This window comes from Streptomyces sp. NPDC094032 (assembly GCF_040303965.1).
In the GTDB taxonomy this organism is placed as follows: domain Bacteria; phylum Actinomycetota; class Actinomycetes; order Streptomycetales; family Streptomycetaceae; genus Streptomyces.
The window spans coordinates 169174-225829 of the sequence record NZ_JBEOUE010000009.1 but is presented as its reverse complement, the minus strand read 5'-3'; the positions used below and the strand labels follow the sequence as shown (position 1 = coordinate 225829).

The 56656-nt window shown below is 72.6% G+C and carries 49 protein-coding genes and 4 tRNA genes (1 of these 53 cut by a window edge); 25 read left to right on the top strand and 28 right to left on the bottom strand.

Features of this window, described 5'->3' with window-relative positions; translation table 11 throughout:
• Positions 1-45: 45 nt before the first annotated feature.
• Complete coding sequence (locus tag ABTZ54_RS16060) at positions 46-471, bottom strand: hypothetical protein (RefSeq protein ID WP_351662963.1); 426 nt, start codon at positions 469-471, stop codon at positions 46-48.
• Positions 472-573: 102 nt separating this feature from the next.
• Here ABTZ54_RS16060 and ABTZ54_RS16055 point away from each other — a divergent pair, with 102 nt between their 5' ends.
• Positions 574-1410, top strand: a complete 837-nt coding sequence (locus tag ABTZ54_RS16055) for a helix-turn-helix domain-containing protein (RefSeq protein ID WP_351662960.1) — start codon at positions 574-576, stop codon at positions 1408-1410.
• Positions 1411-1461: 51 nt separating this feature from the next.
• Here ABTZ54_RS16055 and ABTZ54_RS16050 read toward each other — a convergent pair whose 3' ends face one another.
• Positions 1462-3072, bottom strand: coding sequence for a beta-N-acetylhexosaminidase (locus ABTZ54_RS16050; RefSeq protein WP_351662957.1), 1611 nt, complete (start codon positions 3070-3072; stop codon positions 1462-1464).
• 193 nt (positions 3073-3265) lie between these two features.
• Between ABTZ54_RS16050 and ABTZ54_RS16045 the strand changes: the two genes are divergently transcribed.
• A complete protein-coding gene (locus tag ABTZ54_RS16045) occupies positions 3266-3541 on the top strand; it encodes a hypothetical protein (RefSeq protein ID WP_351662955.1) in 276 nt (91 codons plus the stop codon).
• Between the two features lie 41 nt (positions 3542-3582).
• Positions 3583-5400 (top strand): glutamine--fructose-6-phosphate transaminase (isomerizing), encoded by a 1818-nt coding sequence (gene glmS, locus ABTZ54_RS16040; RefSeq protein ID WP_351662952.1) that lies wholly within the window; start codon positions 3583-3585, stop codon positions 5398-5400.
• Between the two features lie 136 nt (positions 5401-5536).
• Here the strand turns inward: glmS and ABTZ54_RS16035 are convergent, their stop codons facing one another.
• Both ABTZ54_RS16035 and ABTZ54_RS16030 read right to left on the bottom strand, forming a co-directional pair.
• On the bottom strand, positions 5537-6100 hold the full coding sequence (locus ABTZ54_RS16035) for a GPR1/FUN34/YaaH family transporter (RefSeq protein WP_351662949.1): 564 nt from the start codon (positions 6098-6100) through the stop codon (positions 5537-5539).
• Positions 6101-6253: 153 nt separating this feature from the next.
• Positions 6254-6775, bottom strand: a complete 522-nt coding sequence (locus ABTZ54_RS16030; RefSeq protein WP_351662946.1) for a universal stress protein — start codon at positions 6773-6775, stop codon at positions 6254-6256.
• A 374-nt stretch (positions 6776-7149) separates the two neighbouring features.
• On the opposite strand from ABTZ54_RS16030, the gene ABTZ54_RS16025 reads away from it, so the two are divergent.
• The 9 genes from ABTZ54_RS16025 (at position 7150) to ABTZ54_RS15985 (ending at position 16665) form a co-directional block, all read left to right on the top strand.
• Positions 7150-7500, top strand: coding sequence for a hypothetical protein (locus tag ABTZ54_RS16025; RefSeq protein ID WP_351662943.1), 351 nt, complete (start codon positions 7150-7152; stop codon positions 7498-7500).
• Between the two features lie 307 nt (positions 7501-7807).
• A complete protein-coding gene (locus ABTZ54_RS16020) occupies positions 7808-8980 on the top strand; it encodes a helix-turn-helix domain-containing protein (protein WP_351662940.1) in 1173 nt (390 codons plus the stop codon).
• 145 nt (positions 8981-9125) lie between these two features.
• Positions 9126-9728: an oligoribonuclease gene (gene orn / locus ABTZ54_RS16015; protein ID WP_351662937.1), complete on the top strand. Its 603-nt coding sequence runs from the start codon at positions 9126-9128 to the stop codon at positions 9726-9728.
• A 105-nt stretch (positions 9729-9833) separates the two neighbouring features.
• A tRNA-His gene (locus ABTZ54_RS16010) sits at positions 9834-9906 on the top strand.
• Positions 9907-10012: 106 nt separating this feature from the next.
• Entirely contained in the window at positions 10013-10444 is a 432-nt protein-coding gene (locus ABTZ54_RS16005) for a hypothetical protein (RefSeq protein ID WP_351662934.1), read from the top strand.
• Positions 10445-10667: 223 nt separating this feature from the next.
• Complete coding sequence (gene aspT, locus ABTZ54_RS16000) at positions 10668-12350, top strand: aspartate-alanine antiporter (RefSeq protein ID WP_351662931.1); 1683 nt, start codon at positions 10668-10670, stop codon at positions 12348-12350.
• 46 nt (positions 12351-12396) lie between these two features.
• Entirely contained in the window at positions 12397-14100 is a 1704-nt protein-coding gene (gene aspT, locus ABTZ54_RS15995) for an aspartate-alanine antiporter (RefSeq protein ID WP_351662928.1), read from the top strand.
• 16 nt (positions 14101-14116) lie between these two features.
• Positions 14117-15769 (top strand): bifunctional aspartate transaminase/aspartate 4-decarboxylase, encoded by a 1653-nt coding sequence (locus ABTZ54_RS15990; RefSeq protein WP_351662925.1) that lies wholly within the window; start codon positions 14117-14119, stop codon positions 15767-15769.
• A 146-nt stretch (positions 15770-15915) separates the two neighbouring features.
• A complete protein-coding gene (locus ABTZ54_RS15985) occupies positions 15916-16665 on the top strand; it encodes an alpha/beta fold hydrolase (protein WP_351662922.1) in 750 nt (249 codons plus the stop codon).
• Between the two features lie 130 nt (positions 16666-16795).
• Here the strand turns inward: ABTZ54_RS15985 and ABTZ54_RS15980 are convergent, their stop codons facing one another.
• The 3 genes from ABTZ54_RS15980 to ABTZ54_RS15970 all read right to left on the bottom strand — a co-directional run bounded on the left by ABTZ54_RS15980 (position 16796) and on the right by ABTZ54_RS15970 (position 20594).
• On the bottom strand, positions 16796-18304 hold the full coding sequence (locus tag ABTZ54_RS15980) for a cellulose binding domain-containing protein (protein WP_351662919.1): 1509 nt from the start codon (positions 18302-18304) through the stop codon (positions 16796-16798).
• Positions 18305-18477: 173 nt separating this feature from the next.
• On the bottom strand, positions 18478-19896 hold the full coding sequence (locus ABTZ54_RS15975) for a HAMP domain-containing sensor histidine kinase (RefSeq protein ID WP_351662917.1): 1419 nt from the start codon (positions 19894-19896) through the stop codon (positions 18478-18480).
• Positions 19893-20594 (bottom strand): response regulator transcription factor, encoded by a 702-nt coding sequence (locus tag ABTZ54_RS15970; RefSeq protein WP_351662914.1) that lies wholly within the window; start codon positions 20592-20594, stop codon positions 19893-19895. The genes ABTZ54_RS15975 and ABTZ54_RS15970 overlap by 4 nt, the downstream gene beginning before the upstream one ends.
• Before the next feature lie 34 nt (positions 20595-20628).
• On the opposite strand from ABTZ54_RS15970, the gene ABTZ54_RS15965 reads away from it, so the two are divergent.
• Positions 20629-21246: a hypothetical protein gene (locus ABTZ54_RS15965; protein ID WP_351662911.1), complete on the top strand. Its 618-nt coding sequence runs from the start codon at positions 20629-20631 to the stop codon at positions 21244-21246.
• Positions 21247-21407: 161 nt separating this feature from the next.
• On the opposite strand, the gene ABTZ54_RS15960 is transcribed toward ABTZ54_RS15965, so the two are convergent.
• Together ABTZ54_RS15960 and ABTZ54_RS15955 are read right to left on the bottom strand one after the other, a co-directional pair.
• Positions 21408-22283, bottom strand: a complete 876-nt coding sequence (locus ABTZ54_RS15960) for a spermidine synthase (RefSeq protein WP_502997251.1) — start codon at positions 22281-22283, stop codon at positions 21408-21410.
• A gap of 55 nt (positions 22284-22338) precedes the next feature.
• Positions 22339-22776, bottom strand: coding sequence for a hypothetical protein (locus tag ABTZ54_RS15955; protein ID WP_351662906.1), 438 nt, complete (start codon positions 22774-22776; stop codon positions 22339-22341).
• A gap of 224 nt (positions 22777-23000) precedes the next feature.
• On the opposite strand from ABTZ54_RS15955, the gene ABTZ54_RS15950 reads away from it, so the two are divergent.
• Positions 23001-24287, top strand: a complete 1287-nt coding sequence (locus tag ABTZ54_RS15950) for an NsdA family TPR-like regulatory protein (protein WP_351662903.1) — start codon at positions 23001-23003, stop codon at positions 24285-24287.
• A 19-nt stretch (positions 24288-24306) separates the two neighbouring features.
• On the opposite strand, the gene ABTZ54_RS15945 is transcribed toward ABTZ54_RS15950, so the two are convergent.
• Positions 24307-24906, bottom strand: a complete 600-nt coding sequence (locus ABTZ54_RS15945; protein ID WP_351662900.1) for a histidine phosphatase family protein — start codon at positions 24904-24906, stop codon at positions 24307-24309.
• A gap of 140 nt (positions 24907-25046) precedes the next feature.
• Between ABTZ54_RS15945 and ABTZ54_RS15940 the strand changes: the two genes are divergently transcribed.
• From ABTZ54_RS15940 to ABTZ54_RS15910, 7 genes are all read left to right on the top strand, one after another.
• Positions 25047-25916, top strand: coding sequence for a phosphatase PAP2 family protein (locus tag ABTZ54_RS15940; protein WP_351662897.1), 870 nt, complete (start codon positions 25047-25049; stop codon positions 25914-25916).
• The gene (locus ABTZ54_RS15935) at positions 25849-26961 is read left to right on the top strand and encodes a hypothetical protein (RefSeq protein ID WP_351662894.1); all 1113 of its coding nucleotides are present in this window, start codon (positions 25849-25851) and stop codon (positions 26959-26961) included. Before ABTZ54_RS15940 ends, ABTZ54_RS15935 begins: the two co-directional genes overlap by 68 nt.
• Positions 26952-28535 carry a hypothetical protein gene (locus ABTZ54_RS15930; RefSeq protein WP_351662891.1) on the top strand — a complete coding sequence of 528 codons (1584 nt, stop codon included), beginning with the start codon at positions 26952-26954 and terminating at the stop codon, positions 28533-28535. Before ABTZ54_RS15935 ends, ABTZ54_RS15930 begins: the two co-directional genes overlap by 10 nt.
• A gap of 2 nt (positions 28536-28537) precedes the next feature.
• Positions 28538-29875, top strand: coding sequence for an AAA domain-containing protein (locus tag ABTZ54_RS15925; RefSeq protein ID WP_351663044.1), 1338 nt, complete (start codon positions 28538-28540; stop codon positions 29873-29875).
• A 135-nt stretch (positions 29876-30010) separates the two neighbouring features.
• Positions 30011-30367, top strand: coding sequence for a DUF8844 domain-containing protein (locus tag ABTZ54_RS15920; protein ID WP_351662888.1), 357 nt, complete (start codon positions 30011-30013; stop codon positions 30365-30367).
• A 143-nt stretch (positions 30368-30510) separates the two neighbouring features.
• On the top strand, positions 30511-31140 hold the full coding sequence (locus tag ABTZ54_RS15915) for a bifunctional DNA primase/polymerase (RefSeq protein WP_351662885.1): 630 nt from the start codon (positions 30511-30513) through the stop codon (positions 31138-31140).
• Positions 31131-31204, top strand: a tRNA-Lys gene (locus tag ABTZ54_RS15910). Before ABTZ54_RS15915 ends, ABTZ54_RS15910 begins: the two co-directional genes overlap by 10 nt.
• 63 nt (positions 31205-31267) lie before the next feature.
• Here ABTZ54_RS15910 and ABTZ54_RS15905 read toward each other — a convergent pair.
• Positions 31268-32545, bottom strand: coding sequence for a M6 family metalloprotease domain-containing protein (locus tag ABTZ54_RS15905; protein WP_351663041.1), 1278 nt, complete (start codon positions 32543-32545; stop codon positions 31268-31270).
• Between the two features lie 365 nt (positions 32546-32910).
• Between ABTZ54_RS15905 and ABTZ54_RS15900 the strand changes: the two genes are divergently transcribed.
• Positions 32911-34752: a putative bifunctional diguanylate cyclase/phosphodiesterase gene (locus tag ABTZ54_RS15900; protein WP_351662883.1), complete on the top strand. Its 1842-nt coding sequence runs from the start codon at positions 32911-32913 to the stop codon at positions 34750-34752.
• 221 nt (positions 34753-34973) lie between these two features.
• Here the strand turns inward: ABTZ54_RS15900 and ABTZ54_RS15895 are convergent, their stop codons facing one another.
• Complete coding sequence (locus ABTZ54_RS15895) at positions 34974-36692, bottom strand: glycosyl hydrolase family 18 protein (protein ID WP_351662880.1); 1719 nt, start codon at positions 36690-36692, stop codon at positions 34974-34976.
• A gap of 256 nt (positions 36693-36948) precedes the next feature.
• Positions 36949-38049, bottom strand: a complete 1101-nt coding sequence (locus tag ABTZ54_RS15890; protein ID WP_351662877.1) for an LLM class flavin-dependent oxidoreductase — start codon at positions 38047-38049, stop codon at positions 36949-36951.
• A 369-nt stretch (positions 38050-38418) separates the two neighbouring features.
• On the opposite strand from ABTZ54_RS15890, the gene ABTZ54_RS15885 reads away from it, so the two are divergent.
• Together ABTZ54_RS15885 and ABTZ54_RS15880 are read left to right on the top strand one after the other, a co-directional pair.
• A complete protein-coding gene (locus tag ABTZ54_RS15885) occupies positions 38419-39177 on the top strand; it encodes an IclR family transcriptional regulator (RefSeq protein ID WP_351662875.1) in 759 nt (252 codons plus the stop codon).
• A 53-nt stretch (positions 39178-39230) separates the two neighbouring features.
• Positions 39231-39304 (top strand) — tRNA-Lys (locus ABTZ54_RS15880).
• 70 nt (positions 39305-39374) lie between these two features.
• On the opposite strand, the gene ABTZ54_RS15875 is transcribed toward ABTZ54_RS15880, so the two are convergent.
• From ABTZ54_RS15875 to ABTZ54_RS15845, 7 genes are all read right to left on the bottom strand, one after another.
• Positions 39375-40028 carry a response regulator gene (locus tag ABTZ54_RS15875; protein ID WP_351662872.1) on the bottom strand — a complete coding sequence of 218 codons (654 nt, stop codon included), beginning with the start codon at positions 40026-40028 and terminating at the stop codon, positions 39375-39377.
• Entirely contained in the window at positions 39968-41269 is a 1302-nt protein-coding gene (locus ABTZ54_RS15870; RefSeq protein WP_351662870.1) for a sensor histidine kinase, read from the bottom strand. The genes ABTZ54_RS15875 and ABTZ54_RS15870 overlap by 61 nt, the downstream gene beginning before the upstream one ends.
• A 73-nt stretch (positions 41270-41342) precedes the next feature.
• Positions 41343-41876: a DUF3710 domain-containing protein gene (locus ABTZ54_RS15865; protein ID WP_351662867.1), complete on the bottom strand. Its 534-nt coding sequence runs from the start codon at positions 41874-41876 to the stop codon at positions 41343-41345.
• 76 nt (positions 41877-41952) lie between these two features.
• Positions 41953-43611 carry an AMP-binding protein gene (locus ABTZ54_RS15860; RefSeq protein ID WP_351662864.1) on the bottom strand — a complete coding sequence of 553 codons (1659 nt, stop codon included), beginning with the start codon at positions 43609-43611 and terminating at the stop codon, positions 41953-41955.
• A gap of 26 nt (positions 43612-43637) precedes the next feature.
• A complete protein-coding gene (locus ABTZ54_RS15855) occupies positions 43638-44228 on the bottom strand; it encodes a lytic polysaccharide monooxygenase auxiliary activity family 9 protein (RefSeq protein ID WP_351662861.1) in 591 nt (196 codons plus the stop codon).
• A 131-nt stretch (positions 44229-44359) separates the two neighbouring features.
• Entirely contained in the window at positions 44360-45154 is a 795-nt protein-coding gene (locus ABTZ54_RS15850; protein ID WP_351662858.1) for an SPFH domain-containing protein, read from the bottom strand.
• A gap of 2955 nt (positions 45155-48109) precedes the next feature.
• Entirely contained in the window at positions 48110-49516 is a 1407-nt protein-coding gene (locus ABTZ54_RS15845; RefSeq protein WP_351662856.1) for a peptidoglycan-binding protein, read from the bottom strand.
• Positions 49517-49700: 184 nt separating this feature from the next.
• Here ABTZ54_RS15845 and ABTZ54_RS15840 point away from each other — a divergent pair.
• Positions 49701-49774: transfer RNA gene (locus ABTZ54_RS15840), tRNA-Lys, on the top strand.
• Between the two features lie 98 nt (positions 49775-49872).
• Here ABTZ54_RS15840 and ABTZ54_RS15835 read toward each other — a convergent pair.
• The 8 genes from ABTZ54_RS15835 to ABTZ54_RS15800 form a co-directional block, all read right to left on the bottom strand.
• Complete coding sequence (locus ABTZ54_RS15835) at positions 49873-50523, bottom strand: class F sortase (RefSeq protein ID WP_351662853.1); 651 nt, start codon at positions 50521-50523, stop codon at positions 49873-49875.
• A 4-nt stretch (positions 50524-50527) separates the two neighbouring features.
• Positions 50528-51124: a hypothetical protein gene (locus ABTZ54_RS15830; RefSeq protein WP_351662851.1), complete on the bottom strand. Its 597-nt coding sequence runs from the start codon at positions 51122-51124 to the stop codon at positions 50528-50530.
• A gap of 130 nt (positions 51125-51254) precedes the next feature.
• A complete protein-coding gene (locus ABTZ54_RS15825; RefSeq protein ID WP_351662848.1) occupies positions 51255-52034 on the bottom strand; it encodes an HAD-IIA family hydrolase in 780 nt (259 codons plus the stop codon).
• Positions 52035-52116: 82 nt separating this feature from the next.
• Positions 52117-53697 (bottom strand): alkaline phosphatase family protein, encoded by a 1581-nt coding sequence (locus tag ABTZ54_RS15820; protein WP_351662845.1) that lies wholly within the window; start codon positions 53695-53697, stop codon positions 52117-52119.
• A gap of 150 nt (positions 53698-53847) precedes the next feature.
• The gene (locus ABTZ54_RS15815; RefSeq protein ID WP_351662842.1) at positions 53848-54915 is read right to left on the bottom strand and encodes a 2-aminoethylphosphonate ABC transporter substrate-binding protein; all 1068 of its coding nucleotides are present in this window, start codon (positions 54913-54915) and stop codon (positions 53848-53850) included.
• Between the two features lie 41 nt (positions 54916-54956).
• Positions 54957-55754 carry an ABC transporter permease gene (locus tag ABTZ54_RS15810; RefSeq protein WP_351662839.1) on the bottom strand — a complete coding sequence of 266 codons (798 nt, stop codon included), beginning with the start codon at positions 55752-55754 and terminating at the stop codon, positions 54957-54959.
• A complete protein-coding gene (locus ABTZ54_RS15805) occupies positions 55741-56565 on the bottom strand; it encodes a 2-aminoethylphosphonate ABC transporter permease subunit (protein ID WP_351662836.1) in 825 nt (274 codons plus the stop codon). Before ABTZ54_RS15805 ends, ABTZ54_RS15810 begins: the two co-directional genes overlap by 14 nt.
• 73 nt (positions 56566-56638) lie before the next feature.
• A protein-coding gene (locus tag ABTZ54_RS15800; protein ID WP_351662833.1) for an ABC transporter ATP-binding protein crosses the window boundary here: on the bottom strand, positions 56639-56656 show its 3' portion. Its footprint extends 1035 nt past the window's final position; 18 of the gene's 1053 nt are visible here — the last part of the coding sequence; the start codon falls outside the window, past its right edge — the gene reads right to left on this strand; its stop codon occupies positions 56639-56641.

Genomic DNA, 56656 nt, shown 5'->3' with positions numbered 1-56656 from the left:
GCGCGCAGAAGTGTTCGTGGATCGCCAGTGCTACCGATGCGACCTTCACGGGCGTGTGATCCGCATCTTCGGCGGGTCGTGCGGGTGGTTACGGATCTCGACGACGCAATCCACGGCCGCCGATTCGTCGTGCTGCGGCCCGGTGCCCATGTAGCGGTCGAACCACTCCACGAGATACGCGCACGGGGTGCAGTCCGGTACGGGCACGGGGCGCGGGCGAAGCTCGTGGTCGGCGGAGAGGACGAGCTCCCGTACGGGCGTGGTGAGGATGCGGATGGTCACCCACTCGCCCTCGGTCGGCGCCCGCAGGTTCTCGGGCGCCGCGACCCACTCGGCGCCGCCGCCGGGCGGTCGTACGTAGACGGCGCCGACCCGGGTCCGGGTCACCTGACCGAGCCGCGTCACCGGCCCGCCGGTGTCGGCCACGTAGGCGCCTGCGGTGGGGGTGGGGGAGGTGTGGTGCGGGGGCACACTGACTCCTGTCCGTAGTGAGGTCGCTACCAGGAGGCGTCAGCGTGGCCTAGGGTCGGGGATCCTTCAACTGGTCAACTCGCCGGACAAGAAGGAAGAGTTGTGGTCAACCGCAAGACGTTGACGCCCGAAAGCAGTCCGCGGGCCGCGTTCGGCGCCCATCTGCGCAGGCAGCGCGAGTTGCACGGCTGGAGTCAGGAGACTCTGGCGGTGCGCATGGCGTGCTCCGGTCAGCACATTTCGGCCGTGGAGACGGGACGCAAGCCGCCGACCCTTCCTTTCTCCCGAAGGGCTGACCAGGTCTTCGGGACCGCCGGAACAGCGGAGTCGTTCGAGCGCGAGTGGCACGAGATGCGGCGCGGCAGCCTGTTGGAAGGATTCCCGGAATACGTCGGATACGAGAAGCGGGCCACCGAGATCCGGCTCTTCGAGATCGGGATCGTTCCGGGCCTTCTACAGACCCCGGAGTACACCCGCGCGGTCAACATGGTGGATGTACGGCGCGGCCTGGTCACACGGCAGCAGGCCGAGGAGCGCATCGCGTTCGTCGCCGAGCGGCAAGCGACGCTGGCGCGGCAAGCGCCCCTGATGCTCGTGGTGCTGGACGAGAGCTGCATCCGTCGCCAGGTCGGCGAGGCAGCTGTCATGGACGCCCAGCTCCAGCATCTGATCGACTTCGCCGGGAGCCACCGCACCATGCTTCAGGTGGCCCCGTTCTCGGCCGGAGAGCTCCTGCCGTTCACTCGCCAGGTCAGTCTGCCCACCCTGGCGGACCGGTCCGTGATCGCCTACACCGAATCCCATCTGCGGGGGTTCGTGGAGCGGGAGAGCGGTCCCGTGCGCGCCCTCCTCATGCGGTTCCTGCAGCTGCAGTCCGTATCCCTCTCGCAGGCGGATTCCGTGGCGTTGATCCGAAGTGCGCGGCAGCGCGCCGTCTGACCGCCGCGCGCGTGGGGGCGACGCGGACCCGCCCCCACACACATCAGGCGGCTACGCCGCCCACGGCACCTGCGGCGACCGGTAATAGTCGATGCCCATGGCCGTCAGCCGCGGCCCCTGCTGCGCGAGCCGCAGTCGGTACGCCTCCCAGTCGTGGGTCGACGCCGGGGACCAGCCCAGTTCCGCGATGCCCGGCAGTCGGGGGAAGGCCATCTGGTCGATGTGAGTGGACTCCGAGATCGTCTCGGTCCACAGCGGCGCCTCGACGCCCGCTACCGCCGACTCGGGCAGGCCCGGCAGGAGCGTGGCCGGGTTCCAGTCGTACGAGCGCTGGATCTCCACGTAGCCGGCCCAGGACAGGCCCAGCTTGGTCTCCTTCGTGTACTTCATGTCGAGGTACGCGCGGTCGGCGGGCGACAGGATGATGCCGGTTCCGGCCCGGCCGGCCGCCGCTACCTGCGCCTTCTCCGCCGCCGAGCTGCGGTCCAGGCCCCAGTACTGGGCGAGCGCGCCCTCGGCGGGCCGCGCGCCGGTCAGCTGGTGCCAGCCGATGACGGTCTTGCCGTACTTGACGACGAGCGGCTGCACCCGGTCCATGAAGGCCACATAGTCCGCGTGGCTCGTGGAGTGCGCCTCGTCGCCGCCGATGTGGAGGTAGCGGCCGGGGGTGAGCGCGGCCAGTTCGCCGAGGACGTCGTCGACGAAGTCGTACGTGATCTCCTTCGGTACGCAGAGGGAGCTGAAGCCGACGCTCGTGCCCGTGTAGAGGGGCGGGGCGACGCCGTCACAGTTGAGGTCGGCGTACGAGGCCAGGGCCGCGTTGGTGTGGCCGGGGAGGTCGATCTCGGGGACGACGTCCTGGTAGCGGGAGGCGGCGTAGCGGACGATCTCCCGGTAGTCGTCCTTGGTGTAGTAGCCGCCGGGGCCGCCGCCGACCTGCGTCGAGCCGCCGTAGGTCGCGAGGCGGGGCCAGGAGTCGATGGCGATGCGCCAGCCCTGGTCGTCGCTGAGGTGCAGGTGCAGCTTGTTGATCTTGTAGAGGGCGAGCTGGTCGATATAGCGCTTGACCTGGTCGACGGTGAAGAAGTGGCGGGACACGTCGAGCATGGCGCCCCGGTAGGCGTAGCGCGGGGTGTCGGTGACGGTGCCGCCGGCGATCTTCCAGGGGCCGGTCTGGACGGTCCGCTTCTCGACGGCGGCGGGCAGCTGCTGGCGGAGTGTCTGGACGCCCCGGAAAAGGCCGGCGGGGCGGTACGCGGTGAGGGTGACGCCCGCGCGGCCGGAGCGCAGCTCGTACCCCTCCTCGCCCAGATCGGAGGCGCTCGGGGCGAGCCGGAGCAGGATGCCGCCGCGCGGCGCGTCGTCGTCGACGACGGGCAGCGGGTAGCCGGTGGAGGGGCGGAGGAGTCCGGCGAGGTAGCGGCCGATGGCGCGGGTCTCCCGGCCACCGCCGCTGTCGCCACCGTCCACGCGGACGACAGTCGTCCGGGTCAGCGTGTACGGGTCGCCCCCGGGGGTGACGGAGGCGGGCGCGGGGACGATCGCGCCGAGCGGGCGGACCGGGTCGGGCGTCGGGGCGGCGCCGGCGCCGACGGTGGAGAGGCCGGCGGCCAGCAGGAGGAGTGAGCCGAGGAGTCGCGGAAACGTTCTGCGCTGTCTCACGGGCGGATCCCTTTCGACGGGCGTACGACGGCGAGCGGTGCGTATCCGAACTGTCACCATGCGTACCCCGACACCTCAGGAGCGGTCAAGGTGTAGACCAATTAGCCCGTTCGGCCGCGTGATCATGACCCCTGTTGCCCGATATCGGGCAGGATTCTTGCAATGCCCCTCGGGTACCCCTCAGTATTCACGGGTGCTCGAACGCCGCCCGTCGCACGACGACCTCATCGACCATCTGGTCCGCTCCACCGCGCTCCAGCGCGGTGAGGCCGCCCGGGTGGTGCTCGACGTGCTGGCGTACTTCGACGAGTCGACCGAGGACTTCGTCCGGCGCCGCCACCGCGAGCTGCAGTCCGGCGGCTCCGTCAACGCCGAGATCTTCGAGCGGATCGCGGGCGAGCTCCCGCACCGCGCGGTGGCGCCACCGGAGCTCTCCCTCCGGCAGCTGCGCCGCATCGTCTACGGCTGAGACGGCCGAGCACATCCACTGACCTTGGAGGATCAACACCTGTGTGTGGAATCGTCGGTTACATCGGCAGGCGTGACGTGGCCCCCCTGCTGCTCGAAGGACTGCAGCGCCTGGAGTACCGGGGTTACGACTCCGCCGGCATCGTCGTCACCAGCCCGAAGGCCGCCGGCCTGAAGATGGTCAAGGCGAAGGGCCGGGTCCGTGACCTGGAGGCCCGTGTCCCCAAGCGCTTCGCGGGCACCACCGGCATCGCCCACACCCGCTGGGCCACCCACGGCGCCCCGAGCGACGTCAACGCGCACCCGCACCTCGACGCCGAGAACAAGGTCGCCGTCGTCCACAACGGCATCGTCGACAACGCCGCCGAGCTGCGCGTCAAGCTGGAGGCCGAGGGCGTCGTCTTCGTCTCCGAGACCGACACCGAGGTCATCGTCCACCTGATCGCCCGCTCCCAGGCCGACTCCCTGGAGGAGAAGGTCCGCGAGGCGCTCAAGCACATCGAGGGCACCTACGGCATCGCCGTGATGCACGCCGACTTCAACGACCGCATCGTGGTGGCCCGCAACGGCTCCCCGGTCGTCCTCGGCATCGGCGAGAAGGAGATGTTCGTCGCCTCCGACGTCGCCGCCCTGGTCGCCCACACCCGCCAGGTCGTCACCCTCGACGACGGCGAGATGGCCACCCTGAAGGCCGACGACTTCCGTACGTACACGACGACGGGCGCGTCCACCACCGCCACCCCGGAGACCGTGGAGTGGGAGGCCGCCTCGTACGACATGGGCGGCCACGACACGTACATGCACAAGGAGATCTCCGAGCAGCCCGACGCGGTCGACCGCGTGCTGCGCGGCCGGATCGACGACCGCTTCTCCACCGTGCACCTCGGCGGCCTGAACCTGGACGCCCGCGAGGCCCGCTCCATCCGCCGGATCAAGATCCTCGGCTGCGGCACCTCGTACCACGCGGGTCTGATCGGCGCCTCGCTCATCGAGGGCATGGCCCGCATCCCCGCCGACGCCGAGCCCGCCTCCGAGTTCCGCTACCGCAACCCGGTCGTGGACCCCGACACCCTGTACATCGCGGTCTCCCAGTCCGGCGAGACCTACGACGTGCTGGCCGCCGTCCAGGAGCTCAAGCGCAAGGGCGCCCGGGTCCTCGGCGTCGTCAACGTGGTCGGCTCCGCCATCGCCCGCGAGGCCGACGGCGGCGTGTACGTGCACGCGGGCCCCGAGGTCTGCGTCGTCTCCACCAAGTGCTTCACCAACACGGTGGTCGCCTTCGCGCTGCTCGCCCTGCACCTCGGCCGCATCCGCGACCTGTCCGTCACCGACGGCAAGCGGATCATCGAGGGCCTGCGCAGGCTGCCCGGCCAGATCGAGGAGATCCTCAAGAGCGAGGACGAGATCAAGAAGCTGGCCAAGGAGTACGCGGGCGCCGAGTCGATGATGTTCATCGGCCGGGTCCGGGGCTACCCGGTCGCCCTGGAGGCCTCCCTCAAGCTGAAGGAGATCTCCTACATCCACGCCGAGGCGTACCCCGCCTCGGAGCTCAAGCACGGCCCGCTCGCCCTCATCGAGCCGGCCCTGCCGACGGTCGCCATCGTCCCCGACGACGACCTCCTGGAGAAGAACCGCGCCGCCCTGGAGGAGATCAAGGCCCGCAGCGGCCGGATCCTCGCGGTCGCGCACCAGGTCCAGGAGAAGGCCGACCACACCATCGTCGTGCCGAAGAACGAGGACGAGCTCGACCCCATCCTGATGGGCATCCCGCTCCAGCTCCTCGCCTACCACACGGCGCTCGCCATGGGCCGCGACATCGACAAGCCGCGCAACCTGGCCAAGTCCGTCACGGTCGAGTAGCGGCGCCCCGGGCCTGTCCCCCGGAGCCCCGCACCTCGTGGGCCTGTCCCCCACGAGGCTCGGCCGGACACCACAGCGGTCCCCGTGCATCCCAGGTGCACGGGGACCGCTGCTTTTTCGGGTGGTTCAGGACCGCTCAGCTCGCGGTCGCCGCCCCACGGCCGCCGCGGGCCAGGGACGTCGGCCAGCCCGCGACCGCGGCCGTGGCGCCGTACCAGGCCGCGAGTCCGGCGACCGCGGCGACCCAGCCGCCCGCCTTGCCGAGGCCCGCGTTGCCGGCGAGGGCGCCGATGCCGAGGAGCAGCAGGGCGACGAACAGCAGCCCGTACACGCCCTGTCCGAAGAGCCCGCTGCCGCCGGCGGCGAGCGTCAGGGTGAGCGCGAGCAGCGCCCACAGCAGCAGGAAGAGTCCGGCGGCCTCGGACGAGCTGCCGCCGCCGACGCCGGTGCCCCAGGTGAACCAGAAGGCGCCGAGCGCCGCGTACGCCGTGCCGGAGCCGGTGTCGCCGGCGCGGAGGGCGAGCAGGCCGACGACGAACAGGGCGACGCCGCCGACGAAGGTGGCGAGGCCGGCGGCGTCGGAGGGGCCGACGTGGTCGATCACGCCGGTGGATCCGATGCCGAAGGCGAGCAGGGTCAGTCCGAGGGCGAGGTTTCCGAGCGTGGAGGTGGTGTTTCCCGCGGCGGCTTCGTTGGACACGGCGGGCTCCCTTCAGGAGTGCAGTTGTGCTGCTTGGGCCACTTTGTTCCGGTGGCTCTTATGTACCCTTCACAAGCGCACAATTCACCTGAGGAAGGCCGAAATATTGGCCGGATCAAGGGAGTTGGGGCGGAGGCCGATGGTGCGGAACGGCTACGGGATGACGACGACCGGGCGTTGGGCGCGGCGCGCGAGCCGTCCGGCCACCGAGCCGAAGATCCGGCCGACGATGCCGTGGGTGCCGCCGACCACGATGGCGTCGGCCGCGTACTCCCGGCCGACCTCCTCCAGCTCGTGGCAGATGTCCCCGCCGCGCTCGACCAGGATCCAGGGCACCTCGGAGAGGTGCTCGGCGCAGGCGAGCTCCAGACCGAGGACCTCGGTGCGGTGGTCGGGGACGTCGACGAAGACCGGCGGTTCGCAGCCGGCCCACACGGTGGTGGGCAGCCGGTTGGCGACGTGCACGATGATCAGGCCCGACGCCGAGCGCCGGGCCATGCCGATGGCGTAGGCGAGGGCGCGTTCACTGGACGTGGAGCCGTCGAAGCCGACGACGACGCCGTGCCGGAAGGCCGGGTCGCAGGAGTGACGGGGCTGTTCGACCGCGAGGGGGTCGACCGTGGAGTCGGCGACGCGCTTGCGGTCCGCGGGTTCGGGGAATTCGTGACCGGCCATCGGTGTCTCGGCGAAGAGAGTCCTCTTGGGAGGGACGGAAGAGGGACGGAGAGGGGAGAGCGGAACAACGGTTGGCGGCGGAGCTGTGTCCGGGAATCATCTTCCCAAGCCCATACCCCCAAGGGTACGGCGGCACTCCTCTCGTGCCCAGGGGTGTCCTCGGTGCGTCCTCGGCGCATGCTCGGTGCGTCGGGGACGCGTCGGGGACACCCTTACGGCGTTCCAGGGAGCATGCACGAGCCCCGCGCCGTAGCGCAATGCCGCTTGTGCCCTACAGGTGTCGGCGCGGGGGCCAAACGGCCGTCTCCCGCAGTGACCGGAACGTTCCGTTCCTCGTTCCCACAGGTCACGCCACCGTCGCAGGGAGTCCGCCCGTGCCCGCACCCTCGTCCGCCCCCGCCGCCACCGCCGCCGACGCCTCCGCCCCGGCCGCCCCCGCCCTGCGGACCCCCGCCCCGCGCGGGCGCGGGCGGGCGCCGGAGGAGGAGCCGGGCGCCCCCGGGCCGGACGCGGCGAGCGACGTGGTGCGCTGGGCGGTCTTCTGCTGCGTGCTCGTCCCGGTGGTCCTGGTGGTCTACGGGACCTCCCTCGGAGGCGCGGCCGGCGCCGCCCTTGGGCTCGCCGCCGTGACGGCCGCCTGCCGGGTGCTGCTCCGGCGCTCGGAAAATGGGTTGCGCGCCGAGCGTGTGCGCCCCCGTACTGGCCCTGGGCACCCTTGGAGTTGACAGGGTCGTACGGCGATTCCCATATGTTTTCAGCCAAGTTCCGGCTAGCGGTCGCACCCTGGCCGAAGACCGCTCAACCCGCGTAGGGCCAGGCTTCGCCGCTCTGGACTGCGTCGACCGATCGAATGGTTCACGCCAAGTGCCCATGTCGACAATCCGCCGGGCGGAGAACTTGTCACGCCGGCGGCACGGGACGCAGTAGATTCGATCATGGGTACCGAAGACTGGGGTCTCGTGCAAAACCGAGGGGAAACGTGGCACAGCGACACGACCAGGGAGACGCCAACACCGAGGGGGGCTTAGCGTCATGAGCCAGGACCACTCCGTCGCACCGGAGGCGGTACGGAAGCTGTCCGGGCGCCGCCGTCGCGAAGTCGTCGCGGTACTGCTGTTCAGCGGTGGGCCCATCTTCGAGAGCTCCATCCCGCTCTCCGTGTTCGGCATCGACCGTCAGGACGCGGGGGTGCCACGCTACCGGCTCCTCGTGTGCGCCGGTGAGGACGGACCCCTGCGGACCACAGGGGGACTCGAACTCACCGCGCCGTACGGCCTGGAGGCCATCAGCCGCGCCGGCACCGTCGTCGTGCCGGCCTGGCGCTCGATCACCTCGCCGCCGCCCCCGGAAGCGCTCGAAGCGCTCCGCCGGGCGCACGAGGAGGGCGCGCGCATCGTCGGCCTGTGCACGGGGGCGTTCGTCCTCGCCGCGGCCGGCCTGCTCGACGGCCGACCGGCGACCACGCACTGGATGTACGCGCCGACGCTCGCCAAGCGCTATCCGTCGGTCCATGTGGACCCGCGGGAGCTCTTCGTCGACGACGGCGACGTGCTGACCTCCGCGGGCACGGCAGCCGGCATCGATCTCTGCCTGCACATCGTGCGGACCGACCACGGCACGGAGGCCGCGGGCGCCCTGGCGCGCCGGCTGGTCGTCCCGCCGCGGCGCAGCGGCGGTCAGGAGCGCTACCTCGACAGGTCTTTACCTGAGGAGATCGGCGCCGACCCGCTGGCCGAGGTCGTCGCCTGGGCACTGGAGCACCTCCACGAGCAGTTCGACGTGGAGACCCTGGCGGCCCGTGCGTACATGTCACGGCGGACCTTCGACCGCCGGTTCCGCTCGCTGACGGGCTCCGCCCCGCTGCAGTGGCTGATCACCCAGCGGGTGCTCCAGGCGCAGCGGCTCCTGGAGACCTCCGACTACTCGGTCGACGAGGTCGCGGGCCGCTGCGGCTTCCGGTCCCCGGTGGCGCTGCGCGGCCACTTCCGGCGGCAGCTCGGCTCCTCGCCGGCCGCCTACCGGGCCGCGTACCGGGCCAGGCGTCCGCAGGGCGACGGCGGGACCTCGGTCCTCGACCCGGTCGTGCCGGCGCAGGTCGGTGCCGGGCCCCGGCGTCCGGTGAGCCCGCTGGACCCGGGCAAGCTGTCGTCGGACCCCTACGGCCACGGCCGCCCGGCCCTGCCGGGACAGCGCAGCGCGCCGTAAGGCCACCCCGTACCGCGCCGCCACAAGCCGCGCACCGAGAAGACCGACGGGCCCCCGGGACACCTCTCCGGGGGCCCGTCGGGCGTGTCGGGGGCACCCGTACGGCATCACCCCGATCCCCAGGACACCCCCTAAGGTAGGACGCATGAACGATCGCATGGTGTGGATCGACTGCGAGATGACCGGGCTCTCGCTGACGGACGACGCACTCATCGAGGTGGCCGCGCTGGTCACCGACTCGGAACTGAACGTGCTCGGCGAAGGTGTGGACATCGTGATCCGCCCGCCGGACGCCGCCCTGGAGACGATGCCGGACATCGTGCGCGAGATGCACACGTCCTCCGGCCTCCTCGACGCGCTCGCCGAGGGCACCACCCTCGCCGACGCCGAGGCCCAGGTGCTCGCCTACATCCGCGAGCACGTGAAGGAGCCCGGCAAGGCCCCGCTGTGCGGGAACTCGGTCTCCACCGACCGCGGCTTCCTCGCCCGCGACATGCCGGCCCTGGAGAAGCACCTCCACTACCGGATCGTCGATGTCTCCTCGGTCAAGGAGCTGGCCCGCCGCTGGTACCCGAGGGCGTACTTCAACAGTCCGGAGAAGAACGGCAACCACCGGGCGCTCGCCGACATCCGCGAGTCCATCGCCGAGCTCCGCTACTACCGCGAGGCGGTCTTCGTGCCGCAGCCCGGCCCCGACTCGGAGACGGCGAAGCAGATCGCCGCCAAGCACGTCGTACCCGCGGAATGAGCCCCGCTCGCGCCCTTCGAACAATGCGGGCGCGAGCACCCTCAAACACCCTGTAGACTTCTTCTCGGCCGGTCGGGGAAACCTTCGGGAAAACCGCCGGTCGTGGTGGGTATAGCTCAGCTGGTAGAGCACCTGGTTGTGGTCCAGGATGTCGCGGGTTCGAGTCCCGTTACTCACCCTGATGGCGAAGGCCCCGGTTCGAAAGAACCGGGGCCTTCGTCGTATCCGCGGTGATCCGCGATCATCCTCGGTGATCCACCAACACGATCGTCCTGGGGGGACGAATGAACGCTCGCGCCGTCAAGCGGACCGGAGCGGCGGTCCTCGCCCTCCAAGCCGGCTACCTGCTGCTCATGCACCTGGCCTTCGCGATCTTCGCGGGGGAAACCGGCGAGCCCCGGCCCGCCGGCGGCCCCGACCTCCGCTATCTCGCCCTGATGGCGGCGGTCCTCCTCGTGCTGCTCGCGTCCGCCGCCGTCCTCGCACTGCCGGCCCTCGCCGGGCGGACGCCCTGGTGGGTGCGGGCCCCGCTGCTCGCCGGCGCGGTGGTGCTCCAGCTGTACGTGATCATGTCCGCGCTCTCCAACGCCGGCGACCAGGGGTTCGAGCCGGACTCCGTGCTCAACGTGGTGATGACGCTGCTCGCCCTGGTCGCCGCCGCCGCGTCCGTCCTGGGGCTCCGCGGCGTACCGGCGGCGACCGCCGCCACCGAGTAGCGGGGCCCGTGCCGCCGGGCGGGTGAGGGGCGGCAGATCGTGGGCGGGGTGATGCGGGGCGCGCGGTAAAGGCCTGAGGGCGGGACCCCCGGCCCTCCCCCGTCGCGTCGAACTCGCTCACTCATTCGGGCGAGGCGAGAGGCTCCTCGCCCCCTCCCGCTGTTATTTTCCCCTTATGTCCGATATCTTCACATCCCTTTACCCGCGGGCGAGGTGAGGCCGGATGGGAGTCCTGCGTGACCATCCCGAACTGGCCCTCTTCCTCTGCCTCGCCGCCGGCTACCTCGTCGGCAAGCTGCGCGTCGGACCCATCACCCTCGGCGGCATCTGCGGCACGCTGATCGTCTCGCTGCTGATCGGCGCCTGGGCGAAGGTCACCATCTCCGACGACGTGAAGACGATCTTCTTCGCGCTCTTCATCTTCTCGCTCGGCTACATGGCCGGGCCGCAGTTCTTCGCCAACCTCAACAAGAAGAGCCTGCGCTTCTTCACCCTCTGCGCCATCGAGGTCGTGTGCGTCGTCGGCATCGCCCTCGGCCTGGCCAAGGCCTTCGACCTGGACGTCGGCACCGCCGCCGGCATCCTGGCGGGCGCCGCCACCGAGTCCGCGGTCGTGGGCACCGCCACCGAGTCCATCGGCAAGCTGACCAACCTGACGCAGGCGCAGATCACCGAGTACCAGGGGCACGTGGCCACCGCGTACACGGTCTGCTATCTCTTCGGCCTCATCACCATCGTGATCTACACCAGCCAGATCATGCCGATGATGATGCGGATCAACCTCCGCGACGCCTCGCGCGAGCTGTGGGAGAAGATGCGCGGCGGCGGCGGTGCCCTGGAGGACGACGAGCGCGAAGCGCTGCCCGGCATGGTCGGGCGCACCTTCCTGGTCACCCACGCCGACGGCACCCTCGTCTCCCAACTGGAGCGGGCCAACGGCAGCCGGGTCACCGTCGAGGCCGTCAAGCGGGGCAGCAAGGTCCTCACCCCTCCCCCGCCGGACTTCGAACTGACCCTCTCCGACCTGGTCCTGATGGTCGGCCGGCGGTCGAACATCATCTCCGCGGGACGGCACATCGGACCCGAGACCCCGGCGATCCCGGGCCTCGACACCCCGCTCGCCACCACCCAAGTCTCGATCACCGACAAGACGGCGGACGGCAAGTCCCTCGACACGCTCACCATCGAGCACCCGGAGATCGCCGACGGCGGGGTCTACGTGACCGACGTGCTGCGCAACGACCAGCACCTGCCGGCCACCCCCGACACCATCGTGCACCGCGGCGACGTCCTCACCCTGGTCGGCTCCCGCTCGGGCCTGGGCAAGCTGGCCTCGAAGGTCGGCGCGATCGTCAAGAACGACGCCACCGACTTCATCTACCTGGGCCTCGGCATCGTCGTCGGCTCGCTCATCGGCCAGATCGTGGTCCGCTTCGGCGACGTCCCCATGTCGCTGGGCACCGGCGGCGGCTGTCTGATCTCCGGGCTGCTCTTCGGCTGGTTCCGCTCCCGCAAGCAGACCTTCGGCGCCTTCCCCCCGCAGGCCGCCACCACGATCAAGGACCTCGGCCTCGCGGTCTTCATCGCCTGCACCGGCCTGGTCTCCGGACCGCAGGCCGGGCCGCTGCTCAAGCAGTACGGGGCGCTGCTGCCGTTCGCCGGGATCGCGATGGTCCTGGTGCCCGCGACGATCTCGCTGGTCGTCGGACTCAAGCTGCTGAAGATCGAGAAGCCGATCCTCGTCGGCGCCATCGCGGGCCAGCAGTGCTCGACCCCGGCGATCACCTCGATCACCCAGGTCGCCCAGAGCTCGGTGCCGATGCTCGGCTACACGATCACGTACACGCTCTCGAACTTCCTGCTCCCCCTGACCGGCCCCCTGCTGGTCGGGATTCTCGGAGCCTGAGAGGACACATGGTGCGACGCCACACAACGGGAGGGCGCTCCTCCCGATGATCGACTTCCTCAACCGGAACATCTTCCAGCCCCACCCCGAGCTGCTGATCTTCATCACGGTGGCGCTCGGCTTCCTCTTCGGCAAGCTGCGCTACAAGGCCATCGCGCTCGGCGCGGTGACGGGCTGCCTGGTGGCGGGTCTGCTGCTCGGCGCCCAGTTCAAGGTGACCATCGACGGCACGGTGAAGAACCTCTTCTTCACCCTGTTCCTCTTCGCGCTCGGCTACAAGGTCGGCCCGCAGTTCTTCCGCGGTCTGAAGAAGGACGGCATGCCGCAGGTCGTCAACGCGGTCGTCGTCTGCGTGACCGGTCTGCTGGTCTCCTGGGGCTTCGCCGTGATGCTCGGCTACGGCCCCGGGCTCTCGGCCGGTCTGCTCGGCGGCGCCCTCACGCAGTCCGCCGTCATCGGTGTGGCGCAGGACGCCATCGGCAACCTGCCGGGGCTGTCCGCCGCCCAGATGAAGAACGAGGAGAACCTGGTCGCGATCGGCTACGCGGTCACGTACCCGCTCGGCACGATCCTCTGCGCCATGCTCCTCGCCAACTTCCTGCCCAAGCTGTACAAGCGGGACCTGGCCGTCGAGTCGGCCCAGCTGGCCAAGGAGATGGACGCGCCCGGGGACAACCCCGACCTGGCCGAGGGCTACTACGAGGTCGTCCTGCGCGCGTACGAGATGGACCACTCCCCGCTGGTCGGGCGGACCATCGACGACTTCGAGAACCAGCAGAAGGAGCTCGGGCACCGGATCTACATCACCCGGGTCCGGCGCGACGGCCAGATCCTCGAACACGACCAGCAGACGGTGCTGCGCTCGGGCGACGTGCTCGCCGTGAGCGCGCTGCGCGGCTCGCTGATCGAGTTCGACGCCCGTACCCACATCGGCCCCGAGACCGACGACGTGGAGCTGCTCGGCTACCAGACCGAGAGCCTGCACGTGGTCGCCTCGGAGAAGGCCCAGCTGGGCAAGACGGTCGCGGAGCTGCGGCGCGAGCCGTTCATGGTCGGCGTGTACATCGACAAGATCTACCGCTCGGGCGCGGAGTTCCCGTACCGGCTCAACACCCAGCTGGAGCGCGGCGACACGGTGATCCTGACCGGTCCGAAGCGGCTGGTCGACCCGGCGGGCAAGGCGATCGGGAAGCCGGTGCCGACCTCGTTCGCCACCGACATGCTCTGGGTCGGCCTCGGCGTCTTCCTCGGCGGCTGCATCGGCATCCCGGCGCTGACCGTCTCGGGCGTGCCGATCTCGCTGTCCACTTCCGGCGGCGCGCTGATCATGGGTCTGGTCTTCGGCTGGATCCGCGGCAAGTACCCGACGTACGGCAACGTCCCGCCGGGCGCCCAGTGGTTCATGGACACCCTCGGCCTGTGCCTGTTCGTCGCGGTCGTCGGCATCAACGCCGGTCCCAGCTTCACCAGCGGCCTCTCGACGGCCGGCTGGGGGCTGCTCATCTGGGGCGCGGTGGCCACCTTGATCCCGCTGATCGTGGGCTTCCTGGTGGGCCACTACATCCAGAAGATCCGCTTCCCGATCCTCATGGGCGTACTGGCCGGCGGCCAGACCACGACCGCGGCGATCGGCGCGATCAACGAGCAGTCCAGATCGCAGATCCCGACGCTCGGCTACACGATCCCGTACGCGGTGGGCAACGTGCTGCTGACCATCTGGGGCGCCGTCATCGTCATCCTCAACCACTGACCCGTAAGGACCGATCATGCCCAAGACCACCTTCACCCGCGAGGAGATCAAGTCCTTCGCGCAGCTCTCGCCGTTCGAGCTGAAGGACAAGTTCATCACCATCGCGAAGGAGGCCCAGGCGGACAAGCCGGGGCAGAAGGACAAGTCGCAGGTCCAGATGCTCAACGCGGGCCGCGGCAATCCGAACTGGACGGCGACCAGCCCGCGCGAGGCGTTCTACGCGCTGGGCTACTTCTCGCTCTCCGAGTCGCGCCGGGTGTGGACCGCCGACGACCTGGGCGGCATGCCCGAGCTCGCGGGCTCGGGAGCGCGCTTCGACACCTTCGCGCGGCAGCACCCGGACCTGCCGGGGATCGAGCTGCTGCAGAAGAGCGTGGCGTACGCGGTCGAGCGCTTCGGCTTCGACAAGGACGCCTTCGTGCACGAGCTGACCGACAGCTCGATCGGCGACAACTACCCGGTGCCGGACCGGATCCTGACCCACACGGAGCAGGTGGTGCGCGGCTACGTCGAGGACGAGATGTTCGGCGGGAAGCCGCCGAAGGGGAACGTCTCGTACTTCGCGACCGAGGGCGGCACGGCCGCCATGTGCTACATCTTCGACTCCCTGATGAAGAACGGGATCCTGAAGAAGGGCGACAAGATCGCCCTGATGGTGCCGGTGTTCACGCCGTACATCGAGATCCCCGAGCTCGACACGTACGAGTTCGACGTCGTCACGGTCGAGGCCTCGCTGTTCGCGGAGACGGGCGTGCGCGAGTGGCGCTATCCGACGGAGGAGGTCGCCAAGCTGGAGGATCCGTCGATCAAGATGCTCTGCCTGGTCAACCCGTCCAACCCGCCGTCGCTCGCGCTCAGCCAGCGGGTCGCGAAGCAGATCAAGGAGATCGTCGCCACCAAGAACCCCAACCTGGTGATCGTCACGGACGACGTCTACGGCACCTTCGTGCCGGGCTTCCGCTCGATCGCCGCCGACCTGCCGCACAACACGCTGCTCGTCTACTCGTACTCCAAGCACTACGGCTGCACCGGCTGGCGGCTCGGGGTGATCGGGCTCAACGACGACAACGTCATCGACAAGATGATCGCCAAGCTGCCGAAGTCGGAGAAGGACCGCCTGAACAAGCGGTACGGGACGCTCACCCTGGAGCCGGAGAAGATCCGCTTCATCGACCGGCTCGTCGCGGACTCGCGGCAGGTCGCCCTCAACCACACGGCGGGGCTGTCGCTGCCGCAGCAGGTCATGATGACCCTCTTCTCGCTCTTCGACATGCTGGAGGAAGGCCAGGCGTACAAGGAGCGGCTGCGGTCGATCGTGAACCAGCGGCTGGACCTGCTGCTCGAAGGCGCCCAGATGAAGATCGCCGACGACAAGGCGCGGGCCGGCTACTACATCGAGCTGGACCTGCTCGCGGAGGCGGAGCGGGTGCACGGCAAGGACTTCGCGGACTTCCTGGAGAAGAACTACGAGCCGGTGGACCCGCTGTTCCGGCTGGCCGAGCAGACCAGCGTGGTGCTCCTGAACGGCGGCGGCTTCGACGGCCCCGAGTGGTCGGTCCGCGTCTCCCTGGCCAACCTGGACGACCTGGACTACCTGAAGATCGGACACCACCTGCGGGGCATCTTCAACGACTACGCGGAGGAGTGGAAGACCTCGCGGGCCGGGTAGTCGGGTAGCGGGGTGGGCAGGTAGTTGTCCACAGGGCGGGAGCATTTCTGTAGCGGGCGTTATGGAATCTGGGGTACGGTGACCTCATCGTTGATTCCATGGCGTCCGCTACGTGTGTACGGGCGCCGGACACGGGGGACTGTTCCATGACCGCGCACGCTCTGCTCCTGGCCCACGGCTCCGGCGGTGGCATCGACTCCCACTTCGGCCCGATCCGCGCCGCCCTGGCCGCCGGGGGGCGCCGGGTCGTCGGCTTCGACCTGCCCGGCACCGGCGACGCGCCCCGCGCCACGGCTCCGCTCGACCTGGACGCGCTCGCCGACGGCCTGGTGGCGGCGGCGGACGCGGCGGGGGTCGGGCGCTTCGCCGTCGCCGGGTATTCGCTGGGCACGACCGTCGCGGTCCGGGCCGCCACGCGCCACCCGGAGCGGGTGACCGGGCTCGTGCTCACCGCCCCCTTCGCCCGGGCCGACCACGCCCTGCGCCAGGCCTCGTACCTGTGGCGGGACCTCGCCGGGAGCGGGCAGCACGAGCTGGTGGCCCGGCTCCTGGTGCCGCTCGTGTTCAGCCCGGCCATGCTCGACCCGATGAGCCCCGAGATCGTCGAGGGCATCGTGCGGCTCACCGCCGATTCCGTCCCGCCCGGTACGCCGGACCATGCCGACCTGGTGACCCGGGCGGACGTGCGGGGGGACCTGGCACGGGTGGGCGTGCCGACCCTCGTCATATCCACCGCCGAGGACCGCCTCGTCTCCCCCGCCCTGCACCGCGCGGTCGCCGCGGGCATCCCCGGCGCCCGCCTGACCGAACTGGCCACGGGGCACGCGCCGTTCGCGGAGAACCCGGCGGTGTGGGGGAAGCTGACCGTGGGGTTCCTGGAGGAGCTGGAGAACTGAGCCCGTCGGGTCGGGGGGAAGGGGTGCGCGCCCCGGCCGGCGGTGGGGTGGCTCCGGCCGGAGCGCGCGGTGTGGGGGGTCTCGGGGGGGGCCTGGGAGTCTCGGGGGGCTTGCGGGCCCGGGAGGGGGGCTACTTGTAGGCGGCGAAGGCCTTCGTGAAGGCGTGGGGCTGCTGGAGGATCGAGGAGCAGGTGGCGTCGGCGTAGCCGACCGCACCGGCCGCGCACTGCTTGTCGCGGGTCGAGGACCACATCGACAGCCAGCCGATGCCCTTGGACTTCGCGAAGTCCACCAGCTGGGTGGCGTCGTCGACCCTGAAGACCTCCGACGAAACGTCGTTCACGCCAAGCATCGGGGTGATGGCGACGGCCTTCCAGGCGGCCGCGTCGGACAGGCCGAGGACGCCCTTGATCTGGGCCTGGGTGGCGGTGGCCGCCGAGATGGCGTACTGGCCCATGTCGCCGCTGTAGGCCGGTCCGTAGTCCATCGCCATGATGTTGACGGCGTCGACGCGGACCCCGTTCCGCTTGGCGTCGGCCAGCAGGTCCACGCCGGGCTGGGTGAGGCCCTCGGGCATGACGGGGAGCGTGAAGGAGACGTTCAGGCCCGGATGGGACTTCTGGAGCTGGGCGATGGCCTGGGAGCGGCGGGTGTTGGCGGCGGTGTCCGGCAGGGCGGCGCCCTCGATGTCGAAGTCGACCTTGGTGAGCTTGTACTGGTCGACGACCTTGCCGTACGCGGCGGCGAGCGTGGTGGACGAGGAGCAGTTCAGGGCGAGTTCATGGCCGGCCGCGCCGCCGAAGGAGACCCGGACGTCGCCGCCCCTGGCGCGCAGGGCGCCGATCTGGGCGGCGACCTTGTCGGAGGCCAGGTCGGTGACCCCGCCCCACAGCGGGGCGCAGGCGCCGCCGGAGGTGACGAAGGCGAGGTTGAACTCCTTGACGCCGGTCTGGTCGACGGTGGAGAGCAGGTCGTACGCGGGGTAGAGGGAGGTGTCGACGTAGGGCGCGAACCTGGCGGTGGCCGTGCCGGGCGGGGTGGTGGCGGTCGCGGTGGCGGTGGGCGCCGGGGTGACGGTGGCGGAGGCGGTGGGGGTGGCGCTTCCGGTGGGCGCGGGGGTCCTGGTGGGGGTCGCCGTGGCCGTGGGAGCGGCGGTGGCGGTGGGCTGCTCGGTGGGGCGGCCGCTGGGGGTGGGGGTGGCTCCGCCGGCGGAGCAGGCGGCCTTGTTGATGAGGCAGCCGACCGGGTCCCCGGCGGTGCCGGCGGCGGAGGTGACGAAGCCGACGGTGACGGACTGGCCGGGGGCGAGCTGCCGGTTCCAGCTCGCGGGCTTCACGGTGACATGGCGGCCGGAGACGGTGTGGTCGCCGTTCCAGAGGGAGCCGATGGCGGTCCCGGCGGGCAGGTCGAACTCCAGGGTCCAGTCGGACTGCGGGGCGGAGGTCTCGTTGGTGATGACGTACTGGCCGGTGTAGCCGCCGGTCCAGGCACTGGTCCTGGTGTAGGCGGCACCGACGGCGGCGGCCTGGGCGGTTCCGGTGAGCGCGAAGGCGGCGCCGCCGATGACCGCCGCGACGACGACCGCGCCGACGGCCTTGGTCCTGCCGCTCGTCCTGCGCCGGTGCGAACTCGTGCTCATCGCGTGCCTGCCTCTGCGTGCCGGGTGGGGGGGGTGGCCCTGGGGGGTGCGGCAGCACGTTAGCGAGAGGGGAACGGACAAATGGCCACAAGGAGGCCGAGGTTGAGGATTCTTAGGCTCCGCTTAAGGGAGGCATCGGGACGCCGAAAGGTTGGCGGCCCGCACGGCCCCCGTCAGACCTTCTGGCGCCGTCCGCGGCGGCCCGCGCCGGGCTCGGCGCGGCGGCCCCTGCGGCCCCGGCGGCCGCCGCCGACGGGGCGGCGCCCGTCGAGGCCGATCCAGATGCGCACCTCGGTGCCGCCGAGCACGGAGTGCCCGATGCGCACGTCGCCGCCGGTGGACTCCGCCATGCGGCGCACGATGTCGAGACCGAGCCCGGTGGAGCCGTCCCGGCCACTGCTGTTGCCCCGGACGAGCGCGGCGGCGGGGTCGGCGATGCCGGAGCCGGCGTCGGAGACCAGGATGATGACGGCGTCGTCGCCGTTGTGGAGGTCGACGGAGAAGGCGGTGCCGACCGGGGTGTGCCGGAAGACGTTGCCGAGCAGCGCGTCGAGCGCGGCGACGAGCTCGGGCCGGGCGACCGGGATGCGGACGGGCCGCTCGACGCCCGCGACCCGCACCGTGCGGTCCTCGTCCTCGGCGAGCGCCGACCAGAAGTCCATCCGTTCGCGCACCACTTCGGAGGCGTCGCAGCCCGCGAGGGGCACGGTCGGCTGGGTCTGCGGCTTGGCCTCGCGGGCGGTGCGGATGATCGTGTCGACCTCGCGCTCCAACTGCTCGACGGCGGCCCGGGTCTGCTCGGCGGCGGGACCCGAGCCCAGCGAGGCGGTGTTGAGCCGGAGCACGGTGAGCGGGGTGCGCAGCCGGTGGGAAAGGTCGGCGGCGAGTTCGCGTTCGTTGGCGAGCAGTTGGACGACCTGGTCGGCCATCGAGTTGAAGGCGGTGGCGGCGGACCTGAGCTCCGGCGGGCCCTCCTCGGGGACCCGGGCGCCCAGCTTGCCCTCGCCCAGCTCGTGGGCGGCGCGGGCGAGCCGCTGGGCGGGCCGGACCATGCGCACGCCGAGCCGGTCGGCGACCGCGACGGAGCCGACGATGAGCGCGTTCCCGACGCCGGCGAGGACGAGCCAGGCGGTGGCGACGCCGTTGGTGACCTCGCTCTCGGGGACGAAGAGTTCGACGATGGCGACCTGTCCGGAGCTGACCGCGGTGGGCTGGAGCAGCACGAAGCCGCCGGGCACCTCGGCGATGGTGGCGCGGCCCAGCGACCGGGTGGTGGCCAGGTCCTTGCCGGTGGCCCGTCGGGTGCCGATCTCGACGCCGTCGGCACCCTCGGCGCCGGGTTCGGCGGACGAGGGGAGGTGGACGGCGAGCCGGCCCTCGGCCCCGTCGTCGGTGGTGGCGACGGCCCGGTCGAGCTGTTCGCGGTCGGTGGTGATCGCGAGGACCGGCGCGAGTCCCGCGGCGCGGCGCTCGGCGTTGGAGAAGGCCCGGTCCCTGGCCATCTCCTTGACGACCAGGCCGAGCGGTACGGCGAACGCGACGACGACCATGGCGGTGACGGCGAGCGACACCTTGACCAGTGCCCATCTCACGGCCGCGGCTCCAGGGGCGGTTCCAGCTTCACGCCCACTCCGCGCAGGGTGTGCAGATAGCGGGGCCGGGCGGCCGTTTCACCCAATTTCCGTCGCAGCCATGACAAATGTACGTCGATGGTCTGATCGTCCCCGTAGGACTGCTGCCACACCTCCGCCAGCAGCTCCTTGCGCGGCACGACCACCCCCGGCCGGCCGGCCAGGAAGGCGAGCAGGTCGAACTCCCGCCGGGTCAGGTCGAGCGGGGCGCCGTCGAGCGCCGCCTGGCGGCGCAGCGGGTCGATGGCGAGCCCGCCGACCCGTATCTCCCGCGAGGGCGCCGGCTCGCCCGCCGAGGAGCGGGCCCGGCGCAGCACGGCCGCCATCCGGGCGGACAGGTGCTCCACGGAGAAGGGCTTGGTCAGGTAGTCGTCCGCGCCGTCGTTGAGCAGCCGGACGATCTCCGCCTCGTCGTCGCGCGCGGTCGCGATGATCACCGGGACGTCGGTGATGCCGCGCAGCATCTTCAGCGCCTCGGACCCGTCCAGATCGGGCAGTCCGAGGTCGAGGATGACCACGTCGAAACGGAAATGAGCGACCTCGCGCAACGCCTCAAGGGCCGTGCCGACGCTTCGCACCAGGTGGGACGCCTCGGTCAGATGCCGGATGAGGGCGGAGCGCACGAACTGGTCGTCCTCGACCACGAGCACACTTGCCATGGCCCGCACCGTACGCCATTCGGGGGATGGCAGTATGAGCCGGATGCGAAGAGGACTGGTTCACGCGCTGGCGTGGTCGCTCGCCACGGGCGGGGCGGTCACGCTCTCGTGGTGGGGGGTGCACACGGTGCTCGCCGGCACGGTCTACGACCCGCCGCGCGCGCTGCCCATCCCGACCGGCGTGAGCACCGGCGGCACCACCGGTTCCGACCCGCTCGTCTCCTCGGCCCAGGCCTCGGGCTCCCCCGGCACGCCGCCGCCGACGACTCCGGCCACCACCCGCCCGCCCACCGCGTCGGCCACACCGCCGTCCCGCCGTCCGACCGCCCCGAAGACCGCGACGAGCACCCCCGGCGGCCCGGGCGGGACGGGCGGGACGGGCTCGACGCCGGGCACCGGCGGCGCCGGGAGCACGGGGAACACGGGGAGCGTCAAGAGCTACGGCACCGACGGCGGCCGGGCCGTCTTCGACCTCGGCCCGTCCTCGGCGGAGCTCGTCAACGCGACGCCCGAGGCGGGCTGGCAGATGCAGGTGTGGAAGCAGCCGACCTGGATCCGGGTCACCTTCACCAAGGACAGCCGGGAGATCTCGGTCTTCTGCGTCTGGCACGACACGGCGCCCCGCGTGGAGATCGAAGAGCGCGCGGCCTAGGGCCTGTCCGGCGGATCATGGCCGGGGCCGGGGTGTCTGGCACGGCACCTCGCCGCGTTGCCGAAACGTCCCGATAGCTCCGCTATCGAGCCGCTCCGGCGCCTTGCGACGCACCGCACCAGACACCCCGGCCTCTCCGACCCTGATCCGCCGGACAGGCCCTAGCGGAAGACGGACGCGGGCGGTACGGGCGAGGGCTTGGCGCTCGCGTCGGTGACCGGGGTCGCGCCGCCGGTGAAGTCGGCGAGCGCCCGCCCGTGTTCGACCCGCCCGGCGTGCGGGTCGGTCGCGACCCGCCGGGTCAGCTCGGCCACCGGCAGCTCCCGGTCGGAGGCGAGCAGCACCGCGTTGCCGAAGCGGCGGCCGCGCAGCACGGTCGGGTCCGCGGTGAGCGCCAGTTCGGGGAAGACGGTGGCGGCGGTGGCGATCTGGCCGCGCAGATGGGCCAGCGGCGGGCCGTCGGCGAGGTTGGCCGCGTAGAAGCCGCCGGGCCGCAGCACCCGCCGTACCTCGGCCAGGAACTCCGTACTGGTCAGATGGGCGGGCGTACGGGCCCCGCTGAACACATCGGCGATGATCAGGTCCGCCCAGCCGTCCTGCACCTTGCCGAGCCCGGCGCGGGCGTCGGTGGAGCGGACCCGGATCCGGGCGGTGGTGTCGAGCGGCAGCTCACGGCGGACCAGCTGCACGAGCGGCCCGTCGAGCTCCACGATCTGCTGGGTGGAGCGGGGCCGGGTGGCGGCGATGTACCGGGCGAGGGTGAAGGCCCCGCCACCGAGGTGCACGACCTGGATCGGCCGGTTCGGCGGGGCGACGAGATCGGCGATGTGGCCGAGGCGCCGCTGGTACTCGAAGGTGAGGTGCGCGGGATCGTCGAGGTCGACGTGCGACTGCGGGGCGCCGTCGATCAACAGCGTCCAGCCTCGGGGTCGCTCCCGGTCGGGTATGAGTTCGGCGAGCCCGCCGTCGACGGTCTCGACGACGGCGACGGCGCCCGCCGCCCGTTCCCGCTGCTTGTTCCTGGCCACGTGCCCCATTATCGACGCAGCCGGCGGAAGACCGCCCGACGAGCCGGGACCGGCCCGCGGGGGGTCAGCGGCAGCCGTCGGCCGCCTCGATCAGCCGGGCCGCCTGGCCGAGCGCCTCGCGGAGCATCGCGGGGTCGGTGACCTCGCCGCTGTCGCCGGGCGGCAGCAGCCAGTCCGCGGGGCGGGCGCCGGCGCCGTCCGGGCCGGGCAGTTCCGGCGGCTCGGGCAGGCGCAGCCCCCGGCCGTCGGTCCTGGTACAGGCGCTGCCCGGCATGTCCCAGCCCGCCGCCGTCCCCGGCGGGACCAGGAAGCCGAGGGTGTCGCAGGCGCCGTCATGCAGCACCGGGCCGACGGCGGGGGCGCCGCCGCGGCGCAGGATGTCCACGGCCTCCAGGCCCTGCCGGGCGGGCACGGTCACCAGATCGCAGGGCCCGGCCGGGGACGCGCTCGCGTCCGGCGTGGGCACGTGCGTCGCGGTGGACTGTGACGCGGTCTCCGCCATGGGACCCCTCCTCGCTCCAGGGGAGACACGTTGCGTCTCTCCGCATGGTTCAACGCCCGCGAGCGTCAACGGCTACGGCGCCACGCCGCCGCAAAGGATGGCAGTTCATGGCAGATCGCAGGCGAGATATCCGATTTGTTTGCAAACTCAGCGTGCGCGACCCGTCACAGCAGGTACGTTCTTGCCGCGCCGGAACACCGGCGGCACCAGGAGAGGGCTCGGCCATGGCGTTGTCACGGGCAGTTCCCAATCTCGCCTTCCGCGGACTCCGCGGCCGGCATTCACCGGCGGAGTTCGCCGCGACGGTCCGCCGGGCCGCGCGGGAGATCGGCGAGCAGGTCGCGTGCGACGCCCGCTACATCGGGCGCGTGGAGGCGGGCGAGATCCGCTGCCCCAACTACGCGTACGAGCGGGTGTTCCTGCACATGTTCCCCGGACTGAGCCTTGCGGACCTGGGGTTCTCGGCGCGGGAGGCCGTTCGCGGCCGGCGGCCGGCCGTACCGGCCGGGGCACCGCCGCCCCTCGCCATCACCACCCGGAACGATGAGGAGAGCGACGTGCTGCGTCGCGCATTCATGACCGGCGGCACCGCCACCGTGGCGGCCGCCTCGCTGGGATTCGGCGGCACCGCCGTCGCCATCCCCGCCCCCCGTGGCGTCCACCGTGTCGGAGACGCCGAGGTACGCGCCGTCGAGGACGCCGTACGCCACATCCGCCTGCTCGACGACCGGCACGGCGCCGACGGCCTCTACCAGCGGGCCACCCAGCCGCTCCGTACCGCCTACGCCCTGCTCGACGCGGGCGTCAGCGCCCGCCGCTCCACCGCCGACCGGCTGCACAGCGGCGCCGGCGAGCTGGCCATCTCCGTCGGCTGGCTCGCCCACGACTCCGGCCGGCTCGACGAGGCCCGCTCGCACTACGCCGAGGCCCTCGCCACCGCCCGGGTCGCCGGGGACCCCGCCCTGGAGGCGCACGCCTTCTGCAACACCTCGTTCCTGGCCAGGGACGGGGGCAGGTTCCGGGAGGCCGTACGGGCCGCCCAGGCCGGGCTGCGGGCCGCCCAGCCGCTCGGCTCCGCCCGGCTGCTCACCCTGCTGACCCTGCGGGAGGCCGCCGCGTGGGCCGGGCTCGGCGACCGGTCCGCCTGCGTCCAGGCCCTCGGCCGCGCCCACGACCTGTTCGCCCGGGGCCCCGGCGACAGCGACCCCGAGTGGATGTCCTTCTTCGGCGAGCCCGAGGTGGAGGCCCTGGAGGCCCAGTGCTGGTCGATGCTGGGCGAGTGGTCCCGGGCGGCCCGGCACGCCCACCGGGCCACCGTGCTCCAGGACCCGCACTTCGCCCGCAACCTCGCCCTCTACCGGGCCCAGCTCGCCGGCAACCTCGCCCGCGCGGGCTGCCCCGAGGAGGCCGCGGCGCAGGTGCAGCGGGTGGTCGACTCCCTGGACGGCGTCGACTCCGCCCGTATCCGCACCCTGCTCGCGGAGACCCGCCGGGTCCTCGCCGCCTACTGACGGACGCCGGGCACCGCGGTCACGCCTGCTCCAGGTGCCCGGTGTCGTTCCAGCGCTCGACCGCGGGCGCTCCGTACGCCCAGCCGAGGACGGAGAGGCTGGTCGGGTCGAGGCGGATGCGCGAGGCGAAGGAGACGTCCTCGCCCAGCCAGCGGGCGCCGATCGAGCGCAGGATGTGCCCGTGCGCGAAGACCAGCACGTCACGGTCGGCCGAGCGGGCCCACTCCACCACCTGGTCCGCCCGCGCGGACAGCTCCGCCAGCGTCTCGCCGTCCGGGACCGCGTCGCGCCAGATGAACCAGCCCGGCCGGACGGCCTGGATCTCGGCCGGGGTCATCCCCTCGTAGGCGCCGTAGTCCCACTCCATGAGCGCGTCCCAGTTCTCCGCGCGCTCACCGAACCCGGCGAGCTCGCAGGTCTCCCGCGCCCGCACCAGCGGGCTGGTGCGCACCTCGACCCCGTCGAGCCCGGCCCACGGGCCGCGGCTCAGCCGCTCGCCGAGCAGCTTGGCCCCGCGCCGGCCCTCGTCGAGCAGGGGGATGTCGGTCCTGCCGGTGTGCCGTCCCAGCAGCGACCATTCGGTCTGGCCGTGCCGGGCGAGCAGGATGCGGGGTGCCATGGGGTCTCTCCGGTGTGTCACGGAACGGGATGTCTCCATCATCGCCCACGTGAATTCCGGGTGGCTTCCGGGCAACCTCGCGCCGCCCCCGGGCGTCCTCACACGATCGGGGGCACAAGCGGGGGGAGTGGGGGACTCGGATGCGCAGACCACGGTGGTGGGCGGAGCTCGTGCTGATCGGCGCGGTGTACGCGGCCTACTCCTGCGGGCGGCTGCTGGCCCGCGGCGACGTGGACACGGCGGTCGCCCACGGGCTCGCGATCCTGCGGTTCGAGCAGGTCCTGGGGATCGACGCCGAGCATCCGCTCAACCGGCTGTTCACGGCGACGCCCGCGCTCGGCATCCCCGCCGACTTCGCCTACGCCTCGCTGCACTACCTGGTCACCCCGGCGGTGCTGGTGTGGCTGTTCCGGCGCCGACCCGCGCGGTACCGCGCGGCCAGGACCTGGCTGATGGTCTCCACCCTGCTCGGCCTGATCGGCTTCACCCTGCTGCCGACCTGCCCGCCGCGGCTGCTCGACCCGGCCCACGGGTTCGTCGACACGATGGCGCGGTTCAGCGCGTACGGCTGGTGGGGCGGGGAGGCCAGCGCGCCGCGCGGGATGGGCGCGCTCACCAACCAGTACGCGGCGATGCCCAGTCTGCACGTGGGGTGGGCGCTGTGGTGCGGGGTGATGCTGTGGCGGTACGGGCGGACGCCGCTGCTCAGGGCGCTCGGCGTCGGCTACCCGCTGCTGACCGTGCTCGTGGTCATGGGTACCGCCAACCACTATTTCCTGGACGCGGTCGCCGGGGCGGCGGTGATGGGGGCGGGGCTGCTGCTCACGCCGTACGCGATGCGGCTCGCCGACCGGGTCACGGGCCGGGTCACGGGCCGGGCGATCGGGGCCGAATCCGCCCGAAACTCCCCGCTTGTCAGTGGCGGATGGGAGACTTCCGCGGGTGAGCGCATCCCTCGACAGCGGTCCGCACCGACCGCCGCAGACGACTCTCGGCCATCAGCTCGCTGAGCTGCGTGGACCGGCCTCCGTGCCGCGCCCGCTGGACGCGCGGGCGCTGGCCGCGCTGGCCGCCAACCCGGGCTGCAAGCGGCGCGCGCTGCTCGACGGCGCCGGGGTCGACAAGACGGCGCTGGCCGAGAAGCTGGGCTCCCCCTCGGGCTTCGGCCAGTCGCAGTTCGCGATAGCGCGGGGCAACGCGTTCGAGGCGCGGGTCAAGGCGGACGGCGGCCGTGAGCTGCTGCGGCTGCTCGGCATCGAGGACCCGTCGACGGTGGACCTGCCGGACCTCGCGGCGGCCGGGCCCCAGGGCCGGGCCGCCCGGACGGCGCTCGCGCTGCGGGAGGCGACCGGGGCGGGCCGCTGGGCCCTCCTCGACCATCCGATGCTGGCCGTGGAGGTGGCGGGCGCCCCCGTCTATCTGGAGCCGGACGTGGTGGTGGTGCACCCCGACGGGCGGTGGACGGTCGTGGAGATCAAGTCCTTCCCGATGATCGACGGTTCGGCCGACGCGGCGAAGGTGGGCGCGGCGGCCCGCCAGGCCGCGGTCTACGTGCTGGCCCTCGAACGGATCGCGGCCGTCACGGAGGGCGCCGAGGTGGCGCACTCGGTGCTGCTGGTCTGCCCGAAGGACTTCTCCAACCTGCCGACGGCCTCGGCGGTCGACGTGCGCAAGCAGTTGTCGGTGACCCGGCGGCAGTTGCGACGCCTCACCCGGATCGAGGAGATCGTGGAGGAGCTGCCGGACGGCGTCTCCTTCGACGTGGCGGAGTGCTCGGCCGAGCAGTTGGCCGGCGCGGTGGAGGCGGTGCCGCACGCGTACGCGCCGGAGTGCCTGGCCGCCTGCGAGCTGGCCTTCCACTGCCGGGAGCGGGCGCGGGCCGCGGACGTGGTGGAGGCGCTGGGCCGTTCGGTCCGCGGCGAGCTGGGCGGGCTCACGACGATCGGCGAGGTCCTGGCGGCGGCGCGCGGCGAGGGCGGAGACCCGGCCGATCCGGCGGTGGCGGCGCTGCGCCGGGCGCAGGCGCTGCGGACGGAGGCGCTGGCATGCCGCTGATCTCCACGCTGGCCCGGATGGAGGCCGTCGAGTCGGGCCGGGCCCGCCCGCTGGCCACGGTCCGCCACCGGCACCTGTCGGCGCGCCCGCTCGTCCTCGTACCGCTGACGACGGCCGGTGAGGCGGGTGCGCCGCTCGGGGCCCTGGTCGGCACCGACCCGGAGGATCCGCGGCTGCTCGTCGTGCCGCAGCCGCGCGACCGGGACCTGCGCTTCGCGTTCCTGGCCGAGCTGGCCGACGCCGTCCTGCCGTACGTGGACTCCTTCACCGACGTCGTGGAGGGGGCAGAGCGCTCCGAGACCGACCCGGAGACCGGCAAGAAGGTCAAGGTCGAGGTCGAACTGTGCGCGGACGCGCCGCAGTTGGTGGTGCCGGGCCGGGCCGCCGTCGAGTACGTACGGCTGCTCGGGCGTTCGACGCGGTTCCGGCGGACGGCCGAGCAGGACCCGGAGACGCCGTTCCCCGCGCCGCCCCGGGTGCCGCTGCTCGGGCGCTGGCTGACGCACTACGGGGAGCGGGCCCGGGTGCCGGGCTCCTCGCTGCTCGTCGCGGCGACGGACTTGCTGAACCGGCACTGGGCGACCGGCCAGTCCTCCCTGGAGGACCAGCACCTGGGCGCGCTGCTGGCCTGGATCGACCCGCCGGAGGGCGAGTCGGGGGCCGAGGCGGCGCTGCGGGCGGAGCTCGCGCGGGACGCGCGGGGGCAGTTGCTGTGCCCGCCGGCGGGGCCCGCGACCGATCCGGCCTTCGACAACCGGCTGCTCGCGCCCGCGATCGAGCGCTACGACCGGGCCCGGCAGGCGCTGGGCGCCGCCGAGGACGGCGAGGCGGCCGAGACGGGCCTGGCCGAACTGCACGCGGCCGAGCGGGAGATCCGCCGGCTGCTCGGCACGCAGCTGAAGCCGACCTGGGACGCGGTGTGGCAGGCCCTCGGCCTGCTGCGGGAGCTCCCGGCGGGGGCCAGGGTCGGCGACCGCTGGACCCGCGACCGCTGGTCGTTCACGGGCCAGCGCGACCGGATCACCGCGGGCGAGCCGCCACAGCCGCGCCTCGACGACCCGGTGACCGCGGCGCGGAAGCTGGCGGCGCGCGAGCAGGCGCAGGCGCAGTTGGAGGCGCAGGAGGCGCTGGACGACCCGCTGGTCCTGGCGGGGCGGCGGCTGGCGGGCGAGGCGTTCGCCGGGGAGGTGGTGGAGGTGGCGATGACGCGCACGGAGAAGAACCGGCCGCGCCCGCTGCTCACCTTCCGCACCGACGATCTGCCCCATCTGGACGAGGGGGTGAAGGTGTTCCGCTCGCTCGAAGGCAAGCCGCAGACGGCGGAGTTCGTCCGGCGGGAGCCGGACGGCGCCCTGGTGCTGCGGGTCGTGGACCGGATGGGCCGGGGGAAGGAGCCCGCGGAGGGTTCGGTGCCGGAGAAGGGCGAGCGGATCGCGTGGACGCTGTTCGAGCACGAGGCGCGGGTGGGCGCGAAGCTGCCGGACCCGGAGGAGACCCCGTGGACGCACGGCGGGCCGCCGCGCGCGGACGCCGTGGAGCTGCCCGACGCCGTGACGCCGGAGGACCTGCTGTGAGCGTGACCCGAGACCGCTTCGACCCGTCGGCGCTGGCCGCGCGGGCCACCCGCGAGATCCTGGCCGACACGCTGCACGGGCAGTCCCGTGGCGTGGTCGTGGACTCCCCGCCGGGCGCGGGGAAGTCGACCCTCGTGGTGCGGGCCGCGCTCGAACTGGCCGAGGCGGGGCGCCCTTTGATGGTCGTCGCGCAGACCAACGCGCAGGTGGACGACCTGGTCCTGCGGATCGCGGAGAAGCAGCCCGAGCTGGCCGTGGGCCGGCTGCACTCGAACGACTCCGACCCGTACGACAAGGCGCTCGACGGCCTGGAGCAGGTGCGGAAGTCGGCGAAGCCCGGGGACCTGGTGGGGCTGCCGGTGGTCGTGTCGACGGCGGCGAAGTGGGCGCACGTGAAGAACGTCGAGCCGTGGGCGCACGCGATCGTCGACGAGGCGTACCAGATGCGTTCGGACGCGCTGCTCGCGGTGGCGGGGCTGTTCGAGCGAGCGCTGTTCGTGGGCGACCCGGGGCAGCTCGACCCGTTCTCGGTGGTGGGCGCGGAGCAGTGGGCGGGCCTCTCGTACGACCCGTCGGCGAGCGCGGTGTCGACGCTGCTCGCCCACAATCCGCACCTCCCCCAGCACCGCCTCCCGGTCTCCTGGCGCCTGCCCGCCTCGGCGGCCCCCCTGGTGTCCGACGCCTTCTACCCGTACACGCCGTTCCGCAGCGGCACGGACCACGGGGACCGGCGGCTCTCCTTCACGGCGCCCTCGGACGGCTCGGGCCCCGACCGGGTCCTCGACGAGGCGGCGGAGTCCGGCTGGGGCCTGCTGGAGCTCCCGGCCCGGCACACCCCGCGCACCGACCCCGAGGCCGTCCACGCCATCGCCGTGGTGGTCCGCCGCCTCCTGGAGCGCGGCGGCGCCACGCTCTCGGAGCGGTCGGAGGACCCCTCCCCCGTCACCCCCGACCGCGTCGCCGTGGGCACCGCCCACCGCGACCAGGCCGCGGCGGTACGGGCGGAGCTCGCCCGGCTCGGCGTCACGGGCGTGACGGTGGACACGGCCAACCGCCTCCAGGGCCGGGAGTACGACGTGACGGTCGTCCTCCACCCGCTCTCCGGCCGCCCCGACGCCACCGCCTTCCACCTGGAGACCGGCCGCCTCTGCGTCCTGGCCTCCCGCCACCGCCACGCGTGCATCGTCGTCTGCCGCGCGGGCGTCGGCGACCTCCTGGACGAACACCCCTCGACGGAGCCGGTCCAACTGGGCGTGACGGTGAAGTTCCCCGACGGCTGGGAGGCGAACCACGCGGTGCTGTCGCACCTGGAGGAGCACCGGGTGCGCTGGGCGCCGTGACGGGGGCGGCCCCGGCGGGGGCGCGTTTCGTGCGTCGGGCGCCGGGTGGTGCGCCCTGGGGCGGTCTTGCCAGGCGCGGGAGAATGGAGGCAGGCCCGGGTGTCCGGGCCGCGTGTGTGCGAGGAGGAACGGACGATGGCGGAACCCGCGGAACGGAGCGGACAGCGGAGGGTCAGGCCGGCCCCGCTGATCTTCGAGCCTGCCGAGGCGACCGCCGACCCGGAGCACTTCTTCGACCTGGAGTCGATCGAGGACCCTCGGGAGCTGCTCGCCCGGGCGACGGAGCTGACCCTGGCGTTCCGGGCGGCGACGGACCGGGCCATCGAGTTCCAGGCGGTCGCGGCGGCCCAGCTGGCCGATCCGCGCCGGTTCGACCGGCTCACGCCGGCGGCCGTGGCGGAGCGCGCGGAGTGGACCGAGGACTACGCCCGCAAGATGATCGAGTTCGGCGAGGGGCTGCTCCGGACGAGCGGTCGCGAACCGGAGGAGTGAGCCCCGTCCGAACGGATGAAACCGGCCACGGGTCTGATTTTCTGGCATATGCCGGAGCGCAAGATACTCCCCCGGACCCCTCCCTGTCCGGGTTTCCGGCAACCCGCTGAAACGGAACCGTCACGCCCGGTAGATCTTCTCGTATGACCACGTGGCTGCGCGAAGAGACGACCCCCTACGAGATCCTCCATGCCCTGCGGGGCCTGGACGAGGGGCGGCACCAGGCCGCACGGGTCACCGAGGAGGGGGCCGACTGGCTGGCCTCGGCCGTCGCCGAGCCGCGGTCGCTGCTCGGGCTCTGGGACGAGCGCCCGGACGCCGCCGCCGTCCTGCCCTGCGGGACCGCCTTCGACGTGGTCAACGTGGAGCCGATCTTCGGGCGCCGGATGCTGGACCGGCTCTGGGCCGAGGGGCCCGGCTCCGGGCCGGTCGCCACCCACCGGGGCCGGATGCTGCTCTTCGCCGCGCCCGGCACCGCCCAGCGGCTGCCGTCCCTGCTCGACTGGGAGGAGTGGGGGCAGGCCGTGCCCCGGCCGCTCTGTCACGGCATCGGGGACGCCGTGACCATCCCGGCGCTCACCCCGCACGACTCCGCGGGCCCCCGCTGGCTGGTCGCCCCCGACACCCGCTCCCCGTGGCTGCCCGGGCCCGAGGTGCTGCTCTGGGCCTGTGTCCGGGCGGCCAGGGCCGCCTCCGCCGCCGACGTGCGCGTATCGATTTTTCCTTCCCCGGATCCGGGTGCTAATGTCTACGACGTCAGCAGGCGCCGCTAGCTCAGTTGGTTAGAGCAGCTGACTCTTAATCAGCGGGTCCGGGGTTCGAGTCCCTGGCGGCGCACCGACAGAAGAAGCCCCTCGCGGAAGCGGGGGGCTTCTTCGTGTGCGCGGTGCGGCAGGCGGTCTAGCGGCCCGCCTGCCGGCCCGTGACGCGGACCGTCCACACGCCCGCCCGCGTCCGGTCGGCGACCTCCACCCGTACGCCCGTTCCCGGCACCGTGAAGGACTCCCCCTCCGCCAGCGGCGCGTCCGCGAGCGGCGGGTAGACCGAGCGGTCCCAGCAGGCCTCGGTGCCCGGGTGGGTGTCCACGACCTCGACCGGCCCGTCGCCGGAGGCCGCCTCGTTGCGCACCCGGTAGACCAGCACGCCCTCGGTGCAGGTGTCCCGGTCGTTGCCGGTCGCCGCGCGGGCCTCGATCGCGAGGACGCTGTCCTCGCCGGTGCGGACGACCGCGAGCCGGGTCCCGACGGTGCCGCCGGCCACGGGGGCCGCGCCGACCGGCTCCAGGCTCACCGTGCGGGTGCCGGGGCCGCGCACGCAGACCACCTGGGAGCGGTCCAGCCAGCCCAGCTTCCACTTGTGCCAGGCGAAGAGGTCCGGGGCCAGGCCGAACTGGCTGCCCATGACGTCCCAGTCGCCCACATAGGTGTCCCAGTCGCCCTTGCCGTCCACCGGCCGGTGGTAGAGGTCGGGCAGGTCGAAGACGTGCCCGGTCTCGTGCGCGAGCACGTTGCGGTCCGGCGGGTGGCGCTCGAAGACGGTGACGACCCGTTTGATCTCCGTGCCGTCGGCCTCCAGCGGATGCTCCAGGTTCACCACCTTGGTGGCGTCCGAGTCCACCCCCGGCGCGTCCGGGTCGGCGACCAGATAGACGACGTCGTAGCGGGAGAAGTCGACGGAGGCGTCCGCCGCCTTGATCGCGTCGCGCAGATAGGCCGCGCGGTGCTCGGCGTCCCAGTCCCGCCGTATCCGGTACGCGGAGGAGTCCCGTGGCATCCGGGTCCAGGCGGTCTGGGCGTGGGTGCGCAGGCTGAAGCGCCCGTAGGAGGCGCGCTCGAAGAACTCGGCCGTGCCCGGGAAGTGGTCCGCGGCCAGCGCGGACGGCTCGGTCAGCGGCTCGGAGTCCGGGAAGGACAGGAAGATCATGACCGCGTCGAGGGCCCGGGTGGGCTGCGGATAGGCGCGGTTCCAGGTGTCGAGGCCGAGCGAGTGATGCGCCGCGGTACGGGGCAGGGCGCAGGGCCCGGCCGAAGGCGCGGCGACGGCGGGGCCCGCCACGAGGCCGGTCGCGGCGAGCGCCGCGAGCGAGGTGAAGGCCGCCGCGCCGGCCCGCAGGCGGGAGCGGGGCGACCCTCCGGGCACTCCCTCGGGTACTCGCCCGGGTGGCTGCTGACCCCTCACGTGGACCTCCGGCTCCGGAATGCGGGACACCTCACCCACCTTGTGATGGTTTGCGGTGTTTCGCACCTTTCCGCTGCCCCGGTCGGGTGAGCGGGACCCGCCGCGTCGACGCGACACGGACGCGGACCGACTCACGGAAAGTCACATTCGGTCAGGGCGGCATCGGGCCGTGTCAGACCCGCGCAGAAACGATCGGGCGAGGGCATCGGGTGGGCATCCTCACAGGCCGCGCGGGCCCCGCGCCGGGCCCGGGAGCTGGAACGGTCCCCCGGCCAGCCTCTATGATCGGCACACTTTCCTTGGCACTTCCCCTGGCCGAATTCCGACCACATCTGTACGGCCCGAACGCACTACGGGAGCGAGCGGTGAGCGGATCCCCCGAAGTACCGGTGCCCCCGTCGGCGGAGCCCGCACTCACGGAGCGTCACCCGGCCGAACTCCGGGACTGCTCCGCCGCCTTCCGCGTGGCCCGGATCGCGATGGCCCTGGTCGACCAGGACGGCACCGTCGTCGCCGCCAACGACTCGCTCGGCACCCTCCTCGGCACCGAGCCCGCCGCCCTGCGCGAGCAGGCCGCCGCCGACCTCGTCGACCTCGCGTCCGACGGGCGCACCTGGCACGCGTACCGCGAGGTGCTGCGCGGGCGCCGGTCCCGCTTCCGCTGCACCCGCAGGCTCAAGCACCCCGACGGGCGCTCCCTGTGGGCCGAGGTGACGGTCTCCCCCGTCCCGGACAGCCCGCGCGTGCTGCTCTCGGTCGCCGACATCAGCGAGCGCCGCGAGCTCCAGGCGCGCCTGCGCCACCTCCAGATGCACGACCCGGTGACCCGGCTCCCCAACCGCGCCCTGTTCTTCGAGCGGCTCACCGCCGCCCTGGAGACCGCCGCCCTCGAGGCCCACGAGGAGGCCCCCAGGGACCGGGCGCCCGCATCGCGGTCGTACCAGTCGTACCGGCATGGCGGAACAGGGCGGATCGGCATCTGCTACCTCGACCTGGACGGCTTCAAGGCGGTCAACGACACGCTCGGCCACCGGATCGGCGACCGGCTGCTCGCCGCCGTCGCCGCCCGGCTCACCGAGTGCGCCGACAACTACGGCTACACCCGCAACGGCGGCCACCTCGTCGCCCGGCTCGGCGGCGACGAGTTCGCCATCCTGGTGGAGGAGTCCACCGGCACCGAGCAACTGGCCGACCTCGCGCAGTCCGCGCTGGCCTCGCTCCAGCGGCCCTTCGACCTGGCCGGGCAGCGCCTGTCGGTCTCCGCCTCCATCGGCGTCGTGGAGCGGGCCGCCCACGGCTCGACCGCGACCTGTCTGATGCAGGCCGCCGACACCACGCTGTACTGGGCCAAGGCCGACGGGAAGAGCCGCTGGACGCTCTTCGACCCCGAGCGCAACGCCCACCGGATGACCCGGCAGGCGCTCAGCTCCACCCTGCGCCCGGCGGTGGAGCGCGGGGAGTTCGCGCTGGAGTACCAGCCGCTGGTGGACCTCGCCGACGGGGCCGTGCGCGGGGTCGAGGCGCTGGTGCGCTGGAACCACCCGCAGTTCGGCACGCTGGCGCCGAATCGGTTCGTCGGGATCGCCGAGGAGGACGGCTCGATCGTCGAGCTCGGCCGCTGGGTGCTCCAGACCGCCTGCCGGCAGGCCCGGCAGTGGCAGAAGGACCACCCCGGCGACCGGCCGATCTTCGTCAGCGTCAATGTGGCGGTACGTCAGGTGTGGGACTCCGACCTGGTCGCCGATGTCGCCGGCATCCTCGCCGAGACCGGGCTCGCGCCCCATCTGCTCCAGCTGGAGCTCACCGAGTCCGCGGTGATGGGCTCGGCCGGGCGCCCGCTCCAGGCGCTCCAGGCACTGAGCGACATGGGCGTGCGGATCGCCATCGACGACTTCGGCACCGGCTACTCGAACCTGGCGTATCTGAGCCGGCTGCCCGTCTCGGTGCTGAAGCTGGACGGCTCCTTCGTCCGCGGCTTCCAGGACGAGGCGCACGCCAACCCGGCGGACGAGCTGATCGTGGAGGCGCTCGTCCAGCTCGCCCACCGGCTGGGGCTCACCGTCACCGCCGAGTGCGTGGAGACCGCGGGGCAGGCCACCCGGCTGCGCCGGATCGGCTGCGACACCGGGCAGGGCTGGCTGTACTCGCGACCGGTGGCCCCGGACCGTATCGCCGAGCTGATCGGGGCCGCACCGCTGCCCGTGTGAGCGGGCGGGGCCGCCGGGGCGCGCCCCTGGGCATCCGGCCCCCGGGCGCGGGCATGGAACTGCCCCCGGCCGGAGGGACATTCCGGGCGGGGGCAGTGGTTCATGCGGTGGAGCGTGGGGTCAGGCGGTGCGGCCTGGGGTCAGGCCGTGGAGCCTGGGGGCAGGCTTTGCAGCCCGGTCAGGCCGTGGAGCCTGGGTCCGGAGGGGATCAGCGGGCCCGGTCAGCAGGCGCCCTGGTCCTTCCAGACGCCCCAGTCGCCGGTCGTGCCCGGCTCCTCGTTCTGCGTCCACCACTGGGCGAGCCACTTGCGGCCCTTGTGGGAGACGGTCGAGCCACCGGTGTAGACCGTGCCGGCCACGTACGCCGGGGCGGTGCAGCCGGTCGGCGGCGTCGTCGGAGGCGTGGTGGGCGGGGTGGTCGGCGGGGTGGTCGGCGGCGTCGTGGGCGGGGTGGTCGGCGGCGTCGTGGTGGGCGGCGTCGTCGGGGTGGTCGGCGAGGAGCCGACGGCCGTCACGATCTGGTTGAAGAGCGTGGCGTTGGCGTCCAGGCCGAGCAGCGAGTACATCATCGCGCCGGCGAGACCGCGCTGGTGGGCGTAGTCGGCACGGGCCTGGATGGTGCGCTGGTCGAGGCCGGTGAAGAACTCGCCGTCCTTGTAGAAGTAGGCGGACTTCGCCTGGTCGTCCCAGAAGGTGGTGGCCGGGTTGTCGACGATGCCGCCGAGCTCCTTGTAGTGCGCGATGCCCGGCTGCTGGCTCAGCGGACGGGCGCCGGAGGCACCGGTGGCGGGCTGGGCGAGGCCGTTGGCGGTGCCGGCGGGGACGCCCTTCCAGCCGCGGTAGTAGAACTCGTAGCCGAGGGTCAGCTTGTTGGCCGGGAAGCCGCCGGTGATGCCGTAGGCGGGCTTGCCGTCGATCCAGGAGTCGATGGCGTTGTCGATCGAGTACTTCTCGGTGCCCGGCTTGATCGCGTCGGTCGGGTCGTTCGTACCGGAGTACAGCGGGGACTGGTGGTACGTCGGCCCGTCGCCGTCCCAGGCGCCGTGCATGTCGTACGTCATGATGTTCGCGTAGTCGAGGTACGCGCCGATCTTGTCCGTCTCGATGTACTTGATCTTGTCCTGGCCGGCCGGGAGAGCGGCGGTCAGCAGGTACTTCTTGCCGCCGTTGGCGGTGCCGTACGCGTCGAGCTGCTTGCGGAACTCGGCGAGCAGGAGGGTGAAGTTCTGCTTGTCCTCGGGGGCGTAGTGGTTGCCGAGGTGGCCGCCGTCCGAGCCCGGGTACTCCCAGTCGATGTCGATGCCGTCGAAGATGCCGGCCGCGGTGCCGGGGCCGCCGAAGCCGCCCTCGACCGGGAGGTCGCCCTGGATGTACTGCTTGATGCAGGAGGCGACCAGCTTCTTGCGGCTGGCGTCGGTCTTGGCCGCGTCCGAGAAGTACTTGGAGTAGGTCCAGCCGCCCAGCGAGATGTTGATCTTCAGGTTGGGGTGCTTCGCCTTCAGTTCCTTGAACTGGTTGAAGACGCCCACGATCGGCTGGTCCCACTTGTCGGCCACGCCGTCGACGCTGTCCGCGGCCGAGAAGGACTTCTGGTAGTCGGCGTACGAGTCGCCCGCGCCGTCACCGGCGTTGGGGTTGTTGTCGTCGCCCGCGGCCTTGTTGGCCTGGAAGCAGGTGAGGTCGGTCGGGTGGATGTTCCCGAACGAGTAGTTGATGATGTCCAGTTTGCCCGCGATGCCGCGGGTGTCGAGGTGCTTGGGATAGAAGGCGTTCCCGTACACGCTCCACTGGTCGTAGTAGGCGATCTTGACGCCGCCGGTGGAGGGGGCGGCGGCGGTGTCGGCTGCCTGGGCGGAGCCGATGCCGACGGTGGCGGCGAGCGCGCCGGCGGCGAGGGCGGAGCTGAGAAGGGCGGCGATCAGTGGTCTGCGGGGGTGCACGTGCGGCCTCCGGGAGGGGTGGCGGTACGGAAGTTGGAGCAGTGATATCCGGCGTATGAACAGCGCGTCAATGGTCTGAACCAGATTGAGGACTAGACCAATTGGCGCGAGAAAGCCCTTGTCAGGGCTGTCCGGAGAGGCCGCAGCACAAAACGGAACCGCTCGCCACCACATGTGACGAGCGGTTTAAGGTTCGCTTAGGGATCTTCGGTCGGTTCGTTCAGGAGCGAACCAACGGCCTGGCGAGATCGAGGTTTTACTCCCCCGGGGCCGGCGTCGCGGCCGGCGGCGGGGGCAGCTCGGGGAGCCCGTACGCGTCGGCGATCAGCTCGTAGCTGCGCACCCGGACGTCCCCGCCGTGGGCGTTGCCCGTGATCATCAGCTCGTCGGCGCCGGTCCGCTTCCGGAGCGCGTCGAGCCCCTCGCGCACCTCGTCGGCCGAGCCGTACACGACGTTCGCCAGCCAGGACTCGACGAACTCCCGCTCGGCCGGGCTGAACGCGTACGCCTCCGCCTCCTCCGGCGACGGGACGAGCCCCGGCCGGCCGCTGCGCAGCCGCAGCATCGACAGCGCGCCGGTCAGCACCTGCCGACGGGCCTCCTTCGGGTCGTCGGCGGCGAGCGCGGCGACGCCGATCAGCGCGTACGGCGCGTCGAGCACGGCCGACGGCCGGAAGGAGTCCCGGTAGAGGTCGAGCGCGGGGATCGTGTTGTGCGCGGAGAAGTGGTGGGCGAAGGCGAAGGGCAGACCGAGCATTCCGGCCAGCCGCGCGCTGAAGCCGGAGGACCCGAGCAGCCAGACCGGCGGCCGCCCCTTCGGCCCCTGCACCGGCCCCGGTACGGCGTGGATCCGGGCGTACGGGTGCCCGTCCGGGAAGTCGTCGTCCAGGAACCGCGTCAGCTCGCTGAGCTGCTGCGGGAAGTCGTCGGCGCCTTCGTTCAAGGTCTCGCTGCGGCGCAGCGCGGCGGCGGTGGCGCCGTCCGTGCCGGGCGCGCGGCCGAGCCCGAGGTCGACCCGGCCCGGCGCCAGCGCCTCCAGGGTGCCGAACTGCTCGGCGATCACCAGCGGCGCGTGATTGGGCAGCATCACGCCACCGGAGCCGAGCCGGATGCGGCGGGTGTGGGCGGCGAGATGGGCCAGGATCACGGCGGGCGAGGAGGAGGCGACCCCGGGCATGGAGTGGTGCTCGGCCACCCAGTGCCGGTGGTAGCCGCGCCGCTCGGCCAGCCGGCTGATCTCGACGCTGGTCGCCAGGGCCTGGGTCGCGGTGCGCCCGCTGCCCACGGTCACGAGATCCAGTACGGACAGCGGTACGGGCGCGGTGCCCCGCGCCTCTCCTCGAATCGCGTCGCTCACCGTGGACGGCCTTCCTGCGCAGTGACGTCTGTACGGGGGGCGACAACAGGAGGGTGTCTCCGCTTATTCCGGCGGCCTCCGGGCGCGCGGGGGCCCCGGGATCCCCGAGGCGCCCGGGATCCCTGAGGCGCCCCGCCCGAAAAAATCTTCACGTCCGGAAGGGGCCGAACGCCCGTGCGGGAACCCTCCCGCACGGCCCTGACCTCAGCCTCTGTCACGGGGCTGTGACTCTGGCATATGCCAGAGTGGCGCGCCCCAGCGTACGGCCCCTGAGCACCGCATCAATCTCGCCAACAGCCGCCCCGTATCGGGCCCTTGGCGGCTATCGTGGTACGGAAGCTAGCGGTCACAACCTGGTAGGGGGAAACCGTGGCGCTGAAGCCCGAGCCCACCGCGCCGTTCCACTCGGTGCAATACGCGCTGCGCGTGCTGGAGACCGTCCCACGGCACGGCGGCGGCGTGACGGACGTGCAGATCGCACGGGAGACCGGCCTGCCCGTCGCCCATCTGTCGTCCCTGCTCCTCATGCTCAGGCGCGAGGGATATGTGGAGCAGGTCTCCGACGGCGCCTATGTGATCGGCGACTCCCTGGTCCTCCTCGGCTCCGGCATGACCCGCCGCGAGGCCCTGGAGCTCAAGCTGCAGGAGACGCTGACCGAGCTGCGCGATTCGGTCGGCGCCGCCGTCTACATCAGCCGGTACATCGACGGCGAGGTGAAGATCACCCAGTTCGCCGACGGGCCGCGCACCCCGAAGGTCAACGAGTGGGTGGACTTCCGGTCCGCCGCGCACGCCAGCGCCGTCGGCAAGTGCCTGCTCACCCAGCTCGACCAGAACGGGCGCCGCGATCACCTCTCCCGCCACAAGATCGCCCGGCTGACCTCCCGGACGATCACCAACGAGAAGGTGCTGTTCTCCAAGCTGGACAGCCAGCCGCCGACCGTCCCGGTGCTCGATCTCCAGGAGTACGCGGTGGGCACGGTCTGCGCCGCGGTGCCGCTGACGGCGGGCTCGGCCGTGGGCTGCCTGGCCCTCTCGCTGCCGATCGAGCACGCGCACCGGCTGCGCTCGGCGGCCGACACGCTGAACCGGCGGGCCGCGCCCGTGGTGCTGTCGCTGGCGATCTGACCGGGTGGTCGGGAGCACCCCTCGGGACCAGGTAGTATTTTCTCTGTCAGCAAGCGCCGCTAGCTCAGTTGGTTAGAGCAGCTGACTCTTAATCAGCGGGTCCGGGGTTCGAGTCCCTGGCGGCGCACAGACAGAGGAAGCCCCTCGCGAAAGCGAGGGGCTTCTTTGTTTTACGTGTACGTCTTCCGTCTTCCGTCTTACGCCTGGAGATAGGCCAGCACCGCGAGGACCCGGCGGTGGGTGTCCTCCGCCGGGGGCAGGTCCAGCTTGGCCAGGATGTTGCCGATGTGCTTGCCGACCGCCGCCTCCGTGACGACCAGCCTGCGCGCGATGGCCCCGTTGGAGTGCCCCTCCGCGACCAGGCCCAGGACCTCCCGCTCCCTGGGCGTCAGCGCCGCCAGCGGATCGCGGTGCCGGCGCAGCAGCTGCCGTACGACCTCGGGGTCGACGACCGTACCGCCGTCCGCGACCCGGACCAGCGCGTCCAGGAACTCCTCGACCTGGCCGACCCGGTCCTTGAGCAGATAGCCGACGCCCGTGCCGTCGCCCGCGTCCAGGAGATCGGCGGCGTAGCTGCGCTGGACGTACTGGCTGAGCACGAGCACCGGCAGCCCCGGGCGCTCGGCCCGCAGCGCGACGGCCGCGCGGAGCCCCTCGTCCTGGAAGTCCGGCGGCATCCGGACGTCCGTGACCACGATGTCCGGTTCGTGCGCGGCGACGGCGGCGGGCAGGGCCCCGGCGTCGCCGACCGCCGCGACGACCTCGTGGCCGAAACGTGCCAGGAGCCCGATCAGTCCCTCGCGGAGGAGGACGCTGTCCTCGGCGAGGACGACTCGGAGCGAACGCCGCACGGGATCTCCACTCGTAGAACGGTCGGCCCGCCGGGCGGGCTGGTGATCGAAAGTGTCCCATCGAGGACGGCGAGCCGGTCGGCGAGACCGGTCAGGCCGCTCCCCCGGGCCGGGTCGGCCCCGCCGCGCCCGTCGTCCTCGACGGCGAGCCGGAGCACCCCGCCGGCATGGCGGGCGGTCACCGCGGCCCGGGTGGCCCCGCTGTGCCGGGCGAGATTGGCGAGCGCCTCACGGGCGGCGAAGTAGGCGGCGCTCTCGACGGGGGCGGGGAGCCGGGGGAGGCCGTCGGCCCGCACGTCCACCGGGACCGGCGACCGGTCCGCCGCGTCGGCCAGCGCCTCGGGGAGCCCGTAGTCGACGAGGACCTGCGGATGGATGCCGTGGATCAGCTCGCGCAGCTCGGTCAGCACCCGGCCGGCCTCCTCGTGCGCCTTCGCCAGCTGGTCGGCGAGCGGGCCCGGCGGGGCGTCGTACCGGGCGAGCCCGAGGGTCATGGTCAGCGCCACGAGCCGTTGCTGGGCCCCGTCGTGGAGGTCCCGCTCGATGCGGCGCCGCTCGGCCTCGAAGGCGGCGGCGAGCCGGGCGCGGGAGGCGGTGACCTCGCCGATCCGGTCCCGCAGCTCGGCCTCGCGCGGGGCGAGCAGGGCCCGGGCGAGGGCGGCGCGGGCCCCGGCGAGGGCGGTGAGCGGGTAGAGCAGCAGCGGCAGCAGGACCAGACCGAGCAGGGCGGCGGCGAAGGCCTGCGGATACGAGGTGACGAGATACGCCTTGACCACCTTCGCCTCCTCCCCGCCGGCCGCCGCGAGCTGCACGGGCGCGCTCAGCAGGGCGGCGGGCAGACCGAGCCCGACGGCGAGCACGATCAGGTCGAGCGGCCAGAGCACGGTCGCGAGCAGCACGGCGTACGCGAGCTCCCGCCAGGTGGCCTGCTCCCGCACCCGGACCCGCAGCCAGGCGACGAGGCCCGGCGCGCCGGGAACGCGGTGCGGATCGGCGGCCGGTTCACGGTCGAGCAGCAGCAGCCGCCGCCGCTCCAGTCCCCCGAGGGCGACACCGGCGAGCGGCAGCAGCGGCAGCCCGACGAGGAGCACGGAGAACCCGACGAGCACGAGAAGAACGAGCAGCGCGAGCGCCCCGACGGCGACCCCGGACGCCAGGTAGGCGACGGCCCTCCATGGCCAGGCGGTGCGAAGAAAACGGCCGGGCCGGGCCAACGCCTGCCAAGGGGTACGGGGCTCCATGGACGATCACGTTAGGCGGGGGTACGGGGGCGGGGCCATGGGCGCAGGGGGTGTCCGGGCGGTAGGGCTGGGCCTACCTCGCCGGGACTTCGACCGGAGGCCATCGCAGCGTCGTGGCCGGGCGGCCGGTGCCGGTGCCGGTGTCCTTGACCGCCGTCTCCTCGAACACCTGGTACGACCAGGCGTCGTCGCTCCCCGGAGTGGCCCCCACCCCCGTGATCAAGCCCCTCAGCAGCCGGCCCTGCTCTTCCCGGCCGACGAAGCGCACGTCCATCGTCCTGGTCCGGCCGTCAGGGCCACTCGTGAAGAGGTTCGCCTGGAGCTCAGGCCCTGACCGGCCGATGATCTCCCGCACCGTCCCGCCCCGCTGTCGGACTTGCTCCGACAGGTCACGCCGGACGGAAGCCCAGGAGAGGCCCGCCGACGCATCGAACAGCTGGACCTGAATCGCCGCCCGTCCTCGCACCACGGTGACGGACAGCACCTTGTCGCCCCTCTCGTTCCTCAGCGGCGAGAGCCGGACTCCTTCGGTGGCCGGAACCCTCAGAGGGCCCAGGTCGAAGAATCCGTCGTCCGTTCGCCGCCAGTGGACCTCGTGATCGGCCATGACACCCCCCGTAGATCGCCTTCCATGTCCGGCACGGTCAGGACGAGGCTAGGTCCCGGAGGCGCGCGGCCGCAGGCTACCCGGGGAACTCCCGCCCCCGTTCCGCGTACTCCGCGCGCAGGGTCTCGCGGGTGGTCGGGGTGAGGGGCTCGTACGGGGCGGTGGGGGTGGGGCGCCACCAGGTGGGGTCTGGGGAGGTCAGGGCCGTGTGGCGGAGGGCTGCTCGGTGGATCTTGTTGGTGGCCGTCAGGGGGAGTTCGGGGACCACGCGGACGAAGCGGGGCGGCATCTTGGTGCCCAGGTCGGACTGGGCGGCGAGGAAGGCGGCGAAGGCGGCCGGGTCGAAGGCGGCGCCGGGGCGCAGGGCCAGCGCGGCCATCACCTGGTCGCCGGCGGCCGCGTCGGGGACCGCGTACACGGCGACTCCGGCGGCGCGCTCCCAGCGGGCCAGGATGTTCTCGATCATCGCCGCGGCCAGGTTCTCGCTGTCCACGCGCAGCCGGTCGTCGGTGCGCCCGGCGAAGTAGAGGAAGCCGTCCGCGTCCCGGTAGAAGAGGTCGCCGGTCCAGTACCAGCCGTCGCGCAGCCGGGCGGCCTGCGCCTCGGGGTTGCGCCAGTAGCCCTCGAAGGGGTTGCGGCCGCGGTTGACCAGCTCGCCGACGGCCTCGTCGGCGTTGAGCAGGACCCCGGTCGGGGAGAAGCGGGCCGGAGGACATTCGTGGCGGGTCGCCTGGTCGACCACGGCCAGGTCGTCGGCGGGGGCGGCGCGGCCGATCGCGCCGGGCGGTGTGCCGGGGGTGCGCTGGATGGCCGCGCCGCCCTCGGAGGAGCCGTACCCCTCGACGAGCCGGGCCCCGAACCGCGCCTCGAAGCGGGCCGCGTCCACCGCGCCCGCCTCGGTGCCGAAGCCGAGCCGGAGGTGGTGGTCGCGGTCGTGCGGGGTCTCGGGGGTGGCGAGGAGATATTGGACGGCCCGGCCGACGTAGGTGAAGTAGGTGGCGCCGAAGCCGCGTACGTCGGGGAGGAAGCGGGAGGCCGAGAAGCGGGCACGCAGGGCGATCCCGGCGCCCGCGACGAGGGCGGGCGCCCAGTCGGCGATCACGGCGTTGCCGTGGAACATCGGCATGCAGATGTAGTGGGTGTCCTCGGCGCGTATCCCGAAGTGGGAGACGAGCGAGGCACCGGCCGCGGCGAGCCGCCCCTGCGAGCAGACGGCGGCCTTGGGCGCCCCGGTGGAGCCGGAGGTGAAGGAGAGCAGGAGGCGGCGGTCGGGGCCGACGGGACGGACGGGGCGGATGTCGTCCGGGGTGGCGGCCTCGTAGGGGGCGAGGAGGGCGCGGTAGGCGTCCGTGTCGGTGACGAGGATGCGCAGGCCGGGGAGGGGCAGCCCGTCGAGGAGCGGCAGGTGGGCGCGCTGGGTGATCAGGACCCGGCACTCGGTGTGCCGGATGTCGCGGGCGAGTTCGGCGCCGCGCCGGGTGGGGTTGATCCCGGCGACGGCGGCCCCCGCGAGGGCCGCCGCGCCGAGCCAGAGCGGGTACTCCGGTGTGTTGTCGAGCAGGAGGCCGAGGTGCGGCTCGCTCCCCGGCCGGTCGGGCATCAGCTCCGTGAGCAGCGCGGCGCGCGCGGTGGCGCCCGCGGCGACCTGGTGGTGGGTGAGGGTGGTGTGCTCGTCCCTCAGTCCGGTCCTGTGGTCGTCCCACTGGCGTCGTACGAGCTCCGCGACGGTCCCCATGGGGGCGGATGCTAACTGACGCTACGTCAGAACTGAACGTCCGAACACGCGTAGAAGGCGTTCGTGGTGTCGGCGACGGTCCAGACGGCGAGGATCAGGCCGCGGCCGGTCTTGCCCGCCGGGATGGTCCCGGAGTGCGAGAGCGTGGACGGCGGCTGCTGGTTGTTGTAGGGGACGACCAGGAAGGGCTGGGGGTCGAGGTCGGCCCGGGTGAGGGCCTTGGTCCCGGTCCAGCCGTTCTTGGTGACGTAGTAGCGGAAGTCCGTGGTCGCGTGGCGGGCCGTGAACTGCCAGCGGAAGGTGTAGCTCTGGCCCGAGGTGACCTTGGTGGTGGGCCAGGCGCCGCCGCGGGGGTCGTCGAGCTGCGAGAAGCGGGAGTTCCCGCCGGCGCAGATCTTTCCGTCGGCGGGGCCGGCGGCCGGGAAGCCCTTGAGGCCCTCGACCGACTGCGGCTCCCACTGGATGTCACCGCAGTTGGTCACGGTGCCGTTGGCACAGAGCTTCTGACGGCTGATCGGCGAGTCGGTGTAGCCGTGGCTGCTCGCGCTGGTGGTGGCGAAGAGGGAGGCGGCGGCGACGCCGAGCGCCACGGCCACCACTCCTGTCTTTTTGCGCATGCTGTCGCTCCAGGAGAACGTGGGGGAGTTCTGTGGGTCCTGCTGCACGCGTGCGGTGACACTGATTCCGGTCTAGACCAAGTAACAAGGTATGGCCGGAAGTTGAGCATGTCCATACCAATGAGTGAGGGTCACGCGCCCTCCCCCGACGCCGTCCGGCCCGTGTAGAACGCCACGGTCAGGTCCTTCACCAGCGCCTTGCGCTCGTAGTCGTCCAGCTCCACGAGACCACGGGAGGTCAGCCGGTGGACCACGTCGTCCACCGCGTCCACGACCGAGGTCAGGACGCTGTCGCGGTGCTTCGCGTCGATCGCGGCGATCCGGCGGCGCTGCATCGCGGCGGCGACCTCCGGGGCGTACTCGATGCGGGTCGGCTGCGCGGAGAAGACGTCGATTCCGACCGGCGCGCACTCCGCCGACAGCATCCTCGTCAGCGCCTCGCCGACGGCTTCCGCGTCGCGCAGGGTCGGCGCGTCCTCATGAAACGCGTCCGCCGGCAGCTGGCTCAGTACCCGGGCCATCGCCGCCTCGACCTGCTCCCGCAGATACTCCTCGTGCCGGGCCACGCCCAGCGCGGCGCGGACCGTGTCCCGGATCCGCCACACCACCAGGACGACGACGTCCAGCGCCGTGCCCTTCGCGTCCACCGCGGGCAGCGGCTCGCTGCGCCAGTGCCGCAGGCGTACGTCGACGCGGCGGCGCTTGAGGAGGGGGCTGACCCAGAGCAGGCCGGTCCTGCGGACGGTCCCCCGGTAGTCGCCGAAGAGCGTCAGGACCAGGGCGTAACCGACCCGGCCGCGGCCGAGGCCGCCCAGGAAGAACAGGACGGCGACGACGCCGAGGGCGAGCAGGGCCCACTGTCCGAGCGGAATCCCGTGGTACGGGCGGGAGGGCAGCCGCAGCATCCGCGCGACCTCCCCGGGCACGACCCCCACCCACCACACGACGGCCGCGCACCCCACCAACGCAAGCACCCCACCGACCACACCGACCCACCCCGGCAGCACCGGCCCCGGCCTCTCGACCAACTTCGGGTCAGCGGTCGGCGCGGGCCGAGCGGACGCACGAGCGGGAGCCGGGATGACCGCCTTCCCCTTCTTCCGCCCCCCCGCCTGCGCCTTGGGCACCGGCACGGTGGCGGGGCCCCCGTCGTCGCTGCCATCCCCTCCGGTCGCGTCCGGCTCCTCACGGAAGAGCAGGTGGACAGGGATGGAACCGGTCGTCTCGGCTCCGATGACGTTGCGGCGACGGGTGGAGGGGGTGGATCCGCTTACGGGACGGTGACTGGGGGTGGTGCCGGTGGGGGCTCCGGGGCGGGGTGGGGTGGGGGTGGCGGTGCGGGTGGTGGTGTCGGTCACGGGTCCGGGACCGGGTCCGGGTCCGGCTGCGGGTTTGGTCGCGGGTCCGGGTCCGGTCCGGGAGCTGGTCCCGGGCGCGGCTTCGGAGCCGGAGCCGGAGCCGGAGCCGGAGCCGGAACCGGCTTGGGTGATGGATGCGGCGATCGGTACGGCGACGGCCTTGACGTGGACGCCGGCGATCCAGCCGACGTCGACGGAGTCGTCGAGGGTGGGGGCGGGGGGCTTGGGGGCGGGCTTGCCGGGAGGGGTGGCCTGGGGCGCCGGTGTGGAGGGGCGGGTGGGCGCGGTACCCGGGGTTGCCGCCGTCGCGACGGGGTGCGCGGGGGCGGGTCGGGTGGACGAGGGGATCGAAGCGGGCGCGGTCGAGCCGCCCGGGGTCGGCGTGGCGGCGGGAGCGGGGGCAGTCGGATCACCCGAGTGCGCTGCTGCGGCAGCGGGCGCGGAGGGGGCCGAACCGGCCGGGTTCTGCGCTGCGGCGAGGGGGCTCGCGGACGTGGGCCGGGTGGGCAGGGTGCCCGAAGCCGCCACTGCACGAGCAGGCTCAGGAGCGGCCGAACCGGACGGGTTCGCCGCTGCCGCGACGGAGCTCACGGACATGGACCGGGAAGGCGCGGCGTTCGAAGCCGCGACTGCCCGAGCAGGCTCAGGAGCGGCCGAGCCGACCGGGTTCGGCGCTGCCGCGAGGGGACTCGCGGACGTGGGCCGGGTGGGCAGGGTGCCCGAAGCCGCCACTGCACGAGCAGGCTCCGGGGCAGCCGAACCGGACGGGTTCGCCGCTGCCGCGACGGAGCTCACGGACATGGACCCGGCGGGTGCGGCTGGCGAAGACGCCGCTGCCCGAGTGGGATCGGGGGCAGCCGGACCGACCGGGTTCGACGCTGCCGCGACGGGGCTCGCGGACGTGGGCCGGGTGGGTGCCCGAGTGGGCTCGGGAGCGGCCGAACCGGACGGGTTCGGTGCTGCGGCCACCGGGCGCGCAGGCGTGGGGCCTGCCGGAGTGCCCGGGTTCGCCGGAGCGGCGGCCGGGCGTTCCTGTGCCGCCGTACGGCCCGCCGGCTCACTCCCGGGGGTCGACGCGGGCCGCGCCGGGGCGGAGGGGGCCGCCTGGCCGGGTGCGGCAGGTGCGGCGGGCTGGGCAGCCTGAGCGAGGCCCGGCGCGACGGGCTGGGACGCCTGCGGTGAGAGCGCGCCTGTGGGAGCAGCGGACGAGACCGCATGCGCGAAGCCCGACACGGCGGGCCCGGCTGCCCTCGGCACGTCGGCACCTGCCGACGTGGCGGACCGGGCTTCCTGACCGAGGCCCGGCGCGACGGGGTGGGACGCCTGCGGCGAGCGCGCTTCCGTAGGAGCAGCGGACGAGGGCGCATGCGCGAGCCCGGCCGCCCTCGGCACGCCGGTGCCCGCCGAAGCGGCGGGCCGGGCCTCCTGACCGGGGCCGGGCGGGGGTGCCTGCACCGAGGTGGTTCCTGCGGGTGCTGCGGGCTGGGATGCCGAGAGGCCGATGCTGGGCAGGGTGCCGCGGGGGGCCGCCCCCGTGGACGAGGGCGGCGTAGAAGCCGGTGAACCGGACGCCGTGGGCGTCGAAGTCGTCGGGCGCGTCAGGCCCGGGGTCGCCGGTCCTGCGGATGGGCGGACCATCCCGGACGCCAGGGGCTCCCGGTCCTGGCGAACGGCCGCCGAAGCGGCCGGTGCCGCCTGCCGCGCGGGGCCTGACCCACCTGCCTCCCGGTCCAGCCGGACCGGCTGCGGTACGGGACCGGTCCCCGGGCTCGCTCCCGCAGGCTGGGCGGAGCTCGCCGTCCCGAACCCATCGGCGCCCGGACCGGCAGGCAGCACCTGCGGCCCGCCCTCAGGCTGCGCGTCCCCCGCCCGGGCAGCCCTCGCCGCATCCGAGCCCGCCAGACCGGCAGGCAGCACCTCGGCCACACCCCCAGGCTGCGCATCCCCCGCCCGGGCGACGGCCCTCGCCACATCCGGACCCGTCAGACCGGCGGGCAGCACCTGGGCCACGCCCGCAGGCTGCGCGTCCCGCGCCTGGGTGGCCCTCGCCGCCTCCGGCCCACCCGCATCCGGGAGCGCCGAGCCCCTCGCAGCGGCGGGCGAATCCGGGGCCACTCCCCTAGCCCCCACGTCGTCCCCCGCCCGGGCGGGCCTCGCCGCCTCCGGCCCGCCCGCGCCCAGGCTCGCCCCAGCCATCGCCCCGCTCCTGCACGGTGGTGTCAGGTCCGTGGCGAGGGCGTCCCGGGTGGCCGGGGCCGGGCTCGCGGTGGGTGCTCCGGTCGTGGTGGCGCCGAGTGGCGCCGCCAGTGCCGGCGAGCTCGCCATGGCGGCGTCGGCCCCCGGCGCCGCACGGCCCGGCAGGGCGCCGGTGTCCGCGCCGCCCGCCCCCGGCGGCCCCGCAGGGCGTAGGCGGCCGTCGGTGAGGCGGCGGGCCGTGCGGGCCGCGTCTCGGGTGGCGGCCGGGCCGGAGTCCGGGGGGGTCGGGGTCGATGCCGTCATTCGGTCCACCTCATGCTCTCGGGGTCATCGGAACAAGCGCCGCCAGGTCTCCGGGCCCGGGTAGCCGTCGGCCTCGCCGCCGCGCCAGCCCTGGGCCCGCTGGAAGGCCTCGACATTGCGACGGTCCGCTTCCGTCCACTTCGGACCGGGGCCCGACGTGTAGTGCTTGCCGAAGCCCCGCTTCATCAGTTGTTTGCCCAGCTTCTCCACATATGCGCTGGATTGGCCCGGACGGAAGTAGCCACGCCCGGGGAACCCGCTCTCAGTTGCGCTCGACCCGCCCGAACCACTCGAACCGCCGATGTCCTTGCCCTGCCCGGAGACGAGGAGCGCCCACGTCTGCGGGCCCGGCATGCCGTCCGCCGCGCCGCCCTTCCAGCCCTGGGCCTGCTGGAAGGCCTGGGTCGCCCGGCGGTCGGCTTCGCCCCAGCGGGGCCCGGGGCCCTGGGCGTAGAACTTCTTCCCGCCGCGCTCGACGAGCAGCTTCCCGAGCTGCGTGACGTACGGGTTGTTCGCGCCCGGCCCGAAGCTGGCGGCGCCGGGGTACGGCGTCGTCGTGGCGCCGGAGCCCGCGTTCCCGCTGCCGCCGCTGACCACGCCCTTGTAGCGGTACGCGAGGTAACGGTCGGAGTTCTCCCAGTACGCCAGCGGCGTCGCCTGCTTCCGCGTGCGCGGCTTGGTCTGCTCGTACGCGATGTAGGAGGTGTGGGTGTAGTCCGTCCACCCGCCGAAGATCGTCACGTGCGAGCCGCGCGTCGGGTCGGCGGGGTTGTGAAAGAGGAGGATGTCGCCGGGCTGGAGCTCCGTGCGGTCGATGCGGTCGGCGAAGCGGTCGAGGCTGCCGGTCCACTCGTTGTTGCGCAGGTTCCAGGCCATGGAGATGTAGCCGGAGCAGTCCTGGCGGTAGCCGTCGCTCCAGTACTTCTCCATCGAGTACGGGACCTGGGCCGCCACCCAGATCTTCGCGCGGTTGATGATCTCGGCCCTGGTCGTCTTCCGCAGGGTGTCCGTGGAGATCTGACTGGTCGTCGGGGTCGCGTCCGGGGACGGCGCCGAGCCGGGCCCGGGGGCGCCGTGCAGCGGCCCGGCACCACCCTGCGGGGTGTCCGCACCGGGACCCGTACGGTCCGCGCGGCCCGCGGCACCCGCACCGTCCGCCACCGGCCGCGTCAGCACCGCCGGATCCGCCGCCACCGTCCCCGGACCCGACGCCTCGGGCTCCGTCATCGCGTCCGCCATGCTCGTGCCCGCGCCCCCCAGGACCACCCCCGCCGCCGTCACCAGGACCAGCGCGCGGCGGGCGCCGTGCGCGGCCGGGTGGCCGCCTGCCCGTACGGGGAGCCCCAGGGCGAGGTCGCGCCGCTGCTGGGCGCAGCCCGCGCAGCCGCAGTCCGACGCGGGTTCGATTTCTTCGAAGGCCGGCACACTCATGTGTTCCCCTCCACACTCGTCAAGATCTTTTGGCGCTCCTGCACGGGCGCCAGTGTCTCAACTGTCTGGACAAATCGCATTTTGACGGATCGACGGCTCGATACGACCATCCGACAGGCCGGGCGGGGGTCGTAAATGGTCAGGAGCAGGGTCGGAGGTCCTGTAGAGTTCTCGATGTCAGCAGGCGCCGCTAGCTCAGTTGGTTAGAGCAGCTGACTCTTAATCAGCGGGTCCGGGGTTCGAGTCCCTGGCGGCGCACGCGAAGACTGAGGCCCCTCACCGGATGGTGAGGGGCCTCAGTCGTATCCGAGCCGGGATCCGGACCCGTATCCGTAATCCGTATCCGTAGCCGTACGTCAGCCTTGGCCTGGTCGGACCGCCGTCAAGTACGCCGACACGACGACGTTCGCCGTGTACGCGCCCGCCTCTCGGTCGAAGGTGCCGCCGCACGTGATCAGGCGCAGCTCGGCCCGGTCCGCCCGGCGCTGCCCGTACGCCTTCCGGGGGTCGAAGCCCTCGCGGTCCAGGACCTGGACGTCCTCGACGGTGAATTCCGCGACGCTGCCGTCCGAACGGGTCACGTCGACCGTGGCGCCGGGGCGGGCCGCGCTCAGGCCGTAGAAGACGGCGGGGCGGGTCTCGGTGTCGACATGGCCGACGAAGAGCGCGGCGCCCGAGGCACCGGGCCGGGTGCCCGCCCCGTACCAGCCGACCGTGTGCGGCATCTCGAACGGCGGCGGGTCGATCGCCCCCGCGCCGTCGAGCCCCCGGGCCACCACGGGGGCGGTGATCCCGACCGAGGGGATCTCGACCCGGCGCGGCTCGGCGGGCGCCATCGGCGCGTGCGCCGGGGGCAGCGGCAGCCCGGGCGGGCGCCCGACGGCGGCGATGTCGCCGGTGGCGGGCGCGGGGACGGCGGGCCCGTCCACAGCGTCCCGGCCCCAGAGCCACAGGCCGCACAGCAGCAGCGCCCAGGCCGCTCCGGTCAGCGCCCGCCCGGACGACACGCGGTCAGTCCGCGCTCTGGCCCGCCGCGCCGCGCCGACGGGCGCTGCGGAAGGCGACGGACACGGCGGCGACGGCGGCCAGGCCGAGGCCCAGGAGGGTGTACGGGGTCCCCAGGCCGTCCTCGCCGGCGGTCTGCGCCACGCCGGGCGCCACGGGGGCCGCGAAGGCCGCCGTGCCACCGCCGCCGGCCCGGACCGGGGCGATCGGGGACGGGTGGTGGGTGGGCTCGTGGGTCGGCTGCTCGTGGCGCTTGACGCGCACGGTGCCGACGTCGCGGTGCTCGTGACCGTCGCAGGTCACGTTGACCTTGTACGTGCCCTCTTCGAGGTTCGACTTGAGAGTGGTGTCGCCGAACAGCGGGTTCTTCCCGCCGTCCCGGCCGGTGAGCTCCGCCGCCGCGACGAACGCCTGGGACGTGGCGGCGCCGGTCGTGCCCTTGCAGCCGCTGACGCGGACGTCGACGTCGGCTCCGGGGCGGGCCTCTGCCGGGGTGACGGTGGCCTGGACTCCGTCATGGGCCAGGGCGGTGCCCGCCGTGGGCGCGAGCACCAGAGCCAGAGCCGCCCCTGCGGCACGGAGAGCGATGGGACCTGAACGCATGGTGACCTCCTGATAGTGGCAGGGTCACCCGGTTCGGGCCGTTCCGCATCCTCAGGGCGGCGGCCAGGGGACGCCCGGCCCGTCGCGTCCCCATCGCATCCCCGTCGCATCCCCGTCGCGTCCCCGTCGGTCAGATGCGCTCGACGAGGTCCGCGATCGACTTCACGACCTTGGACGGGCGGAACGGGAAGCGGTCGATCTCCGCCTGACTGGTCAGACCGGTCAGCACCAGGAAGGTCTGCATGCCCGCCTCCAGACCGGCCAGGATGTCGGTGTCCATCCGGTCGCCGATCATCGCGCTGGACTCGGAGTGGGCGCCGATGGCGTTCAGGCCGGTGCGCATCATCAGCGGGTTCGGCTTGCCCGCGAAGTACGGCTCCTTGCCCGTCGCCTTGGTGATCAGCGCCGCGACCGAGCCGGTGGCGGGCAGCGGGCCCTCCAGGGACGGCCCGGTCTCGTCCGGGTTGGTGCAGATGAAGCGGGCGCCGGCGTTGATCAGCCGGACCGCCTTCGTCATGGCCTCGAAGGAGTACGTACGGGTCTCGCCGAGCACCACGTAGTCCGGGTCGTGGTCGGTGAGCACGTAGCCGATGTCGTGCAGCGCCGTGGTGAGACCGGCCTCGCCGATGACGTACGCGGTGCCGCCGGGGCGCTGGTCGTCGAGGAACTTCGCGGTGGCGAGCGCCGAGGTCCAGATGTTCTCGACGGGGACTTCCAGGCCCATGCGGGCCAGGCGGGCGTGCAGGTCGCGAGCGGTGTAGATCGAGTTGTTGGTGAGGACCAGGAAGGGCTTTCCGGTGTCCCGCAGCTTCGTGATGAACGCGTCGGCGCCGGGGATGGGCACGCCCTCGTGGATGAGGACGCCGTCCATGTCGGTGAGCCAGGATTCGATCGGCTTGCGCTCTGCCATGGGTGCGGGACTCCTGCCGTACGAGACGATCCGGTGTACTGGGGGCGACGCGACAGCGCTGTGGCGACGCCCCCAGCCTAGGTCAGGATGCGGTGACCCTGACCCCGTCGATCACCCAGTACCAGTTGTTGGACCCGGTGTAGCGGAAGCGGAAGCTCACGCTGCTCGCCCCGGCGGGCACGGCGACCGTGACCGACTGGGGCTGCGCGATCACGTCCGCCGTGTAGCTCTTCACGACGGTCGGCGTGCCGCCGTTGAAGGAGGCCAGGATCTGGGCGGTCTGGGCGCCCTCCTGGAGGTAGTGGGTGGTGAAGTCCAGGGTCGCCCGGCTCGCCCCCGCGACCGCGTACGCCGGGGTGACCAGGGTCGAGTCGTACGTACCGGAGAAGCTCTTGTCGGCCCACTCGTCGGAGTCGGCGACCGCGAAGACGCCCCGGGCGCGCACATTGAGCTCACGGGACTGGTCGCGCTGGGAGCGGGACCAGAACTCGTCGGTGGCGAAGGCCCAGCCGCGCCACTCGGTCATGCCGCCGGTGCCCATGGCGTTGTTGATCACGGACCAGCCGCTGGGCGCGGTGTGGGTGAAGCCGAGGATCCCGGCGGGGATGCCGGTCTCGTCGACACGTCCGGTGAGCGACGGGTAGAGGGTGTCGAAGGGGTCGGTGGAGCGGTCCTGGACCGGCTTGCCGTCGAGGCCCCAGGACGGGTCGGGGACGATGCCGAGCTGCCGGAAGACGGTGGCGGCGACGTCGACGAGCCGGGTGTCGACGGGGCGGGCGCCGGCGGCGATGCCGGGGCCCTGGGCGAGCACGAAGGTGCGCCGCTCCTCGATGCTGGAGCCGCCGTGGCCGCCGGTGTCGGTGTGGCCGTGGTCGGTGGCGACGATGACCGTCCAGCGCTCGGCGGCGTAGGTCGGGCGGGCCTGGATCGCGGCGAGGAGGCGCCCGAGGTAGGCGTCCTGGACGTCGATGGCGTCGAGGTACTTGGGGCTGGCGGCGCCGTAGCTGTGCCCGATCTCGTCGGTCTCGCCGAAGTAGACGAAGAGGACGTCGGGGTTCTGGTTGCGCAGCACGTCCTCGGTCACGTCGGTGATCGCGAGGTCGTTGACGGCGTAGGAGTTGTTGTAGACGACCTTGGCGTCGGCGCCGGGGGTGACCGTGCCGTAGCTGTCGAGCTCCGGCCAGTCGACGGCGGCGAAGAGCGAGAGCTCGGGGCGGACCTGGTGCAGGCGGGCGAGGAAGCCGGGGTAGGTGCCGTAGTCGCGGCCGGCGAAGGTGTTGTCCTTCACGCCGTGCTTGTCGGGCCACACACCGGTGGAGATGGTCGACCAGCCGGGGCCCGAGGAGGTCTGGGCCATCGGGTTCGCGTAGAGCAGGGAGCGGCCGTAGGTGCCGTTGGCCATCAGGGACTTGAGGTTCGGCGCCTTGGCGGCGTCGATGCGGTCGTGCCGCAGGCCGTCCATGCCGACGAAGAGCACCTTGTCCGCGCTGGTGCCGTTCGGGAGCGTCGGGGCGGCCGAGACGGCGGCCTGGGCGGCGGGCGCCCCGGCGAGGCCGGTGGCGGCGACGGCCGCGGTGGCACCGGCGGCGGCGAGCACGGTGCGGCGGGAGGGGCGGGAGGCGCGGGGCGCCTCGGGCGTGCTGGCTGTGCCGTGGATCGGCATGTCGGGAGTCCTCCATGGTCGGGGGTGACTGGCGGCACACCAACGCCCCTGATTCCTCAGGGGCGTTGCGCGATCTGGCTTTGGTTTTGGTCCGTACCCGTTATCTTTCCGCTACATAGCGGTGGGACGGAAGAGACGTGCGGTGAACTGTTAGCTGCCTGTGGCGGACTTCCACGCGTCCACGTAGGCCGTGAGGTTCTTGTCGATGTCGGCCCAGTCCGGCTCGAAGACCTCGACGCCGTCCATCAGCTTGGCCAGCGCGATGGCGTTGGCGTCGGTGGGCTTGACGTCCTTGCGGGCCGGGAAGCCGCCGCCGATGGCGCTGACCTCGCGCTGCGCCTGCTCACCGAGCATGAAGTCGAGCAGCTTCTTGCCGTTCTCGGTGTGCGGGGCCTTGTCGACCAGACCGGCGGCGTACGGCAGGGCGAAGGTGGTCGGCCTGCCGCCGGCCTTGGCCGGGAACCAGATGTCGAGGTTCGGCATGGTCCTGGCCTGGGCGAAGTTCATCTGGACGTCGCCGTTGGCGGCGAGGATCTCGCCCTTGTCGACCTTCGGCGCCAGCTTGGAGGTCGAGGAGGACGGGCCGACGTTGTTGGTCTGCAGCTTCTTCAGGTACGCCATGGCCGGCTCCTGGCCGCCGAAGTCGTGCAGCGCCTTGATGAGCACGGCGGTGCCGTCGCCCGCGACGCCCGGCGTGGAGTACTGGACCTTGTTCTTGTACTTCGCGTCCAGCAGTTCCTCCCACGTGGTGGGGGCGGGCTTCGCCTGCTCCTTGTTGCGGATGAAGCCGAAGTAGTTGTTGACGACGGAGGTCCACTTGCCGTCGCTCGCCTTGTCGGCGCCGCCGACCTGGTCGGAGCCCTTCGGCGCGTACGCCTGGAGCAGCCCCTTGGAGTCGGCCTGCTGGATGAAGGGCGGCAGGGTGACGAGGACGTCGGCCTGCGTGTTGCTCTTCTCGCGGGCGGCGCGCTGCACCATCTCGCCGGAGCCGCCCTCGACGTACTTGACCTTGATGCCGGTCTGCTTCTCGAAGTCCTTGAAGACCTTGTCGTACCAGCCGTCGCCCGCCTCGCCCTTGAGGCCGTCGGCGCTGTAGACGGTGACGACCTTCTCGTCGGCGGCCGCGGAGGACCCGCCGCAGGCGGTGAGGGTGGCGGCGAGGGCCAGGCAGCCGGTGACGGCGGCGATCGGCTTGACGTACGGGAGGGTGCTAAGCATGACGTCGTTCTCTCCTAGCAGTCTGAGCAGTCCGAGCAGAACTAGCGATACGAGGCTTTGGTACGGATACGGGAGACGGCGAGCAGGACCAGCAGGGTCGCCGTCATGAGGACCACCGCGAGCGCGGAGCCCGTGAAGAGCGAACCTCGGTCGGTGGCCGTGAAGATGAGCACCGGCAGCGGCAGCCAGTCCGGCGGGTAGAGCATCATCGTGGCGCTCAGCTCGCCCATGGAGAGGGCGAAGCAGAGCCCGGCCGCCGCGGTCAGCGACGGCAGCAGGAGCGGCAGCCGGACCCGGAGCAGGACGTACGCGGGGCGGGCGCCGAGGCTGGCCGCCGCCTGCTCGTACATCGGGTCGAGCCGCAGGATGGCAGCCGAAACCGACTGGTAGGCGAACGCCGTGACAAGAACGGTGTGCGCGAGGATCACGATCCAGCGCGTGCCGTTGAGGAGCAGCGGCGGCCGCGAGAAGGCGACCAGGACCGCGAGCCCGACCACGACCGACGGCACGGCCACCGGCAGCATGAACAGCGCGTCGACGATCCTGCGCCCGCGCTTGCGCAGCGCGGCGGCGGCGAGCGCGGCCCAGGTCCCGGCGGTCAGCGCGAACACGCTGGCCAGCAGGGCCGTCACCAGGCTGGTGGTGAGCGCCGTCAGCGACTCGCCGCGCACGGCGGCGGCGTAGTGCGCGGTGGTCGGCCCGGAGGGGAAGGCACCGGACCAGTGGGTGGAGAACGAGGCCGCGAGGATGACGAGGAGCGGCAGGGCGAAGAGCGGGACGAAGAGGACCGCGAAGACGGTCCAGACCGCCCACTTCCCGGCTCGGCTATGCACCAGCACGACGGCTCACCACCCGGTAGACGGTGTAGAGACCCACGGAGATCACCACGTTGACGACGGCGACGACGCAGGCCGCCGCGTAGTCGGATTCGAGGATGGCCTTGCCGTAGACGAGCATCGGCAGCGTCGTGACGCCCTTGGCGCCGGTGAAGAGCACGATCCCGAACTCGTTGAGGCACATCACCAGGACGAGGCTGCCGCCGGCGGCGAGCGCGGGGAGCGCCTCGGGCAGGATCACCTGCCGCACGATCCGCAGCGGGCGGGCGCCGAGCGAGGACGCCACCTCCAGCTGGGCGGTGTCCAGTTGGGAGAAGGCGGCGAGCAGGGGGCGCATCACGAAGGGCGTGAAGTACGTGATCTCGGCGAGGAGCACGCCCCAGGGGGTGGTGAGGAAGTCGAACGGCCCACTGGCGGCGCCGGTGACGTCCGTCCACACGCCGTTGGCCATGCCGACGGTGCCGTAGAGGAACAGCAGGGCGAGCGTGATCAGGAACGACGGGAAGGACAGGAACACGTCGATGAACCGCGCCACCGCCCGCCCACCCGGAAACGGCACGAACGCGACGACCAGCGCCAGCACGAACCCGAGCACCAGACACCCCACGGTCGCGGCCACGGCCAGCCACACGGTGGTGACCAGCGCGTCCCGGAAGGACGCGGACGCGAAGACGTCGGCGTACGCCCCGGGGGCGAAGGACTCCCGGACGACGAGGGCGAGGGGGTAGAGGAAGACGACGGCGAGGGCGAGGACTGGGGGGATGGTCCAGAGCCAGGTGGGGGCGTTCCGCTGCTTGCGCCCCGTTGTGGGCATACGTTCCGCTGGGGCGGAACGGGTGGGCACAACGCCCCCAGCGCGAGGCGCCTCCACGACACCCCCGCCCCGACTACCCACCGTTCACCCC

Bases quoted from the DNA above. Each gene is read 5' to 3' on its own strand.
- orn (WP_351662937.1), top strand. From the start codon at position 9,126: ATGAACGATCGCATGGTGTGGATCGACTGCGAGATGACCGGGCTCTCG.
- ABTZ54_RS15860 (WP_351662864.1), bottom strand. From the start codon at position 43,611: ATGGGGACCGTCGCGGAGCTCGTACGACGCCAGTGGGACGACCACAGG.
- ABTZ54_RS15920 (WP_351662888.1), top strand. From the start codon at position 30,011: ATGGCGGAACCCGCGGAACGGAGCGGACAGCGGAGGGTCAGGCCGGCC.
- ABTZ54_RS15940 (WP_351662897.1), top strand. From the start codon at position 25,047: ATGCGCAGACCACGGTGGTGGGCGGAGCTCGTGCTGATCGGCGCGGTG.
- ABTZ54_RS16005 (WP_351662934.1), top strand. From the start codon at position 10,013: ATGAACGCTCGCGCCGTCAAGCGGACCGGAGCGGCGGTCCTCGCCCTC.
- ABTZ54_RS15985 (WP_351662922.1), top strand. From the start codon at position 15,916: ATGACCGCGCACGCTCTGCTCCTGGCCCACGGCTCCGGCGGTGGCATC.
- ABTZ54_RS15865 (WP_351662867.1), bottom strand. From the start codon at position 41,876: ATGGCCGATCACGAGGTCCACTGGCGGCGAACGGACGACGGATTCTTC.
- ABTZ54_RS15870 (WP_351662870.1), bottom strand. From the start codon at position 41,269: ATGGAGCCCCGTACCCCTTGGCAGGCGTTGGCCCGGCCCGGCCGTTTT.
- ABTZ54_RS15965 (WP_351662911.1), top strand. From the start codon at position 20,629: ATGAGCCGGATGCGAAGAGGACTGGTTCACGCGCTGGCGTGGTCGCTC.
- ABTZ54_RS15805 (WP_351662836.1), bottom strand. From the start codon at position 56,565: ATGCCCACAACGGGGCGCAAGCAGCGGAACGCCCCCACCTGGCTCTGG.
- ABTZ54_RS15930 (WP_351662891.1), top strand. From the start codon at position 26,952: ATGCCGCTGATCTCCACGCTGGCCCGGATGGAGGCCGTCGAGTCGGGC.
- ABTZ54_RS15815 (WP_351662842.1), bottom strand. From the start codon at position 54,915: ATGCTTAGCACCCTCCCGTACGTCAAGCCGATCGCCGCCGTCACCGGC.
- ABTZ54_RS15990 (WP_351662925.1), top strand. From the start codon at position 14,117: ATGCCCAAGACCACCTTCACCCGCGAGGAGATCAAGTCCTTCGCGCAG.
- ABTZ54_RS15960 (WP_502997251.1), bottom strand. From the start codon at position 22,283: ATGGGGCACGTGGCCAGGAACAAGCAGCGGGAACGGGCGGCGGGCGCC.
- aspT (WP_351662928.1), top strand. From the start codon at position 12,397: ATGATCGACTTCCTCAACCGGAACATCTTCCAGCCCCACCCCGAGCTG.
- ABTZ54_RS15980 (WP_351662919.1), bottom strand. From the start codon at position 18,304: ATGAGCACGAGTTCGCACCGGCGCAGGACGAGCGGCAGGACCAAGGCC.
- ABTZ54_RS15855 (WP_351662861.1), bottom strand. From the start codon at position 44,228: ATGCGCAAAAAGACAGGAGTGGTGGCCGTGGCGCTCGGCGTCGCCGCC.
- ABTZ54_RS15970 (WP_351662914.1), bottom strand. From the start codon at position 20,594: ATGGCAAGTGTGCTCGTGGTCGAGGACGACCAGTTCGTGCGCTCCGCC.
- ABTZ54_RS15820 (WP_351662845.1), bottom strand. From the start codon at position 53,697: ATGCCGATCCACGGCACAGCCAGCACGCCCGAGGCGCCCCGCGCCTCC.
- ABTZ54_RS15825 (WP_351662848.1), bottom strand. From the start codon at position 52,034: ATGGCAGAGCGCAAGCCGATCGAATCCTGGCTCACCGACATGGACGGC.
- aspT (WP_351662931.1), top strand. From the start codon at position 10,668: ATGGGAGTCCTGCGTGACCATCCCGAACTGGCCCTCTTCCTCTGCCTC.
- ABTZ54_RS15955 (WP_351662906.1), bottom strand. From the start codon at position 22,776: ATGGCGGAGACCGCGTCACAGTCCACCGCGACGCACGTGCCCACGCCG.
- ABTZ54_RS15945 (WP_351662900.1), bottom strand. From the start codon at position 24,906: ATGGCACCCCGCATCCTGCTCGCCCGGCACGGCCAGACCGAATGGTCG.
- ABTZ54_RS15830 (WP_351662851.1), bottom strand. From the start codon at position 51,124: ATGCGTTCAGGTCCCATCGCTCTCCGTGCCGCAGGGGCGGCTCTGGCT.
- ABTZ54_RS16030 (WP_351662946.1), bottom strand. From the start codon at position 6,775: ATGGCCGGTCACGAATTCCCCGAACCCGCGGACCGCAAGCGCGTCGCC.
- ABTZ54_RS15950 (WP_351662903.1), top strand. From the start codon at position 23,001: ATGGCGTTGTCACGGGCAGTTCCCAATCTCGCCTTCCGCGGACTCCGC.
- ABTZ54_RS16020 (WP_351662940.1), top strand. From the start codon at position 7,808: ATGAGCCAGGACCACTCCGTCGCACCGGAGGCGGTACGGAAGCTGTCC.
- ABTZ54_RS15915 (WP_351662885.1), top strand. From the start codon at position 30,511: ATGACCACGTGGCTGCGCGAAGAGACGACCCCCTACGAGATCCTCCAT.
- ABTZ54_RS15845 (WP_351662856.1), bottom strand. From the start codon at position 49,516: ATGAGTGTGCCGGCCTTCGAAGAAATCGAACCCGCGTCGGACTGCGGC.